The sequence below is a fragment of the Desulfobacter curvatus DSM 3379 genome (assembly GCF_000373985.1).
Classification (GTDB): domain Bacteria; phylum Desulfobacterota; class Desulfobacteria; order Desulfobacterales; family Desulfobacteraceae; genus Desulfobacter; species Desulfobacter curvatus.
Genome location: NZ_KB893067.1, coordinates 1 through 48,528 on the forward strand (window position 1 = coordinate 1; position 48,528 = coordinate 48,528).

The 48,528-nt window shown below is 45.9% G+C and carries 39 protein-coding genes; 13 read left to right on the forward strand and 26 right to left on the reverse strand.

The window, feature by feature from the left end:
• Positions 1 to 284 precede the first annotated feature (284 nt).
• Positions 285 to 566 carry a PD-(D/E)XK nuclease domain-containing protein gene (locus tag B147_RS0115115; RefSeq protein WP_020588039.1) on the forward strand — a complete coding sequence of 94 codons (282 nt, stop codon included), beginning with the start codon at positions 285 to 287 and terminating at the stop codon, positions 564 to 566.
• A gap of 45 nt (positions 567 to 611) precedes the next feature.
• Here B147_RS0115115 and B147_RS0115120 read toward each other — a convergent pair whose 3' ends face one another.
• The 3 genes from B147_RS0115120 to B147_RS0115130 all read right to left on the reverse strand — a co-directional run bounded on the left by B147_RS0115120 (position 612) and on the right by B147_RS0115130 (position 7,033).
• Positions 612 to 4,022 (reverse strand): ABC transporter permease, encoded by a 3,411-nt coding sequence (locus B147_RS0115120; RefSeq protein ID WP_020588040.1) that lies wholly within the window; start codon positions 4,020 to 4,022, stop codon positions 612 to 614.
• Positions 4,019 to 4,900, reverse strand: a complete 882-nt coding sequence (locus B147_RS0115125) for an ATP-binding cassette domain-containing protein (protein WP_020588041.1) — start codon at positions 4,898 to 4,900, stop codon at positions 4,019 to 4,021. The genes B147_RS0115120 and B147_RS0115125 overlap by 4 nt, the downstream gene beginning before the upstream one ends.
• A gap of 90 nt (positions 4,901 to 4,990) precedes the next feature.
• Positions 4,991 to 7,033 (reverse strand): TonB-dependent receptor, encoded by a 2,043-nt coding sequence (locus B147_RS0115130; protein WP_020588042.1) that lies wholly within the window; start codon positions 7,031 to 7,033, stop codon positions 4,991 to 4,993.
• A 369-nt stretch (positions 7,034 to 7,402) separates the two neighbouring features.
• On the opposite strand from B147_RS0115130, the gene B147_RS30410 reads away from it, so the two are divergent.
• The gene (locus tag B147_RS30410; protein ID WP_157237904.1) at positions 7,403 to 8,239 is read left to right on the forward strand and encodes a helix-turn-helix transcriptional regulator; all 837 of its coding nucleotides are present in this window, start codon (positions 7,403 to 7,405) and stop codon (positions 8,237 to 8,239) included.
• 491 nt (positions 8,240 to 8,730) lie between these two features.
• On the opposite strand, the gene B147_RS0115145 is transcribed toward B147_RS30410, so the two are convergent.
• From B147_RS0115145 to B147_RS0115170, 6 genes are all read right to left on the reverse strand, one after another.
• Complete coding sequence (locus B147_RS0115145; protein ID WP_020588045.1) at positions 8,731 to 9,384, reverse strand: hypothetical protein; 654 nt, start codon at positions 9,382 to 9,384, stop codon at positions 8,731 to 8,733.
• Positions 9,385 to 9,720: 336 nt separating this feature from the next.
• Positions 9,721 to 10,740 carry a methyltransferase gene (locus tag B147_RS0115150; protein ID WP_020588046.1) on the reverse strand — a complete coding sequence of 340 codons (1,020 nt, stop codon included), beginning with the start codon at positions 10,738 to 10,740 and terminating at the stop codon, positions 9,721 to 9,723.
• Positions 10,741 to 10,787: 47 nt separating this feature from the next.
• Positions 10,788 to 12,788 carry a TonB-dependent receptor gene (locus tag B147_RS0115155; RefSeq protein ID WP_020588047.1) on the reverse strand — a complete coding sequence of 667 codons (2,001 nt, stop codon included), beginning with the start codon at positions 12,786 to 12,788 and terminating at the stop codon, positions 10,788 to 10,790.
• Positions 12,789 to 13,075: 287 nt separating this feature from the next.
• Entirely contained in the window at positions 13,076 to 15,151 is a 2,076-nt protein-coding gene (locus tag B147_RS0115160) for a TonB-dependent receptor (protein WP_020588048.1), read from the reverse strand.
• A 190-nt stretch (positions 15,152 to 15,341) separates the two neighbouring features.
• Positions 15,342 to 16,148 (reverse strand): helix-turn-helix transcriptional regulator, encoded by an 807-nt coding sequence (locus B147_RS30415; protein ID WP_157237905.1) that lies wholly within the window; start codon positions 16,146 to 16,148, stop codon positions 15,342 to 15,344.
• A 317-nt stretch (positions 16,149 to 16,465) separates the two neighbouring features.
• Complete coding sequence (locus B147_RS0115170) at positions 16,466 to 17,482, reverse strand: helix-turn-helix transcriptional regulator (RefSeq protein ID WP_020588050.1); 1,017 nt, start codon at positions 17,480 to 17,482, stop codon at positions 16,466 to 16,468.
• Between the two features lie 307 nt (positions 17,483 to 17,789).
• On the opposite strand from B147_RS0115170, the gene B147_RS0115175 reads away from it, so the two are divergent.
• Positions 17,790 to 18,176 carry a hypothetical protein gene (locus B147_RS0115175; RefSeq protein ID WP_157237906.1) on the forward strand — a complete coding sequence of 129 codons (387 nt, stop codon included), beginning with the start codon at positions 17,790 to 17,792 and terminating at the stop codon, positions 18,174 to 18,176.
• 8 nt (positions 18,177 to 18,184) lie between these two features.
• Here B147_RS0115175 and epmA read toward each other — a convergent pair whose 3' ends face one another.
• From epmA to B147_RS0115190, 3 genes are read right to left on the reverse strand one after another with little or no spacing between them, the layout of a single operon-like run.
• On the reverse strand, positions 18,185 to 19,096 hold the full coding sequence (gene epmA, locus B147_RS0115180; protein WP_020588052.1) for an EF-P lysine aminoacylase EpmA: 912 nt from the start codon (positions 19,094 to 19,096) through the stop codon (positions 18,185 to 18,187).
• A 23-nt stretch (positions 19,097 to 19,119) separates the two neighbouring features.
• Positions 19,120 to 20,433, reverse strand: coding sequence for a histone deacetylase family protein (locus tag B147_RS0115185; RefSeq protein WP_020588053.1), 1,314 nt, complete (start codon positions 20,431 to 20,433; stop codon positions 19,120 to 19,122).
• Between the two features lie 10 nt (positions 20,434 to 20,443).
• A complete protein-coding gene (locus tag B147_RS0115190) occupies positions 20,444 to 22,138 on the reverse strand; it encodes a hydantoinase/oxoprolinase family protein (protein WP_020588054.1) in 1,695 nt (564 codons plus the stop codon).
• 188 nt (positions 22,139 to 22,326) lie between these two features.
• On the opposite strand from B147_RS0115190, the gene B147_RS0115195 reads away from it, so the two are divergent.
• Entirely contained in the window at positions 22,327 to 23,049 is a 723-nt protein-coding gene (locus B147_RS0115195; protein ID WP_020588055.1) for an enoyl-CoA hydratase/isomerase family protein, read from the forward strand.
• 8 nt (positions 23,050 to 23,057) lie between these two features.
• Here the strand turns inward: B147_RS0115195 and B147_RS0115200 are convergent, their stop codons facing one another.
• The 7 genes from B147_RS0115200 to lpxC all read right to left on the reverse strand — a co-directional run bounded on the left by B147_RS0115200 (position 23,058) and on the right by lpxC (position 30,610).
• Positions 23,058 to 23,954, reverse strand: a complete 897-nt coding sequence (locus B147_RS0115200; RefSeq protein WP_020588056.1) for a selenium metabolism-associated LysR family transcriptional regulator — start codon at positions 23,952 to 23,954, stop codon at positions 23,058 to 23,060.
• 293 nt (positions 23,955 to 24,247) lie between these two features.
• On the reverse strand, positions 24,248 to 24,799 hold the full coding sequence (gene coaD / locus B147_RS0115205) for a pantetheine-phosphate adenylyltransferase (RefSeq protein WP_020588057.1): 552 nt from the start codon (positions 24,797 to 24,799) through the stop codon (positions 24,248 to 24,250).
• On the reverse strand, positions 24,753 to 25,364 hold the full coding sequence (rsmD, locus tag B147_RS0115210; RefSeq protein WP_020588058.1) for a 16S rRNA (guanine(966)-N(2))-methyltransferase RsmD: 612 nt from the start codon (positions 25,362 to 25,364) through the stop codon (positions 24,753 to 24,755). The genes coaD and rsmD overlap by 47 nt, the downstream gene beginning before the upstream one ends.
• Positions 25,364 to 26,722 (reverse strand): sigma-54-dependent transcriptional regulator, encoded by a 1,359-nt coding sequence (locus B147_RS0115215; RefSeq protein ID WP_020588059.1) that lies wholly within the window; start codon positions 26,720 to 26,722, stop codon positions 25,364 to 25,366. Before B147_RS0115215 ends, rsmD begins: the two co-directional genes overlap by 1 nt.
• 49 nt (positions 26,723 to 26,771) lie before the next feature.
• Positions 26,772 to 28,994: an ATP-binding protein gene (locus B147_RS0115220; protein ID WP_020588060.1), complete on the reverse strand. Its 2,223-nt coding sequence runs from the start codon at positions 28,992 to 28,994 to the stop codon at positions 26,772 to 26,774.
• 142 nt (positions 28,995 to 29,136) lie between these two features.
• Complete coding sequence (locus B147_RS0115225; RefSeq protein WP_020588061.1) at positions 29,137 to 29,781, reverse strand: DUF4390 domain-containing protein; 645 nt, start codon at positions 29,779 to 29,781, stop codon at positions 29,137 to 29,139.
• Positions 29,741 to 30,610 (reverse strand): UDP-3-O-acyl-N-acetylglucosamine deacetylase, encoded by an 870-nt coding sequence (gene lpxC / locus B147_RS0115230; protein ID WP_020588062.1) that lies wholly within the window; start codon positions 30,608 to 30,610, stop codon positions 29,741 to 29,743. Before lpxC ends, B147_RS0115225 begins: the two co-directional genes overlap by 41 nt.
• A gap of 182 nt (positions 30,611 to 30,792) precedes the next feature.
• Here lpxC and B147_RS0115235 point away from each other — a divergent pair, with 182 nt between their 5' ends.
• Positions 30,793 to 32,340: a YifB family Mg chelatase-like AAA ATPase gene (locus tag B147_RS0115235; RefSeq protein ID WP_020588063.1), complete on the forward strand. Its 1,548-nt coding sequence runs from the start codon at positions 30,793 to 30,795 to the stop codon at positions 32,338 to 32,340.
• An 11-nt stretch (positions 32,341 to 32,351) separates the two neighbouring features.
• Here the strand turns inward: B147_RS0115235 and aqpZ are convergent, their stop codons facing one another.
• Positions 32,352 to 33,110 (reverse strand): aquaporin Z, encoded by a 759-nt coding sequence (gene aqpZ / locus B147_RS0115240; RefSeq protein ID WP_281167890.1) that lies wholly within the window; start codon positions 33,108 to 33,110, stop codon positions 32,352 to 32,354.
• Positions 33,111 to 33,173: 63 nt separating this feature from the next.
• Here aqpZ and B147_RS0115245 point away from each other — a divergent pair, with 63 nt between their 5' ends.
• Positions 33,174 to 34,097: an Hsp33 family molecular chaperone HslO gene (locus tag B147_RS0115245; RefSeq protein ID WP_020588065.1), complete on the forward strand. Its 924-nt coding sequence runs from the start codon at positions 33,174 to 33,176 to the stop codon at positions 34,095 to 34,097.
• 111 nt (positions 34,098 to 34,208) lie between these two features.
• Here B147_RS0115245 and B147_RS0115250 read toward each other — a convergent pair whose 3' ends face one another.
• The 3 genes from B147_RS0115250 to B147_RS0115260 are packed head-to-tail and all read right to left on the reverse strand — an operon-like array spanning position 34,209 to position 36,881.
• Positions 34,209 to 35,021, reverse strand: coding sequence for an HD domain-containing protein (locus tag B147_RS0115250; protein ID WP_020588066.1), 813 nt, complete (start codon positions 35,019 to 35,021; stop codon positions 34,209 to 34,211).
• Between the two features lie 40 nt (positions 35,022 to 35,061).
• Positions 35,062 to 36,198, reverse strand: a complete 1,137-nt coding sequence (locus B147_RS0115255) for a DUF368 domain-containing protein (RefSeq protein WP_033397492.1) — start codon at positions 36,196 to 36,198, stop codon at positions 35,062 to 35,064.
• A gap of 26 nt (positions 36,199 to 36,224) precedes the next feature.
• On the reverse strand, positions 36,225 to 36,881 hold the full coding sequence (locus tag B147_RS0115260) for a protein-L-isoaspartate(D-aspartate) O-methyltransferase (RefSeq protein ID WP_026259681.1): 657 nt from the start codon (positions 36,879 to 36,881) through the stop codon (positions 36,225 to 36,227).
• 141 nt (positions 36,882 to 37,022) lie between these two features.
• Here B147_RS0115260 and B147_RS0115265 point away from each other — a divergent pair, with 141 nt between their 5' ends.
• Entirely contained in the window at positions 37,023 to 38,024 is a 1,002-nt protein-coding gene (locus tag B147_RS0115265) for a potassium channel family protein (RefSeq protein ID WP_026259682.1), read from the forward strand.
• Here the strand turns inward: B147_RS0115265 and B147_RS0115270 are convergent.
• Complete coding sequence (locus tag B147_RS0115270) at positions 38,021 to 38,608, reverse strand: 5-formyltetrahydrofolate cyclo-ligase (protein WP_020588070.1); 588 nt, start codon at positions 38,606 to 38,608, stop codon at positions 38,021 to 38,023. The genes B147_RS0115265 and B147_RS0115270 overlap by 4 nt on opposite strands.
• A gap of 179 nt (positions 38,609 to 38,787) precedes the next feature.
• Between B147_RS0115270 and serS the strand changes: the two genes are divergently transcribed.
• The 4 genes from serS (at position 38,788) to B147_RS0115290 (ending at position 43,801) form a co-directional block, all read left to right on the forward strand.
• Positions 38,788 to 40,068, forward strand: a complete 1,281-nt coding sequence (serS, locus tag B147_RS0115275; protein ID WP_020588071.1) for a serine--tRNA ligase — start codon at positions 38,788 to 38,790, stop codon at positions 40,066 to 40,068.
• Positions 40,052 to 41,551 (forward strand): threonine synthase, encoded by a 1,500-nt coding sequence (thrC, locus tag B147_RS0115280; protein WP_020588072.1) that lies wholly within the window; start codon positions 40,052 to 40,054, stop codon positions 41,549 to 41,551. The genes serS and thrC overlap by 17 nt, the downstream gene beginning before the upstream one ends.
• Before the next feature lie 96 nt (positions 41,552 to 41,647).
• Complete coding sequence (locus tag B147_RS0115285) at positions 41,648 to 43,021, forward strand: hypothetical protein (protein ID WP_245569027.1); 1,374 nt, start codon at positions 41,648 to 41,650, stop codon at positions 43,019 to 43,021.
• Positions 43,022 to 43,033: 12 nt separating this feature from the next.
• Positions 43,034 to 43,801 carry a tetratricopeptide repeat protein gene (locus tag B147_RS0115290; RefSeq protein ID WP_020588074.1) on the forward strand — a complete coding sequence of 256 codons (768 nt, stop codon included), beginning with the start codon at positions 43,034 to 43,036 and terminating at the stop codon, positions 43,799 to 43,801.
• An 11-nt stretch (positions 43,802 to 43,812) separates the two neighbouring features.
• Here B147_RS0115290 and B147_RS28585 read toward each other — a convergent pair whose 3' ends face one another.
• Positions 43,813 to 45,414, reverse strand: coding sequence for an FAD-binding oxidoreductase (locus tag B147_RS28585; protein ID WP_020588075.1), 1,602 nt, complete (start codon positions 45,412 to 45,414; stop codon positions 43,813 to 43,815).
• A 476-nt stretch (positions 45,415 to 45,890) separates the two neighbouring features.
• Here B147_RS28585 and B147_RS0115300 point away from each other — a divergent pair, with 476 nt between their 5' ends.
• Both B147_RS0115300 and B147_RS30420 read left to right on the forward strand, forming a co-directional pair.
• Positions 45,891 to 47,081, forward strand: a complete 1,191-nt coding sequence (locus tag B147_RS0115300; protein WP_020588076.1) for a glycosyltransferase family protein — start codon at positions 45,891 to 45,893, stop codon at positions 47,079 to 47,081.
• Positions 47,081 to 47,746: a hypothetical protein gene (locus B147_RS30420; RefSeq protein ID WP_020588077.1), complete on the forward strand. Its 666-nt coding sequence runs from the start codon at positions 47,081 to 47,083 to the stop codon at positions 47,744 to 47,746. Before B147_RS0115300 ends, B147_RS30420 begins: the two co-directional genes overlap by 1 nt.
• Positions 47,747 to 47,806: 60 nt before the next feature.
• On the opposite strand, the gene B147_RS32470 is transcribed toward B147_RS30420, so the two are convergent.
• Positions 47,807 to 48,250, reverse strand: a complete 444-nt coding sequence (locus B147_RS32470) for a PEP-CTERM sorting domain-containing protein (RefSeq protein ID WP_020588078.1) — start codon at positions 48,248 to 48,250, stop codon at positions 47,807 to 47,809.
• Between the last annotated feature and the right edge of the window lie 278 nt (positions 48,251 to 48,528).

Sequence of the window (48,528 nt, forward strand, 5' to 3'; positions counted from 1 at the left end):
CATTTTGCTGAATGTACTTCCGGATTGTTTTACGGTCTATGCCGGTATTTCTGCTTATTTCACGCTGACTGACATTCTGGTTGAGCAAGGTGGTCATTGCTGCTCGTTTTTCTGGTTTCAAAACGTTCATCCTTTCCAACTCCCATGTATGCATTGATCAAGTGATACATGAGACGTTAAACGTTCTGTCGCCTTTTTCCCTAAATTTTTTGATTATCAGCGATTACAACAGATTTTGCTGACGTTTAGGTGGGGGATTTTGGGGTGGCCACAAGTGGGGGAGTTTGGGTGGCCATCCGGGGGACGTGACGGCCGAGGATACCACCACCAGCCACGGCCGCATAGACATGACGGTAAAAATAGATAACAGGGCCTATATATTTGAATTCAAGGTGGTGGATATAGACAAGACACCGGGAACGGCCCTGGAACAGATAAAACAAAAAAAATATGCCGAAAAATACAGGGCCGGCATGGCCGAAATTTACCTGATCGGTGTGGAATTCAACCGTGATGAGCGCAATATTGTAACCTTTGAATGGGAGCAACTGCAGGCGTGCCACTAAACCGTCAACGGATAATAGAAATTTATTAGCAAATAGTCAAGGTAATCAATCAGTTAAGATAGCTTGCTTGGACACTTTGGCAGTGTGTCTCCAAACATTATCTTTCGGTGTCCGCTCAACACTGGGCCAGCTATCCAGCACGACAAAATCCTGCGCATTGCTTACTTCTGCGAACTTTTGCAAATCAAGCAGCTGTGTCTCCTGTTCCACGAGCTGTAAAACCTCCCGGGGCGGTTCGATCAACTGCCAGCCCTTGTCATGCCATTGCCAGCGCTGAGCCTTTATTTGCACCTGCTGTTTGTCATCTGCACGTAATGCAATATCTGCAACCACAGGCATACCCAGTAAACGCTCGGCCGTTTGTTGTCCTGCCAGTGCTGTCAACGCCTCAGGCAAAGGTTCGTCATTTTGAAGCCGTTTGAGCAGTGCCTTGATCAAAGCGGCTGTTTGTTCAGAACCTTGTCCGGCGGCCCAGTTCAGTGTGCTTAGTGCTGTATAAGGCTTAGTCCATTCGGTCTTACCGGCATCGGCTACCCTGCTGACCGGTGCTTCCAGTCCTTTATTCAGTGCTTCGGACAGTTCTTTCGATTGCCAGTTTTGCTCGGCAAGCCATGCCTGCTGACCGTCGCTGCGTCGCAGGCATTCCATACCGACCCAGCCCGATACCCCGGAGAGCAGCCACTCGGCACCCGGCTCGGCACGCAGGTCAGCAGCTTGAAGCAATACATGCCGGCTAAGAGCCGAGGCTATGGCCGCGCGCCGACGTTTGCGTCCCGGGCCTTTGCCATTGATGTCCCAGCCGAGGTTTTCCGGCAGCCAGAGCAGCTCACCATGCAGTGCTGGTTCCCCCAATTCGCGGGGTACCTGGACAACATAACGAACATCTGGGACCTGCCCCAGTAAATCGCCGACGCTTTGCGCCATAAGCTGCAGATCCTCCAGGATATCTTTAGCGGCTTGCCCGTATCCATGCCCATGCCAAGCCTGGACACCGTCTTGTGTAGTCTGTTCCGGCGTCTTAGACAGCCAGATCATGGCAAAGTCCAAGGGGCCGGTCAATGAACCGGAAGTCTGTGTGCTGACACCTTCAGCGTCAATCTCTACACGCCAACGCCAAGACCCTCCCGGCGCGACGGCCTCGGCCGATTGCATGGCATGTCGGGGCAGATTGTCTGGGAACTTGGGTAAACCAAACTGCGCTCTATCGGCAGGTATGCGCAGGCGACGATCCGGATCAAGCCCCAATGTCGGTAAAACATCAGCGGCACGCAGCCAGACACCCGAGGGGAGTAGCCAGGACTGTACTTTATCCACCGGCCAATCCTGCAGCGCGGCCGTCAACATCAGCTGCACATCACACCCCTGAGCCGAGCAGCCATCCAGTGGCAGGGTGAAATGGTCATAGGCCGTATCCGGGACGACCGCCTTACCTTCAACTACCGCAGAACTAATACTGACACCGTGTGGCAGACTGCCGTGCAAAAGCCCATTAGCAGCCCGGACGTCATTCAATGTCCACTGCGCCGTCACCGTCCGTTCGGGTGGGTTTACCTGAATGCGGACTTCACCGCCTTGCAATGAATAGGCGCCCCCCTTTTTCCACCACTGCTGTTCCCAGGCAGCGTCTTCGGCCATCTCTGCATCCAGGGACTGATACTCGCCGTGAACCACCAATTTTTGATACAGCACTAGAGCGGGTATCATAATCAACAAGAACCCGACAATACCCAGCGGAGCAACACTGCGGATGCGAGAGCATGCCATATGCCGGCGCTTGGCAAAACCCGTATCCACCCCGCGTTGCCAGCTAAGCCAAGCCAATGAAGCCAAAAGAGTGACGACACCGAGTTTTAGTAAACCGGTGACTATAAGACTATCTATCCATGGTTGCCAACCGCTCAAGGCTGACAGACTCATGCCCATAGCTATACCGACCTGCGCCGGCGGATAGGTGACCAGACCTGCCTCCATATTCATTATCGCGATAAAACCAAACAGCATGGAGATACCGTACGCAGCGCCTGCATTGCAAATAAGCGTGTGACTCAGCACGCTTAGGGCACATATCTCCAGCATGGCAGGCATCATCACAAGCAACCGAAATACCAGCGGATCACACCATGAAACAGTCACCCCGCCAATAGCCATGACAATCCATGTGTTGAGCGCTGGAAACAAAGCCAGAACCATCGTCAATAAAAAAGCTGCCAAAATCCGCGCCATTACACGTGTACCAAGTGGTGCGGGTGCGGCATCAAACATCTCTTCAAATCCAGTATGCTTATCACGGCGCATCAGCGTGCCGACAAATCCTGCCACTGCAAACATGATAAGCAAATAGAAAAAAGTCCCGGAAAACGATAGTAAATACTCTACACGCGGTATCATGGGGCCCTGACCATTTTGCAGCACAAACATAATCGAGGTGCTTACACTCATAAGCAGCAAAATACCTAATGCCAGCAGCAGGCCCCTGTTTTGCAAAGAGAGCCGCAAATGCCATAGTGCTTCGCTAAGCAGAGCGCGTATCCACGAGGGCTTACCACTGACAATCACACCAGCCGGGGCAGGTGTCTTTACAACGGATAAGCTCTCTTTGACAGCGTTATCACGCACTGTTTTTTTGTTGTTATCAAGCAGCAGATGTTCACGTTTTAAGCGGCTAAGCAGAATCAGCAGCAGCCCAACAGGCAACAAGACCCACACCAAGCGGTTCATCAAATAGGGCTGCGTCACCTTTATAAGATAATCAACTTTTTCGTTCGGCGCTAAGTCGACAATCTGGCGGGCGACTTCACTGCCCACAGTCGGATTTACCACAGCTGCGATGGTATCGCTGATGTCACCATCGCGAAAGACGATAAGACCTATCATCCAGATCAGCATCAGGAGTGCGGCAACAACGAAAGGTCCTGCTGTTGAGCGTGTCCGCAGTGCGCTAGTGACAAACAAAGCGCCTATCCCCAGGGCAGTAGGCAGCACAAAAAGCAGCAAGCTTAACAACACCGGCAACACTGGCGCAGCACCAACCGCCTCTTGCGGTACCAATTCCAGCCAGACCAGCACTGGTGATAGAAAAAAGCTCAGCGGTATAACCGCACCGAGTAAAAACGCCACAACGGCAGCACCCAGATATCGTGCAAACAGCAGCCTAGGTAAACGGACAGGAGAACTAAGCACATTTTCATCCAGATGCACGTTACGATCCCGCAACACCACTTGCCCAAAAACCCATGCCCAGGCAAAAAACAGAAACATGGACATACCCGTAGAGAATTGATACATGATCGTCGCAGAATTGCGCATGATGCCAAAACCACGCATACCATCGCCATTGGTCAGCACCATCAGCATATAAAACGTTAAGCCGATTGCAGTGATAGTAAACAAGGGCCCGCGCAGACCGGCGCGGATTTCATGACGGAACTCCGCCCAGTAAACGGCAATCCGGTTCATACATCGACCTCCTCGCCGGATGCTTGTAGGGCTACATGGTAGGCATCTTCAAGGCTTGGCTGATGGGACACATACCCCCCCTTTGGTGCACGTTCGCCTTGCATAATAACGCGCAGGCCATTTGGATGAGCCAGAACGCGTAGCGCATCACCGGGTGGTTCCTGATTCTTGGCAATCACACGAGACCACAGACGACCGCGCAACGGTTCGATAAGCTCTGCAGGTGAACCGGTGGCAACAATGCGACCATCGGTTAAAATGGAAAGCCGGCCACACAGGTTTTCCACATCCTCGACAATATGGGTCGAGAGCAGGACGACAGCTTCGGTCGCTACCTCTGCGAGCACACGATGAAACTGGTTGCGCTCCGTCGGGTCCAGTCCCGCGGTGGGCTCATCGACGATCAACAGACGAGGGGAACCGATCAACGACAGGGCAATGCCGAAGCGGCGCAACATACCGCCCGAATACTCGGACACAGCTCTATCCGCAGCCTCAGTCAGGTTGACCTGTTCGAGCAATTGGCTGATTTCGCGGCGGCGCTGCCTTCTATCGGTACGCCCCTTGAGCCAGGCAAAACGCTTCATCAGGCCTCGCCCGCTGACCCCAGGATAAGCGCCAATCTGTTGTGGCAGATAACCGAGTTGCCGACGCAGTTGATCCGGCTCGGCCAACACATCAATGCCGTCGAGCAGAATCTCCCCGGCATCCGGTTGCAGCAGGGTGGCGAGTGTGCGCATCAGGGTGCTCTTGCCCGCACCGTTCGGCCCCAGAAGTCCATACAGGCCGGGGCTGACTTGCAAGTCCACGTCATCAAGTGCCCGCACGCCATTGGTGTATGTTTTTTGCAAACCTTTTACGATCAAACCGTTTGTCATTTTTATTTCCTTAGGGAAAGCAGCTCGGCTTGGCACCGAGCGTGTGCGGCCGGGTGTGACCGCGGGTCTATAGGGAAAATACCTTTTAGCTTAAAAGGAGTATCCTACGCCGATGCCTACAAATCTTCCCTCGCCAAAAGTTACACTGGTTTGAGATGCTCCTGTTAAATAACTTTCATCGGTTATATTTTTGGCATAAGCATAAATATCCCAATCATCAAAGAGATAACCTACTCTTATATTGGCTACGGTATAGGAATTTTCATATACTGTATTGGTTTCATCGAAATACATCTTTCCTTGATTTCTGATATTTAATCTACCGTAAAAGCCATTGGGATTAAAATATGACACGCCGATATTTGCCGTATATGAAGGGGTATCTTGTATTTTCTTATCGTTTAAGTCAGTGCCGTCTGCATTTATGTAATCATCATGTTTTGCTTCTATCAGCCCTAAAGAGGTATCTATCTTCCAATTATCATTTACGGCATATCCAAGCTCTATCTCTATACCCAGCGAATGCGCCGCGCCTGCATTTGATGTAGATCTAACATCTGTGTATGGATCTATACTCCAAACCTGTAAATCTTCTATATCCATATAAAAAATTGCGGCTGAGAAATAGAGGCTGTTATCCAATAAATTCCCTCGAATTCCAAGCTCATAATTGGTAGATTCTTGGGCATCAAAGCTATTTGTCTCCGTTGTTCCAGCGCTTGCGTTGTAATTAAACCCTCCCGCAAGATACCCTCTTGTGATGCTAAAGTAAGTGTTTAGATCGCTGTTTATCTTGTATGAGAGAGCAATTTTTGGCAAAAAAGCATCCCACGTTTTATCCTCATCAAGGGTATAAAGAGGAGCTCCTAAATAAGTTTCCAAATCAATATCTTTTTTAATCCTTTGAAGTCGTCCGCCTAAGGTTAGCTCTAAACTATCATCTAAAAAAGGGATAACTACTTGTCCAAAGGCAGCCATTGTGTCACTTTCGATCTCAGAAATTGCGTCATAATTCATAGCAGTTCTTGTTGCAACTATAATGTCATTTTCTTCGTTTTCATAATATAACCCCGCAACCCATCTCAACCTGTCACTATTACTTGAAAGTCTAAACTCTTGGGCAATATTTTTTGTTTCAAATTCCATGAAATAATGGAAGCCGTCTTTTGCAGTACCATAAGAACCATCAGAATCATAATATGCACTAGGTTCTGTTTTTTTGTGTGTTGTCAAAGAAGAAAATGTTATATCACCGAAATCATAATCTATATGAAGTGCCTGAGCATCAGATTTTCTCTTTCTATATGTATCTTGATCATAGAGGGCATCTTTGAAATCATCTCTTTCATAGCTGTGAATATCTGTACCTGAAGGAATGATTCCACCCTCTCGACCATATCTTGTATCGCTCTCTTCAGAAGCATTGAATTTTATGCTTAAATCATCAGTTGGGTTGTATATCAGCTTTGCATTAACAAGATACCTCTCTTCTTCATTTGCATTGTCTCCTCTGCTGCCGGGATAGTGGTTTGTAACCCATCCATCACTCTGAGAATAGACACCATTTACTCCTAAATAGAGCTTATTGTTAATCAGCGGTCCGCTTATATCAAAAACGGCCTCTTGATAATTATCCGTACCATACTCGGCTTTTACACTTCCTTCTACTATATTAGAAGGCTCTTTTGTGACGATATTGATAACTCCTCCCATAGAGTCTTTCCCATAGATTGACCCTTGTGGACCTCTTAGCACCTCGACTCTTAGGATGTTTGATATGGTTTTATCAAATCCCCACATGTGAGTATAAGGAACGCCATCTACATAGATTGTCATTGGGCTTGTATTGGTAAACGCAGAGTAATTTAGACCTCTAAAGTTTACTGTTCCAGTTGAGCTGAGATTTGGAATGTATTCTATTAATTCGCTAACATCCTTTATCCCTCTTTCTTCAATCTCTACATCCGTCATAACTGTAATGCTTTGCGGTATATCTTTGATATCCTCTTCCATTTTATTTGCCGTTACCGTTACGCTGTCTAAATCTAAAGTTTGCGTATCTTGCGCATAAAGAAGATTTCCCAAAAGTAAGGATGTAACAATAGATAAACTTATCCTTTTTAATTTGTTCATAGCCTTGCCCTTTTTTAGTTATTTTTTTGTAGTCACGGCAAACTTATAATAGAATAAAATATTTTTTAATATCACCTAAAAACATTTTTACATCACTTGGCTACAGAAAATCACCTTGACTAAACAATTAATAAAATAATAAGATAACTTTGGCTTGGATAACAAACTTTAAAGATAAAAAGATGCCCTTATATGGAAAGACGCGGACCTCTCATTATTTCAGCTCAGAATTATTATGAACCATGCCTTAATCCAAATACTTTTTTAGAAAAAAAAGACGGGTATGAAATATTCTATAATTGGTCCAACAACTTAAACGGCCTCAGCAAGGGCTTTGTATATCAACTTAAGTGTCAGCCTGGTTTGATTTTGGCAATCTCAAAGCAGTATCCGTCCACCGCTTTTAGCATTTCTTTTGAAGAAGAAGAGGAAACAAATTTTGTTCGTCTTCTTTTTTTTCTTGGTGAAGGGTCTCATCTCCAGCACCATATCCAAGAGCAAAAAACCACTTATTGCTCAAATCATGGGTATTTAACCTATGCACATAGCTTAAAGAGCGAACTGATCCATTGCCCTGCAAAACCCTTTTGTGTCATTGGGCTTTTAATGGAGCCGTGGTTTATAAAACGTTTTTCCCAAGGCGTAGCAGGGGAATTCGCTCGAACGATAGAAGGCATGTTGGCTATCCAAAAACAAGGTGAATTTTTTTGCTGCCCTGTGTTCATGAATCCTTCCATCAATATTTGTATTCATGAAATCCTCGGATGTACTTACATTGATGCCCGCAGGTATCTCTTTTTAGGAAGTAAAGCCCTGGAACTGATGAGGTTCGGTTTTGATCAACTCAATCCTGATAAGGGGCAGGACACCTCCTGCTTTAACTTGACAACCGATTCCCCGGATTTCGTCCTCAAAGCCAGAGACATAATGATTTCCGATATTAAAAATCCTCCCTCCCTTACAGATCTTTCCAGGAAGGTGGGGGTGAACAGAACAACGTTAAGCCAGAGCTTTCGTAAGGTTTATGGCGTTACTATCTTTGACTTTCTTCGCACGTTCAGGCTGGAAGAATCCAAGCGTCTGCTGCAATCCGGGAACAAAAGTGTGACACAAGTTGCTTATGACGTGGGGTACGCCCAGCAAAGGACGTTCTCCAAAGAATTTAAAAAGTATTTTGGCAATACACCAAGCCATTATTTGGATTGAACTTTTAATTTTTTCGAACATTTTTTCCTGGCTTCGATTAGATACCAATAATACGGATCAAGAACGACGGTAGCCGAATAAAAACGGCAATCCAGGGCATACCTGTTTTGTCCCGGCCGGATCATGATCTGCCTGACGGCCTTAAAATTCCCTGATTCATAAGCCATTCCAACCAATAGGGGAGCAGAAAAACTTCTTTCCATCGTCCCTCTTTCAACCCCGGATTCCATTTTGGCGGCAGAAATGGTCAGTGCAAGTTTCCCGTCCTTTATCTGTGCATTATCCAGGGACAGCCTGTATTGAATGTGCTGTTCCGGTCAATATGACCGGAACCATAATTTTAATGGAATGCCATTAGAAAACAAAAAACCGAAAGACTCTGCGACAAATCGTCTTTGTATGAAGAAAAACTTTGCCGCAGAGTTTTGGGGGTAAATCAAAAGCCTTTGCTTTTTCCACTTATGCCGTGATCCATCATCCCTTTTTTCGTCTTACTGGTTTATTGTCTTCTCCAACGGCGGCAGCATTTTTGCCTGCAACTTTGCTGTTTTGTTGATCATCCGCGCCATAACTTTGGCTTCATCGGTTGTTTCCGGCTGATAAGCAGTGGGCCACCACGACTGCACCGAAGGATCGGTCGCCAAGTAATCAAAATTTTCATTGCCATACCTGAAATGGGCGTGCCTTAGAGAGTCCTCTCCATGCCCGTGAAACGGAAGAAAAATAAAATATTTAAATCCGCCCTGGATCATTTCTTCTGAATCGGTTTTAAAAATCTGCCAGGTGACGTCATATTTCCCAGCTTTTGTACTGAGGCTGCCGACATAGACATAATCCCCGGTAAGCTTGTTGTCGATGATGATCGTATTTTCATCCACAACGTTCAGGGATTTAAATTTCAGGGCATGCATGTCGTAAATATAGTCTTTTACCATTTCTTTTGTATACCCTTTGGGTGCGTGTTCCGTCACTTTCTCAAAAAACTTTTCTCCGGCATCACTGTCGTAAAGTTTGACAATGGATGCATTGTTTCCTTTCCATGGCGAGAGGTCGGTGATGCTCTCCTTTTCCTTATCTGCGGCAAATACTGTGCTGGAAAAAACGGATACAATCAAAAACAGGGAAATGGCCAATTTCTTTCTCATTTTAGATCTCCTTAAGGATAAATTAAAAAAGTTAACATTTATAATATGGAATAAATAATCTCGCTGCCTGCAGCGATTCCTTCAAGCAGGTTGTTCCCGGCAATAAAAAATTCAATCTGCCCGATCTATTTTGTATTTCAACTTCAATACTTAGCCAAATCAAACTTATAATAAAATACAACCTTTTTTTACACCACCCAAAAACATTTTCACGTCACTTTGCTACAAAAAAAAATCTTGATTCACAATTAATAGTTAGCTACGGCTTGTTTTTAAGTCGAGAATTACTAATTAATATAAAAACCTAATGGACAACTGACCTTTCACGCTCACGGCTCAAAGTGCTTTCCTGGCAATATCCAGCTCCATAGGCATCATGGCGGTCCTTACGGTCTCACTTTCCACGGATGAAAAACCAACGCGACGCATGGCTTCGGCTATTTCGCCACGGTTAAACATCAGGTCCGGGCCTGAAAACATCCAGGACATGCATCCCAATACATATGCCTTGGGACGGGTACGTTCATGTGTTAACCCATCCGCCAGGCTGACAAAGACGCCTCCCGGTTTCAGGGCATGATGGATTTTCTCAAGCATGGATTTCAGGTCAAAACGGACGAAATTAAGTGTTGCACTGGCCCAAATCAGATCGTAATTTTCACCGATGGGATCTTTGATATAATCGCCTGCCATGGTTGTTATCCGGTCTGCCATTTCGTACTCGGCAATGAATTCCTCAGCCACTTTAACCACTGCGGGCCGGTCAAAGATCACCCCGTGCATACTAGCGTGTTCGGCCACAATGGCAATGCAGTGAAGGCCCGGGCCGCCACCGAGGTCCAGCATTTTCTTAAAGGATGAAAATCCTTTAATTTGCGAAACTCTGGTCGCCATTTGCTGGGCGGTTCCACCCCGTTCGTAGTTGGCCATGGACCGGGCATAGGCTTCCCAGACAGTTTCATCACTTATATCCACAGAATTTTCACGGGGTCCGAAGCGCACAATATGGCCCATATCTCCAAGAACGGCTTGGGACATTTTATTCATCATGGAAAAGCCTTCGCCCTGATAGGCCGGACTCTGGCTGTGCAATACTGCCTGGGTATCGGGCTGATTGCCGTAACAGCCATTTTTTTTATCCAGCAGGCTTAACGCGGCCAGGCCGTCAAGCAAATACTGCGTATACACGGGATGGGTTTTCAACCTGGTCGCCACCGTTTCAGCGGATTGCGGTGTTGACAGACAATCGAAAATTTTCAGTTCAATGGCGGTAATAAGTAACTGGGTTCTCGTATAGCCATTAATGATGTCGTAAAGGTGATCTATTCGTGTATTCAAATCAGGTAATTTTTTCATGTTGAATTCCTTTATCTACATTGTTCCTTCCGGGTCCACTTCATGTCTTAAAATCGGTAGGTAAGCTTTACGCCTAGTTCACGGGGATCGCTGTATGTCATATAAGTTTCTCCTTCACTTGAGTAATCTTCATCAAAGATGTTCTTACCATAGAGATAAACATCCCAGTTTTCAGCTTCATACCCAATTTTGGCATTAATTAGTTGATAAGCATCTCTTTCATATGTATTTGTTCTTTCTAAATAAGTTTTTCCAACACCAATCAAATCAACTCCGATATAAAGGCCGTTCCCGGTTCGATATTGGCCACCTATGGCAAATGTATATTCAGGGACATTAGGCGCTTTATTATCGCTATAGTCGCCTGAGTCGTCCTGATATTCATCAAATTTTATATTCGTATAGCCAACGTTTGCCGTCATGGTGAATTGAGATGTGATTTTTACCTGTATTTCAAGTTCAGCGCCATAGGAGACTGCAGTAGCAGCATTGGTTATGTACGTCCATGGATCGATTGTCTCTGTCACCTGCATGTCATCTATATCCATGTAAAATAGTGCACTGTTTACGATTAATCTGTTCTCAAAAAGTTGACTTTTAAATCCTATTTCATAGGACCACAGCTCTTCGCTATCATAGCTGTCATATTCCGAATCTGTACTCATCGCATTGAAACCACCTGATCGGAAGCCTTTCGCAACCGTGGCGTACCCCATGACCTGTCCCGTTATGGCATAATCCACACTGAATTTAGGTGCAAAGTCATCCCAGGTATCATCAAAGGAGTTTCCGGAAGTATAATCTTGCATGTCTTTGTCCTGTATTTCATAACGAAGACCGCCAGTCACGCCAAGTTTGGGAGTTAATGCGTAACGAAGTTGCCCAAAAAGGGCGTAGGCTTCGCCCCCAAGTTCCCTATTTCTTGTCATAGAAGCCATTGTAACGTCAGTTGTATCCTCGTCTTTATCATAATAGATACCGGCAACCCAACTCATCTTCTCCGTATTTGATGATAACCTCAGTTCCTGAGCAATTTTGTCGTATTCGTTATTATTCGATGCAGGCCATAATGCAACGGGATTAAAATCATAATCAATATCAAACTCAGTTTTAGAAAAGCGGTGGGAGGTGATTGAAGTTACATTTAATGTATCATTAAAATCGTAACTAACTTTTAAGGCTTGACTGTTGGTGTATGATTCCTCTTTGGTGTCAAGGTCAGAATATACTTCCCGGTCACCGGAAGCCGTCAGTCCCAAAGCGGCGGCACCATTTTTACTCAACCCCATGGTGTTGCCATCATTGTCATATTCGAGCTGGGAAAAAATTAAGCTAATATCAAGGTCGTCTATCGGCGTCCATTTAAGTTGGCCTTTTCCATACCAATGTGCTTCATCGTTTGCCTCATCACCTGTGTACCCATTTCTAATGAAACCTTCTTTGTCGTAATATTGGCCTGACAATCCAAAGAAGAGCTTATCCTGAGCAATCGGTCCGCTCAGGCTAAAAGCAATTTCTTTTTTATAATCCTCTCCACCATCAACCGAGATTTTTCCACGATAAGTATTATCTGGTTGGCGGGTAATAATATTGATAACACCTACTTCGGCACTTTTTCCGTACAAGGTTCCTTGGGGACCACGTAACACTTCTACCCGCTCAATATTCTGCAATGTATCTTCATACCCAGCAAAAGTTAAAACTGGAATTCCGTCAATGAACATGGCGGTTGAAACACTTTTTGTTCCTAATTCAGCGGACATCCCCCTCATAACAGGTCTTGCCGAACCTGAAACGCCTTGAGCGTTGATTACCAGATTGGGAACGTAATCGGTCAACTCGCTAATAGAAGAGATATTCTTGTCATCAAGTATCAATTCATCAAAAGCTGTGATGCTCATTGGAACGTCCTGGATATTTTCTTCCTGCTTATTTGCAGTTACAGTGATGGAATCCAACGATATTTTCGATTGTTCACTCTCTGCTATGGATTGATTTATGGCAATCAAGATCGAAATAACTACGATGGCTGATTGAAAAATTTTCATTTTCTTTCTCCTTAAGCTTAAGCGCAATAGCTCCACCCACAAAAACAATTCCGGCAAACTTATAATAAAAACAAGCTTTAGATAGGGAGATAATACATTATTAGGAGATGTACTGGTAATTGGCTCTTTTTAATTGACCCGATCGTCTTTTTTTGTTCCAAAATTCAATATGTTTAGACCTTATTTGTTAAGAATTTTCACTGGCAGGTGTCAGCAGGACGGAGATTGAATATTTTTTTCATATCTCCTCCTCGCTTTGTATTTTGATATTTAAGTTTTTTGAAAATCTAGATGCGGAAAGTCACCTGGAAGCCCACCTCTCCCGGATCGCTATAGATGGTGTAATACCCCCCATAGTACCCATAAGAATCGTATTCCTCGTCAAAAATATTCTTGCCGTAGAGATAGATATCAAACTGCGCCGTCTCATATCCGATTTTGGCGTTGACTATTTGATAGGCATCCCGTTTATATTCGTTGGCTTTGTCAAAGTACATTTCACCATAACCAATCAAATCCGCCCGGGCATAAAAGCCGTTTTCCCAACGGTATTGGGCGCCGATATTAAACGTATACTCAGGACTGTAGGTACTTTTGTTTCCCTGGTAATCTCCGGCAGTATCCTTGAAATCATCAAATTCAATGTCGGTATAGCCGAAACCGGCGGTTATGGTCAGGCCGGCGGTTATTTTGCCCATTAACTCCAATTCAACCCCCTTACCGGTTGCTTCGGCTGCGTTGGTTACATAAGATTGAAGGGATGAAACCTTTTCCGACACCTGCATATCGGAAATATCCATCAAGTAAATGCTGGCGTTGACAATCAATCTGTTATTTAAAAAGGTATTTTTCACGCCGATTTCATAGGACCATAATTCCTCTTCATCGAAGGTGTAATATTGCGAATCTGTGGCCTGAAAATTAAATCCGCCGGCGCGGTATCCTTTGGATACGTTTAGGTACGTCATGGTTCCCGGCAAAGGACGGTATTCCAAGGCAAGCTTGGGACTTATGGCCTCCCATGAATCATCGGCATCCTTTGCGTTGATATGATCTTGAAAGTCCTTTTCTGTTGTCTCGTAGCGCAAACCGCCGACAAGGCTGAACCGTTGGGACAGCGGATAGGTCAGATTGGTAAAAACAGCATACGTATTTCCATCAATATCCCTGTCAGTAACACTGATCATGCTCCCATAATCCGTCTTAAAGTCATAATTTACCTCCTCCTTATCACCGTAGACGCCTGCAATCCACTTCACGCCGCCATTGTCATAGCTCAAGCGCAGTTCCTGGGACAATGTAGAGAATTGGTTGTCTTTATCCGTATGCGTTAAGGTTGCGCTGGTGAAATCAAAATCATTGGTAGCCTTGTCATCATAGACTCTTCTCGAGGTAACTGACGTCAATTCAAACGCATCGTTGATTTCATAATTAATTTTAAGGGATTGGGATTGTTCCGAACCATTGTTTTCCGACTTTAAATTGGAAGAGACCTTACGGTACTCGGGCGCAGGCAACTGGTATGCCGACGCCCCATATTCTCCCAGGTTCATATGGGTCCCGCCTCCGTGGTATTCAAGTTGTGATGCAATAAAAGAGATATCCAATTGATCTGTCGGGGTCCAGCGCAGATGTGCCCTGCCAAACCAGTGTTCTCTATCATCAGGCGCCTCCCCGGTTTCCGTATTTTCGATGATACCGTCTTTCTGGCAGAACTTTCCGGCAATCCCAATAAAAAATTTATCTGTTTGAATGGGACCGCTAAAGTTGATGGTATACGTTTGCGTTAAGCGGTCATCGTTCTCGGAAGAGAGCCATGTGCCAATATCGGCAGACAGGCTCCCTCTGAAGTCGTTGTCCGGTTGCCGGGTAATGATATTGATTACACCGGCTTCCGTGTTTTTCCCATACAAGGTGCCTTGGGGCCCCCTGAGCACCTCCACCCGTTCAATATCAAGAAATGTATTCTCAAATCCAAGAATTGACTGGATCGGTACACCGTCTATAAAAAGTCCGGTGGAAAGCGTCATCGTTTCAAAGGGGGCATGAATGCCTCTCATGGAGGGTGTATTCATGCCGGCCCCGCCTTCGTTAAACACCATTAAACTGGGGACAAGATCAGCCAGATCCGACAAGGATTCAATTTTTGCGTCCTCAACTCCCTGGGCTGAGAATGCGGTGATCCCCATGGATACGTCCTGGATGTTTTCCTCCTGCTTTTGGGCGGTGACGGTTATGGTCTCCAGCGTTTTCGAAATTTTAGACTGATTTTTAAGCGTTTGTCCGGCCATGGCCGGGAGATGGGCTGAACACAACAGAATTGCCGTTCCTACAATGATCATTGGTTTGACAAACAGATTCATTTCACCTTCCTTTTTCGTATGTATTATCGCTTTTTCATCTGAAGGGCATAGTCACGAATGCTCCGGCACATGGCCCTCTTTGTAGATTGGCATATATTACATTTATAGGAGAGGTGCTGGTAACTGGCTATTTTTAATTAGCCCGATCGTATTTTTTTAGTCCAGAGCATAATATTCTTTCAAGACTTATTTAATAGAAATTTTCACTGGGCAGGCAGCCGAAATATTTTTTAAACGCCTTGGTAAAATAGCTGGGGCTGGAATAGCCCACCGCATAGGCGGCTTGGGTGACATTCATCTGGCCATCCATCAAAAAATCCATGGCAGTTTCAAGGCGGCGGTTGCGCAGATATTCAAAGGGTGTAACACCGTAAACAATCCGAAAACAGCGGTGCAGCTTACTGCGGCACATCCCAACGGACCGGGCCAATTGATTCAGATCAGGGCTTGTTTCCAGATCCCCAGCCAGCAGATGAGCTGCCTCCCGTATACGATTCAGGTCCGGGGCCGGTAAATGCCCGGTGCCTGGTTTCTGGTTGTCAACGTATTCAATTTGTTCGATTTTATGCGCAATCAGTTCCAGGGCTTTGCTTTCAAGAAAAAATGTTTTGGCCCATCCCTGGTATGGACAGTTAAATATGTGAAAAATTGTGGCGCGCATGGCTGGTGTGATTTGGCCTTTATGGCAGAAGGCCCTGTTAGGCAAATTCTCAAGTTGCGACGGCAACCCTTTAGTTTCCCCTTCGGAAAAAGCGTAAAACCGCTTCAAATCCATTAAGATACTTATGTGCACAACCCGTTCCATATCTACGGTTTCGGTAAGGTCAACCAAATCTTTGAAACAATTAAAACCGGCGTGACCCGGCCCGATGTCTTTGCCTTTTTTTTGTCCCGACGAATATACTTGGCTGCAGCCTGACAAGCGGAATCCGAATCCAATGGGCGCAAAAGGGGGAACATACTCCAGGGTAACGGGACATTCAGGTGTATAGTCCATTATGATCAATTGCATCCCTGATTTGAGGGGAATACTTTTTATGTATCCCTCTCCCATGGAAGGGGGAAGACAAATCCGATTCGCTTTCGTGGGATTTACCAGGACTTGAGGCGCTATATATATCTTTTCCATTTCAACAGATCTTTGGAAGCAAAGCCGAACAAACCGGTTACACATCCCAACCAACTATTCAACCCCATACGCCGCCGGAATCAACTATCTTCAATTTATATCATCTCATGAGGAACGCCTTATCTATCCGGCTGCCGGGGCAAGGATGCGACACCGTTTGAACAACTTTTTCTCCTTAATACAATTTATATTTTAAAATTACAGCCATGGGCCGGGCAGTCCGGATTTCCGTCTTTTTTAAGGATTCCGGGATTAATACTGAACTGTTTTTTAAAAGCCTTTGAAAAGTGGCTGACATTGATGTATCCAACTGCATTGGCAGCTTCAGACACAGAGTGGTTTTTTTCTCTGATCAGGGCCCAAGCCTGTTCCATTTTCAGTTTTTGAACAAAGGTGAAAATGGTGGTATTAAAAGTTCTTTTAAACTCTTTTTTCAAAGTAAATTCGTTGAGGCCGCAACGCCTGGCCAGCACCGGGATAGTGGGCGGATCCAAAAAATCCGTCGTTAAAATGGACTTTGCGTGCGCCAGCTGATCTCTGATTTCAGATTTTAAAGGCGGTCCTGCAGCCTTTCGCGCATTTTGGCAAAACAGTTCCACCTGGCGGGACAGAAGTATCATAGCCCGGCTCTGGTAAAACAACTCAAGGGCCGCCCCCATAAGCGGCGGTGGATTCAGGACTTCCAGGGCTGTTTTTCTTAATTCCGGATCCAGGGGATAAGATAAAAATTCCTGCCCACGGAAGAGACGGATCTGCTTTTCCCCTCCAACATCAGCAATGAGATGGTCCGGAAGATAGCTGTGTAAAAGGCGGGGGTCAATAAGCAGTTCCACACAGGTGACCGGAAGTGAGGGGTCAACGACCATTCTACCCCATGCCCCCTTAAGAGAGCCAATGGTATTGGTGTTGGGTCCGATATGTTGATTTTTTTCCTTAAAACCGCCCGGGCTTGAAAATATACTTGAAAAGCGGCCTGAAAGTGTCAGGCAGAAGGTAACAGGGGCGTTGCCCACCCTGAAATCGATACGGGGATAGTCATTGGCAGGGCCTGTCATGATACTCAGGTAAAGCCCGGGGGCAACCGGTATAATTTCCGGTAAAAAAGCCATGTCTTCCGCCCCTTTAATCTCAAAAATTAATTCGCCCAACTGCCCGGAAACCGGATAGATAAAATCGGATCTCATCTGAATAGAAGCGGTCATAAACTGTTCTTCCTTAATTCATATAGGGTGTGTTTCAGTCAAAATCCGTCATTGGAACGGTTTTGTAACACCATTGATTCTGTATACAACAACAATAAGTTTGATACAACTAAAAAATAATGCTTGACATAATCAATATTCTTATTTATTAATTTAGCCGTGCCTAACTTATGCTGTTATATACAACCATATATATATTTTAACAACTTATTAATTCAACGAATTAAAGATGAAAGCCCCACCGATTACTTATGTTGCCGGCAAGGAAAAGACAAGGCTTACTGCAAACATAATGGAAGGAAAAAAAATGGAGAATAATTTTACCATGGAAACCCATAAACAGGATAAAACTATTCATATCGATATGAAAGGAATCTTTGACGGGGCTTCCGCTTTTGCCCTGATCCATGAAATTGGAAATAGGATTTACGATGCGAATAATAGTATTTATGTTGAAACCAAAGATATCTCAAAGGTTTATCCTTTCGGCAGAGCGATTTTGGCTTCTAAGCTGCCTAAAATATGCAGAAAATGCATCTATTTCAGCGGTGATATGGCCAACCGGATTGCCCCTGAGGGATGCCCCATAGAAAACGGCAGCCTTCATCAGGGTTGCCGGAAATGCACCGGAAACTGCAAAAATTGCCCGTGCAAAAAATCAGTCGTTAAACGAACTCCAGAGTATAAAAAATAGTATCGTCCTTAAAGCAACTCGGGAGGGAAAGCAACAACCTGTTCAATATCCGGGGCATCGCAGAAGAGCATTACCAGACGGTCCATGCCAAGGGCAATGCCCGCAGCGGGCGGCATTAAGGCAAGGTCGGATAAAAACTTTTCAGGCAGGGGCAGTTTTGCCTTACCCCGACGGATGCGCAGCTCATTTTCCATTTCAAACCGTTTCCTCTGAAGTTTATGGTCGGTCAGTTCCGTGAATCCGTTGGCTAGTTCAATGCCTGCGACATACATCTCAAATCTTTGGGCAGTATCCGGTTTTTCAGGATGAACCGCAGAAAGACTTGCCATGGATATGGGGTAATCATAAAGGAAACAGGGACGGGATGCGCCTAAATGGGGTTCAATGTCAAAACTGATAATCTCATCAAACTGTCCGGTATCAATGGCCTGATTCAAAGAAAGATCGGAAAATCGCTCAAACGCCTCGGCAACCGTCAGCCGATCAAAGGCATCTGCCAGGTCCAGGGAGGCACCCTGATAGACCAGGTGCCCCGGTGAGCCCAGACCTTGTGCGATATGGCGCAAAAGCCCCTGGCACTGATCCATGAGATCTTCATAGGTCTGACGGACGGCATACCACTCAAGCAGTGTCAGTTCAGGCAAATGACGCTGCCCGCGCTCTCCTAAGCGGAAACATTTGCAGATCTGAAAAATTTTATCTGCGCCCCGGGCCAAAAGCCGTTTCATACACAGCTCCGGTGAGGCCTGAAGATATGCCCCCTGGGATGTCACCGGATCAATATGGGCTTCGGGAATGATTGATGGGCACCGAAGCGGGGTTTCCACCTCGATAAAGTCCATGGAATGAAAAAAATCCCTTGTCAATTCCATGACAAGGGATCTTTTTTTTAAATTATCCAATAAGTTGGAACTATTCATCTTTTTTACTTTTTGACAGGCTGCTACTGCTTGACCTCGTACAGATCCTTTGTCCGATCCTGGAGATAGATGCGCCGGTATTTGGTTTTATCGGCCTGGTCATAAAATTCATAACCCTGCTCCCGGCATGCTTTGCAGGCATTGATGGGGATATGAACGCCCAAAATATGATTTCCCGGTGTGGCATCGGAATCCACCTCAAAACTGCCCCCGCAATCCCTGCATACCCGGATTTTTTCTTTCTGGCGCTCAAAAATATTGTCCGTGTCATAAAAGACTTCCCGGTGGCGGGTCATAATCTGCCCGGGTTCGCCGGCAGCTTCTCTCATTTCATACCGCTGGCCCCAGTAGCGCATGATCTGGTCGCAGGTCTGTTTGATTTTATCCGTGGTACTCACCGACTGCTTAAGCCTTTCCGGATCATAATTAGGTTCCACCACGCCGGAATAGTCGATACCTGCCATGGCAAGGATAATGCCCAGATTGACATAAGGCAGGGCTCCTTCAATGGCATACCCCCCTTCAAGCACCGCAATGTCCGGTTTAAGCATGGAAGTCATACGCGCATACCCCTGGGCAGAAAAATTCATATTGGTCAAAGGGTCTGTGTAGTGGTTGTCCTGGCCAGCGGAATTGACCACGAGATCCGGTTTGAACTCCTCGATTACCGGCAGCACACAATTTTCAATAACATAGAGATACCCTTTGGTGGACGTACCCGGGGGAAGTGGAATATTCAAATTGGACCCCTTGGCATTGGGACCACCCAGTTCACTGGGAAAGCCTGTACCCGGATACATGGTCCGCCCGTCCTGGTGCAACGAGATAAACAGCACATCAGGGTCATGCCAGAAAATATCATTGGTACCGTCCCCGTGGTGGCAGTCCGTATCAATGACGGCAATACGCTTGACGCCATACTGGGAACGAATATATTCCACCATGACCGCTTCAATATTGATATGGCAGAATCCCCGGCCTCCGTGGGTCACCCGCATGGCATGATGTCCCGGAGGTCTGACCAGGGCAAAGCCGTTTTTGACCTCTTTTAACATAACGGCATTGGCAATGGCCTTAGCACCACCCGCAGAGATCAGATGGGATTCGGTTGTAACGGTCTGTTCATCAGGAACACAGAAATGGGCTCTTTGTAAATCTTGCGGGGTTACGAGTTCAGGTTTGTACTCTATGATTTCGGGTACATCAAAAATCCCTTCTTCAGTGACCTGGTCCTGGGTATATAAAAGCCGCTCTTCCCTTTCAGGGTGGGTAGGGTCAATGGCCCAATCAAATGCAGGAAAAAAGACCAGCCCTGTTTTATGAGGTGCGTTTAACATGGTATCCCCTTTAATTTTCCAGCGCCTGCCGGTTAAGCATTGATTCATACCCATGTATCAGGCCGGGTTTAAGCTGAATTTTAGTCCGAAATATTTTTCCCTTGGGAGAAAAGTTGCGCACAATATTAAATTCCTGGAACTCCACCACTTCCACTTCGTTGAGATTATCGGGATCAGCCCCTGCATTTTCCGCTTTGTCCTTTAACAGGCTGTAAGCGGTCTCCACCAGATCATCTTTAGAAAAGGATTTGGAAACAGGCTCAGCAAAATCCTCCTCATGGGCGGTGACAACGCCCTGTTCCGTGTCGGCATTCACCGTGACCTCACAGGTGGTCCTGGCAAGGGCTGCGCCAATGGCGTTTGCCACCGACGCATAGGGGACCGCTATGGTCTCAAGCTGATACATCTCCTGGATTTTCTCGGCAAAAAATCTGGCCGGTCCACCCATGAGAAGGATCGTGTCCGGACTAAATTTATACCCTTCTAGGAAATCATGAACCGTATAAACGGGCTTGGCATTCAACGCATCAATCATCTCAAAGGTTTTTTTCAAAATGATATTGCAGCAAATTTTAAATATATGTTCCGCAGCGTCTTTCTCGTCCGTTCCCAGCTCATCGGCAATGGACTTTATACCCTGCCGGGCACGGTCCTGATCCCCCGCTTCCATGAGCCCTAAAACCACCAGGGCATCCGTGGGCGTGGGTATTGGTCCGCCAAAGGCCATGGCCGGTCCCACACGGTCGGGTCCCACAGTAAGCATGCCTTTGTCATTGACCCTTAAGGCCGAGTCTCCACCAATACCTTTGGAAACCGTTCGCAAAGACCGAATCAGACTTTTATATCCCCCGCGCTGGATTCCCACGGGCTCAAGCAACGGAGTTCTATCCACCAAAAAGGCAATATCCGTGGTGGTACCGCCGATGTCAAGTACAACGGCATCCTGGCCTTCAGGGGCATAGGGAATGGCCCCCATGATACTGGCTGCAGGCCCAGATAAAACCGTCTGGGCCGGGAAATCCATTGATGCTTCCAATGTCATGGTGCCGCCATCCGCTTTAAGGATTTGAATGGGTACGGTAAGCCCCATTTCCTCAAGGGATTGCTCAACGGCCTGGAAAAATTCTTTATGCAGGGGGTATACGGCCGCATTCATATAAGTGGTGGCGATACGCCGGGGAAAATTCAAATTACCGGAGACATGGTGCCCCAGAAAAATCTGTTTAAACTGCTTGTTTAATATCCGTTTGATCAAAATTTCATGGGAAGGATTTCTAACACAGAATTTACTGACAACCCCTACATACTCAATGCCCGCCTGTTTGAGCTTTTCGCCCACAATCTGAATTTCCATCTCATTGATCGGTTTTATTTCCCGGCCACGGTGGTTGATGGACCCCCCCACGGCATAATAGTCATCCCCGGTCCTGAAATTTTCCGGATCTACACCCGGCCCGGCTGAAACGATCATGCCCACCGGTGTTACGGTCTGCTGAACAATGGCGTTGGTGGTCAGGGTGGTGGAGATGACAACCCGCTCAATGCATTTGGGATCGACGTCCTCAAGAATTAAAGTAAAACCTGAAAGAACACTTTTAAACAAATTGTCCGGCTGGGTGGGCACTTTTACATGTTTTTGAACACCTTTCTGGCTGAGAAAAACAACGTCTGTATGTGTGCCTCCGACATCTAATCCTAAAATCATGGCGTCTTCCTTGGCATAAAGATTTTGCGCCGAAATATACGGTATTCGGAAAGCTTGTCAGAAATCCATTGGCTTGTCAATGAAGTTTTAGCCCCTTGAAATATGAAATCATTTAATTTATGTTCCATAAACAATGTTTTCGTTTCTAAATATTTTTCAATTATATTTTTAATTCACAGGAGCGTGTATTGGCCGTTGTTGAATGGAAAAAACAAAATGGGGTGGCAATCGTTTCAATGTGTAACGCTGCCAACAGGATGAACAAAATTTTTGCACAGGATTTTAACCGATGCCTGGGCCAGGTCGAAGCAGATGCACAAGTCAAATCCGTGATCCTTACTGCCCTGGATGACAAAAATTTTTCCCAGGGTGTTGATGTGGAGTGGGTCGGTAAAAAATTAAGCGGGAACCAAAGGCAGGACGTCATTGACTTCATGTATGGAATGAACGATGTGTTCAAGCGACTGCTGCTTTTCCCCGTACCTGTAATCGCTGCCGTCAACGGCCATGCCTTTGGCAATGGCGCCATTTTAAGCTGTGCCTGCGATTTCAGGTTCATGAGAAAAGACAAAGGGTTCTTTTGTTTTCCCGAAGTGAATCTCGGCATTCCTTTGCTGCCCGGCATGATCGCTTTGGTGCGCAAGGCGATACCCGAATACATGTTCAACCATATGCTGCTGTCCGGTCGCCGGATGACCGCAGTGGATCTTGAACACGCCGATGTGATTGTCAAAGCCTGTGAAAACCGGGAAGATCTGATGAAAGAGTCCATGGCATTTGCCGCAGGGTTCGACAAAAAACGCGGTATTTTCCGGGAACTGAAAAAGCGGATTCATAAAAGTGTGATCGGAATAATGAATGAACAGGACCCCGAATTAATTGATGCGCTCAATCTGTTTGTCACCGAATGATAAACGTTTCAAGCCAAAACCTGATCCTTTAAGAAGTGAATAAATTTTTCACATATCGGAGATCGGGTTCTCTTCCGGGACAAGGTCAAATAAAAATGCCTGGACAGGTCAAGGTCTTCAACACTCAGGGCATGCAGCCGCCCCCTGGCCAATTCCTCGGTCACCGCAATGGTGGAAAGAATGGAAATACCCACATTATTAAGAATCCCCTGAATAACTGAAACGGAATTTCCCATGGTAACAGCAGGCTCAAGCCGGGATATGTCAACCCCCGCCTTCTCCATGCTGGCGATAACGGTTTTCCAGGTACCTGACCCCTGTTCCCTGGCGATAACCGGCTGGGACAGCAAATCCTTGCAGGTGACACTTTCCCTGTCCGCCCATTCATGTCCGGAGGGCACGACAAGCTTCATTTCATCTTCCACCAGTTTTTCCTGAACAATCTCGGGATCACTGATTTTTGCACCCACCACACCCAGTTCCAATTCACCGTCTTTGACAGCTCGAGAAATCTGGCCGGTATCCCCGACCGTCATTTGGATGGATACATCCGGAAAAGCGATTTTGAATGCCCCCATCATCCTGGGGAGGATATATCCGGCGGGAATGGTTGATCCTCCGATGATCAGCTGGCCTTTTGTATGCCCTAAAAAATCAAGCATGGCGGATTGGGTTTCCTGCTTCAGCGCCAGCATTCGTTTGGCATAGTCATAGAGGATCGAGCCGGCCCGGGTCGGCTCGGTCACCTTGCCCAGCCTGTCCAGCAGGCGACATTGAAAATGTGCCTCCAGCTCCTTGATATGGGTGGACACTGTGGGCTGGGATAGATGAATCTGTTCTGACGCTCTGGAAAAACTTTTCTGCTCAACCACAGAAACAAAGATATGAAGCTGCCACAAATCCACGTTGATAAATCCTTTTACTTAATGGTCATTTAAGATTACTGTCTATACAAATTTGACAATTGCGCACAAACTATGAATTGGGTTGAGTTTCTGATTTAACCCATTTATATCTTTATAAGAAACTCTCTGCAAGCCACAGAGATGTTTCAATATTCGTTGTGGGCCGAACCACGGTCAAAGACCAAGGACGGTCCGTGACCGTTTATAAGAAAGTCTGGGTAAGTTACTCAGATCTTTCAAGCTTTGTTGTGGGCTATGCCTGGGTGTTGATAGACCAGGTCGCCCCATGGCCGCTATTTATAATAATTTTGCCATTTTTTACTTTTCACGAGCGTATCGAATTTCTCTTTTACCCGACGCTCCACGGGTTTGGGAACCATATCGGAGATGTCCCCGCCATACCGGGCGACCTCCTTAATGATGGACGATGAGGTAAAAATCCAGCGCGATCCAGTCATAAGAAAGACCGACTGGACCTCCCTATTCAGTTTTCGGTTCATCAGCGCCATCTGAAATTCACTTTCAAAATCAGACAATGCCCGCATCCCCCGGATAATGGCCACAGCATTTTTCATACGGGCATACTCAACAAGGAGCCCATCAAAGGTCTCTACCTCAACCCTTGCGGAATCCAGCTCGACCGATGGGTCCTCAAAACATTCCTTGATTATGGAGATGCGCTCTTCGGGAGAGAACAAAGGCGTTCTTTTAGACGAATTATACAGCACTCCCACGATCACATGGTCAAAAATTTCCTGGGCGCGCCTGATGACGTCAAGATGCCCGTTTGTGAGGGGATCAAAGGAACCGGGGTAAATGGCTATTGTCCGTTTTCGGGTAATCATACGCATCCTTGTCGTCTGTGGCGGATTTCCGCAAAAATGTAAGAGTTGTCCTTGAGTATTTTTTTTCCAGGTATTTGTCAAGGCTGTTTACAGGATAGTTCAAGCTTTCTTTGGCAGACTGTTCCACAATGATAATTGCCCCGGGGGCCAGGAGTTCAAAAAAACCGGGGGTTTTAATCACCTGTTCGGGATACCCCTTATTATAAGGCGGATCCATGAAAATCAGATCAAAGAGCTGATGGAATACCGGCAGAGACGCGTTGATAAGATCATGACGGATAATCCGGGCATGATCGGCCATCCGGCATAGTTCAACGTTGCGTTTGATCACATTGCATGAAGACCGGGCCGCATCCAAAAATACGGCAGATTGCGCCCCACGGCTCAACGCTTCAAGCCCAAGTGCCCCGGTACCGGCAAACATGTCGAGCACCCTTTTTTCTCGAATATCGGGACCAAGAATATTGAACAATGCCTCCCTGACCCGGTCCGAGGTGGGCCGGATATCCCTTCCCTGAATCTGAACCAGTTTTCTGCCCCGGCAGGCACCACTGATAATACGCATCAGCTTTCCGATATTCTTTTTTTGACAAAGTTCAGGCTTTCTCCCATCTGTTTGGCCGCTGCCTGAAGATCCCCGTTCATCTTATCCACCTTAAAACGGATGAATTCCGATTCAAAGGCGGCTTTTGCCCGGTCCAGTTTTTCCATGTTAAAAATCCGATTACGCACGTCACCCGGTTCGGGGACTGTTTTAATATCGGGATTGTAGGGTGCAGGGATATCATTTTTCCCAATCACGTCACCTTCAACCATAATGGATAAGCGTTCCATCAAATTTTTAAGTTCCCGGACATTTCCCTTCCAATGCCATTGTTTTAAAATCTCAAGGGCCTCTTTGGACAACGTTTTTTTAGGTGCAGATGATTTTTCAGCCAGGTGATTTAAAAAAAAATCAACCAGGATGGGGATATCGTCGATCCGTTCCCTCAAGGCCGGAACATGGATGGGTATGACATTGAGCCTGAAAAACAGGTCTTCCCTGAACCGGCCTTCCTTGATTTCCGTTTCAAGATCTTTGTTGGATGAAGTGATCACGCGCACATCCATGTGCAGGGTCCGGCTGGAACCGATGCGTTGGAAGGTTTTGGATTCCAGGGCCCGCAGCATTTTGGCCTGGGTACTGATGTTCATATCCCCTATTTCATCCAGAAACAAAGTTCCGCCGCCGGCCAGTTCAAACTTGCCTCTGTTTTTTGCTGTGGCCCCTTCAAAGGCCCCTTTCTCATGGCCGAACAGTTCGGATTCCAAATGTTCTTCGGGTATAGCCGCGCAGTTAATAATAATAAAAGGACCTTCGGGACGTTTACTGAACTGGTGAATGGTGCGGGCCACCATCTCCTTGCCCGTACCGTTTTCACCCGTAATCAAAATGGAAGTATCTGTGGGCGCTGCGGCCATAATTTCGCCGTAAAGCTTCTGAACTGCCGGACTTGTGCCGGTAATGGAATTTTTTTCAATGGCCTTTTTTCGAAGGTACCGGTTCTCTTCCTCAAGTTTTCTGAAATTCAGGGCATTGTTGATGGTAAGTATCACCTTGTCAATGGATAACGGCTTTTCCAGAAAATCAAAGGCACCGGATTTCGTGGCATCTACGGCGGATTCAATGGAACCGTGACCGGTGATCATGACCACCGGCAAAGTGGGGTGATGCTGTTTAATCTCCTTTAGAGTGTCAATACCGTCCATGCCGGGCATCCAGATGTCAAGCAGCACAATGTCCGGGGAATGGGAGTCAATTTTTTTAAGGGCTTCGTATCCGTTAAATGCATGAATCACTTCGAATCCGTCATCGGAAAGAATCCCGTCCAGTGAATCAATAATGGAGGATTCGTCATCAACAATCAGGATTGCCGGGTACATAGTCAAAAATCCTTTCTATATTTAAAGCTGCCGGGTACAATTTTTGGCATTAGAGCCCCTCGGCAGGCAGTTCAATGATAAACTTGGCGCCATTGGGCTGATTGTCCTGGACCCGGATCACGCCGTTATGATCTGAAATAATGGAGTTTACAATGGCAAGCCCAAGTCCCATGCCCGTTTTCTTGGTGGAAAAATAGGGTTCAAACAATTTGGTTTTCTCCTTATCTGAAATCCCCTTTCCATCGTCTGCTATTTCAATACGTACGATTTTAAGAATTGGGTCATAGGAGAGATCAATCACAATGGTGCCTTTTTTGTTTATGGCGTAAACCGCATTATCGATAAGGTTAATAAAGGCCTGCTTCATATGCTGATGATCCAGTTTCAAGGTAGGAATATTGTCCTTGAACCGGGTCTGGATATCCACTTGCTCCAAGCCTTCCTTATACAGGGCAACGGTTTCAAAAATAATGTTTTCAATACGGGCCGAAGCAAAATTGGTATCCGGAAATTTGGCAAAGGTGGAAAACTGATTAACCAGGTTCCGAATCAGATCAACATGTTCCACAATGGTGTCGGCACATCCGGTGAAGACCTCATCATTAATGGTTTTACCGTATTTGCGTTTAAGCCGCTGGGCAGACAGCTTGATGGGAGTTAACGGATTTTTCACCTCATGGGCAATGCGCCGGGCCACCTCCCGCCAGGCCACAAGCCGCTGGGCTTTTTCAAGTTCCGTCACATCATCAAACACCAGTACAGCCCCTATATTTTGGCCGGTATCGTCCTTGAGCGCGGTATAATTCAAGGAAAAATGCTTGGGTACGCCGGCCACGGAGGCAGAGACCGGAATCTTGACATGGGTGCCCCCCTCCTCTGCCTGTTCAAATATCTTATCAGCCAAAGCCAGGTATTCTCCCGTCAGGATTTTCCTGAAATTTTTATTAAGAATATCATGACTGTTCACATCCAGCATGGACTCGGCAGCTTTGTTCATGGTAGTGATGGTTCCCTCATTGTCCATGGAAACAACACCGGCGGAGATGTTTTTCAAAACGATCTCAATGTACTGGCGGCTTTTTTCCAACTCGACATTTTGCTGTTTGAGCATGCTTTCGGACAGGGCAATCTGCCGGCGGCCGCCAGCCAATTGGCGGGTCATGGAGTTAAAGCTTTTAATCAGGGTACCGATCTCATCGTCGGTCTTAAAATCAATCTGATACGCCATGTCACCGTCTATGATCCGCTGGGTGCCCTCGGCAAATTTCATAATGGGAATGGTGATGGACTTGGCAATCTGGAATCCAAACCACACCGCACAAAACACGACAAGAAACGCCACAATAGACAAAGCAATATAATAAGAAATCTGGGCTGGCCTCTTTGTCAGTTTGAGCTGGTGGTACTCCTCCACGCCTTTGAGAATGGATTTTAAATTATCAGACAGGTCCGGGGCCATCAGGGTGGTTATCACAATAAAGCCGGCAGCCTTGTTCGGCGCCAGGTCAAAGGGGATTGTGCATACGGTGCGTAAAAACTCACCCTGATCCATGGTCTGGTAGACGGTATGACTGGCGCGGCCATCCGGTATTCCTCTTAACTCCGTGGTAGTCAGCAAACCAAAATGCATGTTCTCCAGCTCGCTGGCTAAAGAAAGGCTTACCCGCTGGGCACCCGGGGTGTAGATCTCTACAGCATGGCGATTAAAGGCGCGCTGGATCACTTGGGTGTACCGGCTGAGTTTCTCCTGATTTTCAGGCTTAAGCAGATCCCGGGAATGAATCTGAAACGCCCCCCTTTTGGCAAAAAAAGCATTTTTCTCTTCAATATAATCATACAGGGTCTGCCCCACGGCCAAAGAGGCATCCAGGGTCTGCTCCACAGGGGCATTGAACCAGAAAGCAATGGAGGTGGAAATAAACTGAATGGAAAAGAAAAAGAGCACAGTGGTAGGCAAAAGGGCCAGCACAACAAACGCAACGGTCAGGCGGGTTTTAATTTTGGACCCCAGGATGTTATTTTTTCGCTCATAATAGAGTTTTGCAAGATTTCTGAAAACCAATAGCAGAAGGGTAAGTAACAACAGCAGGTTGATGTTTATCAAAATAAACATCAACACGGTGGATGACAGAGGCAGTCCGGTTCCAAAAGGCGTGACGCGGGTTTCAAGCACTGTCAGCACCCCAACGGCCAGAAGCAGACATAAAATGGCAACGCCTTCTCTTTTTCGGCCGGATCGTTTTTGTCCTGTGTTCTGTGGTATCTGGGTCATAGATGCCTTTTATAAGAAAATAGAGAATAGAAACAAGAGGGCAAAGCGCCTGCGGCGCCCATTTTAGCCTGTATTGTTGGAGTCTTTAGTTTCATTGTTTGTTGTAGGCATGCTGACGGACGTTCAAGACGGCCCGTGGCCGTTAATAGGTGAAATTAATCACATACCAGTCCGTTTCAAAATCCCAGTAAGAGACAAAAAAGAAAACATAGTGCAATGCCAGGGGCAACGTGACTTTTTCAAGTTCAGCCTTGATCCGGATCTGGTATTTATCCCCTTTTACCAGTTGGTCAAGGGGCACCACCTTCAGGTTATCAATTTCGGTCATCCAGGTCTTTGCCTCATCAAAGGATTTCGTGGTCAATGCGGGTGCATCCTTCCACTGGCAGACAACCGTGTATTCCTTTTTCATGGAATTGTATTTTATTGTTGCCTGGGTTTTGATATCAGTGATCTTCTTGTCAAATAGACTGCTTGACGTTTTAAATAAGGTTACATAGAACGTAAACGAGGTGGAAATGCCATTCTCAACGGCCTGGGTGTTTTTTTCATTAAAGGCATTTTCCACCTTGAAATAAGCAAACAGATCATCCCGGGTATTGGCCAGTTTAATATCGGAAAGAACCGCACTGTCATGGGCAAGGGCGCTGTCCGGGACAATAAAAAGGATGCCTGTGATAAAAAAGACAACTGCACATAAAAATTTTGTAATGGCCCCTTTAATTATCATCGGCATTGAGTTCTGGTCAGCGCGTTGCAGGACCTGTTTCCCAGGCCTGCTTTTCATCAAGAAATTTCTTTATAAACAGATGGTTCAGGTGATGCCCGGATTTATGGGTGATAATATGCCCCTGGATGGGCATCCCCAGAAGGGAAAAATCCCCAAGGCAGTCCAGCAGCTTGTGCCGGACAAATTCATCCGGATACCGCAGCCCCCCTTCATTCAAAATTTTATCATTGTCAATCACAATGGCATTGTCAAGGCTTCCGCCTTTGCCAAGACTGAATTTTTTCAACAACTCAAGATCTTTTACAAACCCAAAAGTACGAGCCCCGCATATTTCCTTTTCAAAGCTGTTTTCTGCCCTGTCAAAGACAATTTCCTGCAGGCCGATGAGCGGATGATCAAACTCAATGGAGCAGGATATCCTGAAACAGGATTCCGGTTCCACCCGGACCCATTTTTCTCCATCTGTGATTTCTATGGGTTGGTTCACGATAAAAAGGTGCCTGGGCCTATCCTGCTCTTTCAGGCCCACTTTGGATATTGCCCGGGTAAATTCCCTGGCTGATCCGTCCATAATCGGGATCTCATAATCGTCCACCTCCACCAGGGCATTGTCAATACCAAGGCCTGCAAAACTTGCCATCAAATGCTCAATTGTGGAGACAATAGCACCATGGTTCCCAATCACTGTGGCAAGGCTGGTATCCACCACCAGTTTGAAAAGCGCCGGGATATCGGGGGTCCCGGGAAGATCAAGGCGCCGGAATTTAATCCCATGGTTTTCCTCGGCCGGGTGTATGGTCAGATTTGTTTTTTTACCCGAATGAACGCCCGTCCCCGAAAGGGTCACCTTTTCAGCGATGGTTTGCTGATTATAAAAACTGTTCATTGTCCGTTCCAAATTGTCTGAATATGATAAAACGTGGTATATATAGCTGATTTGAAAATACAAAGCAAAACAAATGAGAAAAATATTAGATTTGCCAATCTTTTTTGATAATTTAATATAATTTCAGTGGATTAAATTTCATTTTTTTCTCTTTTTTTAGATTTTTAAAACAGGGCCTTTTTATGATAGCAAAAATGAAATCCTGTGCAGTAAACGGATTTGAGGCCATTATTGTGGATGTTGAAGTGGACATCACGCTGGGGTTGCCGGTATTCAACATGGTGGGATTAGCTGAGACCGCAGTCCGGGAAAGCCGGGACAGGGTCCGGTCTGCCCTGCAGAATGCCGATTATACCTTCCCCATGGACAGAGTGGTGGTGAACCTGGCGCCCGCGGACTTTAAAAAAGAGGGGACAGGCCTGGACCTGCCCGTGGCATTGGGAATTCTTTGCGCCCAGGGTTTATTCCAGGCATCATCCTCTGCATCCTGGCTGTTTGCCGGGGAGCTATCCCTGGACGGATACCTGCGGCCGATCAAGGCAGCACTGCCCTTTGCCCTGGCCGCCCGTGACAATGGTTTCAAAGGCATTATCCTGCCCAAGGAGAACGGTGCCCAGGCAGCGCTGGTTAAGGATATTGCCGTCCTGGCCCCGGACCATCTATCCCAGGTGGTGGATTTTCTGGCAGGAAAGGCTGATCTTGCGCCCTTGGCACCGGATCTTTCAATGCTTCTGGAAATTGATGGTGCTGACCAGGAAAACGACTTTTCCCATGTCCGGGGCCAGACCCATGTAAAACGGGCCATGGAAGTTGCGGCAGCAGGACATCATCATATTCTGCTCAACGGTCCGGCGGGATCCGGGAAAAGCCTGATGGCAAAATGCCTGCCGGGGATCATGCCGGAACCGTCCTTTGAAGAGGCTATGGAAATCGCCAAAGTCTATTCGGTGGCCGGGGTGTCCCGGGAACCGGGGCAGCCCCTGGGCGCCAGGCCTTTTAGATCCCCCCACCACTCCATTTCCGATGCCGGACTGGTGGGGGGCGGCACAGTACCTAAACCCGGAGAGATTACGCTGTCCCATAACGGTGTATTGTTTCTGGATGAGTTGCCTGAATTCCGGCGCAGTGTGCTGGAAGTTCTGCGCCAGCCCATAGAGGAGGGTATCATCACCCTGGCCCGGGCCAATGCCAAGGCCACCTATCCATGCCGGTTTATGCTGGCAGGGGCCATGAATCCCTGCCCCTGCGGCAATCTCACCAATCCGGACAGGGAATGCACCTGCACCCCTGCAAAAATTGAGCAGTACAAAAACAAAATTTCAGGGCCCCTCATGGACCGGATGGACATCCTTGTGGAGGTACCCCGGTTATCCTTTAAGGAAATGACGGCAGACGGCCGTCGGGAGACTTCCAAATCCATCCGAAAACGGGTGGAAAAGGCCCGGGATATCCAGATTCGTCGGTTTAAAAAAGCCGGAACAACGTGTTTTTCCAATGCAGACATGGGCCCAAAACTTTTGCAACGGTTCTGCCCCCTAGATGCCCAAAGTCGCAGGGTGGTTGAACAGGCCATGAAACAATTTAACCTGTCCGGCCGGGCCTATGCATCCATATTGAAACTTGCCAGAACCATTGCTGATCTGGCAGACGCCCCTGATATACGCAAGCCCCATGTTCTTGAGGCGGTTCAGTACAAACGTTTAGACCAGGCCAGGAATGACTTAAACTGATGCAACGATAACTAGGATTTCTCACTGCCGATAAAACGATAGATTCCGGCGCCCAATATACCGCCGATAATCGGAGCCACCCAAAAAAGCCAAAGCTGTGCAATCGCCCAGTCACCGACAAAGAGGGCTACACCAGTGCTGCGCGCAGGATTTACGGAAGTATTTGTTACCGGGATACTGATTAAATGGATAAGCGTTAAACACAGGCCTATCGCAATCGGTGCCAAACCTTGTGGGGCGCGTTCATCAGTGGCACCAAGAATAACGACAAGAAACATCATGGTCATCACAACTTCAGTTATCAGTGCCGCCGACAGATTATACCCACCCGGTGAATGGTCACCGTAGCCGTTTGAAGCAAAACCCGCAGAAACGTCAAACCCTGCCTTACCACTGGCAATCAGATACAGAATTCCGCCCGCGGCTATACCGCCCAGGACCTGCGCAATAATGTAGGGCAGCAGCTCTTTTGCCGGAAAACGCCCGCCTGCCCAGAGCCCAAACGAAACCGCCGGATTCAAATGGCAGCCTGATATGTGTCCGATGGCAAAGGCCATGGTAAGGACGGTAAGCCCAAATGCCAATGAGACACCAAGCAGTCCAATACCAACGTCTGGAAAAGCCGCCGATAAAACAGCGCTGCCGCAGCCACCGAGAACCAACCAGAATGTTCCAAAAAACTCTGCACCATACTTGTTCATACATTTCTCCTTTTTTGTTGATAACGCATTAATAGAAAAACTCTTACTACTATTTGAGATGATTGGCAAAGGTTTACATTTAGTAATCAGGTCTTATAATAACCCGGCATAATTACTTTTGGGAATTAGAAAATGATAAAAAAAGATATCTTTGACCATGATGTAAAAGCCCAGTTCCAAGCCTCGGCCAAAGAACGGCTGTACCGCTTTATAATGGCGGATGACCAAATCAAAGGGGTGGTGGTACATGCCACCCGGATGATCAAAGAAATGCAGACAAACCATGACCTGGGGCCTTTGGAAACCCTGGTTCTGGGGCAAGCGTACATTGCCGCAGCGTTGATAAGCGCGCCCTTGAAAGGCCGGGACCGGATTGCAATGAATATCCAATGTTCCGGCCCCATAAAGGGGCTTGATGTGGAGGCCAATGCATTCGGGGAAATTCGCGGATATTTAAAGGCCAACCCCATTGCAGTAAAAAATCCGGAAAAAATCAGATGGCTGTCCACCCTTTACGGGGCGGGTTTCTTGTCGGTGACCCGATACATAGAGGATACAAACCGACCCTATACCGGACAAATCGCCCTGGTCCACGGCTCCATTGCCGAAGATCTGGCGGAATACTTTTTGACCTCGGAACAAATTCCTTCCGGCTTCAGCCTGAGCATCGCCTTTGATGACAATGAAAACATTACCGGTGCAGGCGGTATATTTCTGCAGACACTGCCGGGTGCCCAACCCGACAATGTAGTCAGGGCCGAAACCATGATCCGGGAAATCAACGATTTAGGCCACCGCTTTGCCCGAAATCAGATGCCGGAATCCATCATTGAGAACGGTTTTGCCGACCTGTCACCGCGTTTTCTGGACAGTTCCCGGGTGGAATTTTACTGCCGGTGTTCAAAGGAACGGATGGCAGGCTACCTTAAGAACCTGCCCAAAGAAGACCGCGCCGATATCCTGACAAACGGTCCGTTTCCATTGGAACTTCGATGCCATCACTGCAATTCCGCCTACCGGTTCAGCCAGGAGGAACTAACCGGCGTCCTTAACTGAAAATAGCCGCACCCTTATAACCCCGGAAGACACAGAACATACTGAAAATTATGACATAAAGCATTTAATCTGTATTTTCGGATGACTGTCGAAGTTGATCAAGGATCACGCTCATTTCAGCGTCCTTCCGTGTTTTCCGTGGTTCGATGAGGCAAGAGATTTCAGATGATCCAAAAGCGCCTGCTCAAGCCGGATAATCAAATCGGACGGGGGAATACCGCCTAACAGCACAGGAATGACTTCAAGATCCAGGATCGCGGCAGCGGCTGCAGGAAAATTCAAATCATAGACCATCCCTGCTTGAAAAACCCGCATATTATTGAGCGTGTTGACATAACTCAAATCGTTCTGCCGGGTTTCAAGAAGTACATGGGCAGCCCTTTCGGGTATTTTCCCGTCATTGGGCAGATCATGGGTAATAAAACCATGGCTTGAATCAGGATTCAAATAGTGGTCTTTCATCACGCCAAAAATATCAATTTTATCCGCATCCCTGAGCAACCGGGCCAGGAGGCTTAAATCACGCCCATACGTTCTGGAAAGCCGGGGGCGGTTATGCAGGGCCACGGCCCGTAAAATCAGTTGCCTGTCCGTAACGGATAAATGGGAAAGAATCTTGCTTCGCATGATTTCTTTGCACCCTATGGCTGCATGATTTTTTGAACGGGCATCGGAATAGGTATGAAAGACGGCAAACTGGGGAAATCGGCCCATATCATGAACCATAGCAGCCGCACAGGCCCGGGAAGTTTTCGAGCCGTCAAGATCAAGGGATGCGCAAAGCATTTCCATGGCCCTGCAGACCCGGACAGTGTGCTCCCGTTTAAGTACAAATGGGTAGGGATCTTCGGCTCTGTCGACAAAGGGTTGGGTATACGCATAAAACTGCGTTTCTATTTTTAAAAAATCCTCGTGGGTCATCATGGCTCAAATTTTCCCAAACAGCGATAAAACTTTAGCCCGGTTACCGGTCTGCAGTCGAAGCGGCAACCTCATTTCTGACAAAAAGCATCATGATAATACCCCCAAGTACAAAAAAAACAAAGGCGGCAATCACCGGATCATGACTGGTTGGGAGAACATTGATATTGGTCTGAACCGCCACATTCTCAAGACAGATGACTTCCCCGGCCTGTTTCACATATTGCTGGGCCATGATCACGGTCTTTTTAAAGGGCCACAACGCATAAAGCGAGCCTGCCATCAGGCCGCCTAAAAAACCCATAGTGGCATTATAAAACCGGGAAAGGACAAAACTGACCAGCCGGGCAAACAAAAGACCGCCGAAAACGACTCCTAAACCGAATATTCCCAGAAAGACGAATGTCTCCAAATGAAAAGACTTTAATTCGGAAATGGCTGAAATAACATCAAAATAACTTCCCATTAAAATCAGTACCAGGGAACCGCTGACCCCCGGCAACACGGTTGCGGAAATGGCAAGGGCACCGCAAAGTGCAATATACAGATAGTACCCGGAAGAATACCCTTGGACCGGTGAAACAGGGTTTCCCGATTCAACCACAGTATCCGGACCTGCAGTGGAAGCCTCCTGGGTCTGATAGGCCCGGGCAAGATGATCAGACTTTATTTTGATCTTATCATAGGGATTGACCATGGCTGATACCCACACGGTAAGACCGATACCGGCCAGAAGACAAAGCACGGCCCAGGCATCAAAACGTTTGAGCATCTTTATCGGTATAATGATTGAAACCAAAATCAATCCGAAAAAAAGAGAATAAGTTACACTGAAATGATGAAGTAAAAGATATTTCATCAGACTGGACAAAGCAAGAATGGCCACAACGGTCCCTGCGGCAAGTTTAAACAGGAAAATGAAACCTGTTTCCCTGAAAAATGCATAAATATTTTTAATCCCCGGGATCGGGTGTCTGAAACAGGAAACAACAAGGTCAAGGCATTTTAGGACAAAGGATTTACTGATCTGGTTTAAAATTGAGAATACCCGTTCATATATCCCGAAAACCAGTAGAAAGGTCCCACCGGAAACCCCCGGGATGATATTGGCAACCCCTAAACAAAACCCCATGAGCAACTCTTTTATGGTCGCCGAAGAAGCAGAATAAGATAAGGACATGGAAAGTTACCTCAATTCAGAATTTATTACGAGGGCCACCCGTGTTCGCCGATAAGCTTGACAAACCGGCATCCGCCCAGATTAACCGTCCTGATGCCGGTACTTGTTTTTTCAATGCGTAAAAGCTCCTGGGAATGCAGCCCCCCCACAGGCATAATCAGTCGCCCGCCTTCGATAAGCTGGTTCACTAAAGGTTCAGGCACCCGATTCCCCCCGGCCGTAACAATGATGGCGTCAAAGGGACTTTCGGCTTTCCAGCCCTGGGTGCCGTCCGAATAGCGAGTGACGATATTATGATATTTGAGGCGGTCAAACAGTTTCCGGGTCTGCAGATATAGGGTATTATTCCGTTCAATGGTATACACCCTGTAAGCAATACAGGACAGCACAGCAGCCTGGTAACCGGAACCCGTGCCGATCTCAAGAACACGTTCCTGGCCTGTCAGGGCCAGGCCCTGGGTCATTTCGGCGATGATAAAAGGCTGGGAAATGGTCTGGCCCTCACCGATGGGAAGTGGAAAATCCCCATAGGCGCTGTCGACCAGGGCTTCACTGACAAAAAGATGGCGGGGCACCTCGATCATGGCCCGGATGACCAGAGGATCGCTTATCCCCCTGCCAATGATCTGTTTTTCCACCATATCCCTACGCCAGCGCGAAAATTTTGTGGGTTCGTCGGTCATGGCCTCTTAATATCAGCAACCGCCGGGGCCGTCAAGCATTAGAAAATGGGTTTAAAGCCCGTAATCAGAGCCGTTATGGTAATTAGCCGTCTTTTATTCTTTCCCTTGCATTTGGACGTAAGTAAAAGTAAATAAAATGCCATGGATAAAACGTCAAAAATGAAGATGACCGTATTTATCGCGGTTCTGTTTTTTATACTCGGTACGACCGGTTACATGGCCATTGAAGGCTGGGGGCTTTTAGATGCCGCCTATATGACGGCCATTACCCTGAGCACGGTGGGCTTTCTTGAAGTCCACGATCTGTCAGACGGTGGACGGTTGTTCACCATTTTTCTGATATTTACAGGCGTAGGCTACTTTCTTTATCTGGGTGGCGTTTTCATCAGCTCGGTAGTGGACGGTGAAATTAAAAGCATGCTGGGGAGGCAACGTTTGAACAGCAAAATAAAAAAAATGGACGATCATTTCATTGTCTGCGGGTACGGCCGCATCGGCAGAGTTCTGTGCAAGTTCGTTCGCGAAGATACCCAGGACATCGTTGTGGTGGAACAAAGTGAAGGACTCAAAGATATCCTGGAAAAAGATAAAATTCACTATATCATCGGAGATGCCGGGGATGAGGAAGTTCTGGAAAAAGCCGGAATTAAACGGGCAAGGGCGCTGGTGGCGGCCCTTGCAACGGATGCGGCAAATGTATTCCTGGTACTCACAGCCAGACAACTCAATCCGGACATCTATATTATGGCCCGTGCAGTAGACCCCAAGGTGAGAAAAAAACTCTATGTGGCCGGTGCCAACCAAGTGGAATCTCCCTATGATACCGGCGGGGTTTCCATGGGGTTGAAACTGTTGCGTCCTACGGTTTCCAGTTTTTTAAACACAGCACTGTCCCGGGAAAGCGACGCCATCCAGATTGAAGAGGCGTTTGTACCGGAGACATCGGATTATGCAGGAAAACCTCTTAAAGATTCCGGTATTCGGCAAAATTTCAACCTGATCATCATCGCAATCAAAGAAAAATCAGGCCACATGGAGTTTGCCCCCCATTTTGAAACCATCATTCATCCCCGGGACACACTGATTGTCATGGGAAAAACCGAAGACCTGAAGGCATTCAGGCTTGCGCTTGGTAATATTTAAATTTTATAAATTACCCGGGTATCGGTAATAATGATATCCACGGTATATTTTCTTGATTCCATCTGAATCTGGTCAACAATCTGCTCTTCATAAGCCAAGGCGACCTTACGGCAGGTTTCAGGCAATTTTGTAATCAGCTTTGAATAGTAATTGTTCCCAAACCCCATGCGCCCGCCCTTGTCATCAAAAGCCAGACCCGGGATAATGGCAATATCCACATCATCCAGGGCTATTTTCTTGCACCGTTCCGGATTGGGCTCAAGCATGTCATGGGCATTGGGCACCAGATCCTTATCAAAATGACTGATTTTATACAAAAGGAAAGTATTCTTAACATCCGTAAATACCGGTAGAATAATACTTTTCTCAATCTCCATGGCTTTTCGTATAATTTTTTCAGTAGGAATTTCCTTACTGCCGGGCGGGTACAAAAACACCTGATGGGATTCTAAAAAGTTTGCAAATTCAAACAATTTATTCTCAATAATATTGTATTTTTCTTCAATCTGTTCTGGGGACAGGGCGTTCATACGCTCAGCCACCTGGCTTAACACACTGTTTTTACCCATTTTAGCTTCGTCCATAACCGTTTCCTTAGATTATTGCACAATAAATTTTTGAGAAATATTATACACTGTCAGACAATTGTCAACCGGCAATAATCATTGACTGTTTACATGGCCCGTGTTATCTGAATATAATTGTGAAGATATTATAACCAGCCACCCTTCAACCCTATAATCATGCAGGACAAAAATCAAAAATGCTTGATCTAAAATTGATTAAAAACGACCTGGATACTGTTGTCCAGGGCATGAAAAAACGTCGGGCAAACATTGATTTTTCCCCATTTCTCGAAAATGAGGAAAAAAGAAAAGCCCTTTTAGTTGATATTGAAGAGTTACGCCATCTAAGAAATACTGTTTCCGATGAAATAGCCAAAATGAAGAAATCCGGCCAGGACGCCCAGCCAAGCATAGATAAAATGAAAGGCGTTTCCGAACAAATCAAGGAAATGGACAAAACGCTCAATGAACTGGAGGCCTGGATTAAAGCGTTTCTTATTAATATTCCCAATCTGCCCCATGAAGATGTCCCCATGGGAAAAGATGACACTGAAAACCGGCTTGAAAAAACATGGGGTTCTCCCCGGTCCTTTGATTTCCAAATCAAGGATCACGCTGACATCGCCGAAGGCTTAGGTATTCTCGATCTTAAGTGTGCAGCAAAACTTGCCGGTTCCAGATTTCCTTTGTACATGGGTGCAGGTGCACGCCTGGAACGGGCTTTAATTAACTTCATGCTGGATATTCACATCACGGAGCATGGGTATAAGGAAGTTTTACCGCCGTTTATCGTAAACAGGGAAACCATGACCGGCACAGGCCAGTTACCTAAATTCGAAGAAGACCTCTTTAAGCTTGAGGGGTGGGATTACTACCTGATTCCCACATCAGAAGTGCCCATGACCAATATCCCGGCCGGAGAAATCCTGGATGAATCCAAGCTGCCCATGAAATTCACGGCATTTACCCCCTGTTTCAGGTCCGAAGCAGGCTCCTACGGCAAAGACACCAAAGGACTGATCCGCCAACACCAATTTAATAAAGTGGAAATGGTGAAAATCACTTCTCCTGAAACCTCATTCGATGAGCTTGAATCATTACTGGCCAATGCGGAAGATATTCTCCAGCGCCTGGAACTGCCCTACCAGGTGGTGACCCTGTGTACCGGGGATTTGGGATTTTCCGCCACCAAAACCTATGACATTGAAGTGTGGATGCCCGGCCAGGATAAATACCGAGAGATTTCCTCATGCTCAAACTGCCTTGATTTCCAGGCCAGACGCGCAAATATCCGGTTCAGACGGGAAAATGTCAAAAAACCTGAGTTCTGCCACACCCTGAACGGGTCCGGACTGGCCGTGGGCAGGACCTTTGCAGCAATTCTTGAAAACTATCAAATGGAAGACGGAACCGTCAAAGTGCCCAAGGCACTGGTACCGTACATGGGAGGCTTAGAAGTAATTGAACACGAATCTTGATCTGTTTCCAGAAGATATCAGACCCCATATCATCCCCTCGCCCAAGGGGGAGATGTACTATAAATGCCTTGGCTGCGGTGCCGAATACGGCATTGAAGAACTTTTATACGTATGCCCTGCGTGTAACCAGGTATTGCTGATCCATGACCGGAATAAAGACCGGCTCAAGGCCATTTCAGGCGAAACCTGGCAAAAAATTTTTGATTACCGCAAAATGCTCAAGGTCCCAGCCCTTAAAGGGATTTACCGGTACCACGAATTCATCGGCCCCAGCATCCCCCTTGAGTCCATCATCTATCTGGGTGAAGGGCACACACCGATGGTGGAGGCCAATACCAGACTCCAGAAAAAAACCGGGTTAAAGTTCTATTACAAAAACGACGGTCAGAATCCTTCAGCCTCGTTTAAAGACAGGGGCATGGCCTCGGCCCTGTCCAGCATAAAATATCTGATTGACCAGGGGTTGGTATCCAAGGTGATCTCGATATGCGCCTCCACCGGTGACACCTCGGCATCGGCAGCCCTTTATGCCTCTTATCTGGGATCTCAAGTAAAATCTGCCGTACTTTTGCCCCATAAAAAAGTCACATCCGCCCAGCTGGCCCAGCCCCTGGGAAGCGGTGCCAGGGTGTTTGAAATCCCAGGGGTTTTTGACGACTGCATGAAAGTAGTAGAGCACCTGTCCTCAAGCTACCCTGTGGCATTGCTCAACTCCAAAAACGCCTGGCGGATACTCGGCCAGGAATCCTACTCCTATGAAATTGCCCAGGATTTTGACTGGGATATGGATAAAAAAGTGGTCATGGTGCCCATTGGCAATGCCGGAAATATTTCGGCGGTCATGAACGGCTTCCTAAAATTTTACCACATCGGTATCATTAATAAACTGCCAAAGATCATCGGAGTTCAGTCCGAACATGCAGATCCGGTATACAAATACTATCTTGAACCCGATGAGAGCAAACGTGAATTTATACCGGTCCGGACCCAGCCAAGTGTTGCCCAGGCAGCCATGATCGGAAATCCCGTATCCATGCCGCGGGTGATTCAGATTGCCCGGGAATATGATGCGGCCAGCGGCCGCAGAAATGTTTTTGTGGTCCAGGTAAAAGAACAACAGATCATGGACTGGCAGCTTACGGCCAACCAGAACGGGCATATCACCTGCACCCAGGGTGGCGAGTGCCTTGCAGGAATGGTCCAGGCAAAGGCATTAAATCTTGTGGATGACAGGGAAACCGTAATTCTGGATGCCACGGCACATGCCATTAAATTTTCAGGCTTCCAGGACCTGTATTTTAAGGGCGAACTGGCTGACGCTTATGGTATTTCCTCTGACAGCCGGTTCATTAATTTACCGGATTTTGTTTCACCCGACGACCCGGATTTGGTTCCGTCCCAGGAAAAGCCCCTTGGGCCGTCCCAATTCCAAGAATTCGTAAAGGATGTTTCAAAAAAAATCGCCACCCGTTTAGGTCTTTAATTCATGTTTTTTTTCCGGGCCATCATAATAAGATGTTTTGTTATCCCGGTAGTACTGGTTTTCTTCACCCCTTACGCTCCTTTTTCAGCAACAGGGGTGAAGACCAGCTTTAAGAAATACTCCCTTTTCACCTACGATGGTCAGACTTACCTGTGCGAACCTTACCTGGTTCAAAAAAATGAATGGTTATATAAAATTTTTCGTCAGAAAGGAGAAATATCTGCGTCGGATTTCCCGCTATTTTTAAAAATATTTAAAACCATCAATCCCAGAATCGGCAATATTGACGCCATTTCTCCCGGTAGCCGGATCATGATCCCCCTTAAACCAGTGGATAAAAACGCTTACGAACAGGTCGGCAACGGCACTGTGGAGGTACCGATGCTGGCGTTCTCCACACAAATTTCACCCGACACAGTATCCCGGCACACTTACAAACACGAGGTCAAAGCCGGGGACACCGTATCAGAACTGCTTTCCAAAGAATTTTTAACATCCAAAGGAAATGTATCCAAGACAGGTGAGCAAGCCGTGCTTCATCTGAATCCGGACATTAAGGACATCAACTATATCTATCAGGGGGCAAGCATCGTAATCCCAGAACCTTCAATTCTTTCCCAGCCATGGTTTAACAAATTCATTGCCATGGGAGAAGAAGAAGCACTTCCTGCAAAAGAACTGACAGCCCCCCCTAATCCAGAACCTATTTCCAGGGCGGAGTTGGCACACTTAAAACGCTACACCCAGCTTATCCAGGGTCACCTCATGCACCAGGGCAAATTGTTTTTCCCTCCCGAAAATCATGAGAATCAGCCTAAATTCATAGACTTGTCACAAACACCTGTTATCAGTGACGATACCGGGAAAAAAACCGTGCTGCTTGGACCCGATGCCACTGAAGCGTCCATGGATCCAAATCTCGTTGCTGCCATGAAAGCCTATTGGCAGGATCTGAAATTTAAAAAAATCAATGAAGTCCTCAATGCAGATATACTGTCCAACACACAGACCATGAAAGATGTTCCCAAATCCCAGGAGTCGTTGATCAGTATCCTTCTGACCGGCACACCCTACGCCTATGACCCCCAAGTCTATTTACCCGTATCTTTAAACAATGTACAGATAACAGTTTCTTTAGGCAGAATCACCCATGAGCACACACCGGATATTCTAATTAATTCCGGAAGCGTTTACGGCAGCGCCCTTGACGCATTAAAAAATCAGGGATACCGGATACTGGATCTGCCGACCGATCTCAACTTTGAAGATATCTGTATCCGCCTTTTTACCCGGCTTGGATATCAGGTATGGAAAGACCCATCATTCAATGTAGCCCGTAAAGTGAAAAATATCCCAGGGGTTTACGCTGAAAAAGGAATAGAAAAACTTTTTTTGACCAGGACGCCTCTTTTCAAAAGTGCAACAACCTTTCTGGAAAATGAAAAAATTGATGTAATTATGCTTAGATAAGGAGCCGGCCCAATGAAAACAAAACTGTTGATCCTGATTTATATTTGTGTTTGCATCAGTACCGTCCTGGCATCCTGCACCTCAACGGTACAAACCCAAAAACAAAACAAAATTGCCCAGGCCATTAAAAAGGAGGGAGATGTATTCCAGGTCCAGGGAAACTACACGGCGGCATTGAACAAACTGCTTGAAGCAGAAAAAATGGAGCCGGATGACCCATATATTCAACACAGTCTGGGACTGGCCTACATGGGGAAAGAAAGGGATGATATGGCCATAAAGGCCTTTCACAAAGCCCTGTCACTCAAGCCCGATTACACCGAAGCCCTGAATAATCTTGGTGCAGCCTACCTTCGGGATAATAAACCGGATATTGCCATAAAGACATTCAACAAGGTTCTTGAAGATATCACCTACCCCACTCCCCATTACCCTTTAGCCAATATCGGTTGGGCATATCTGGCACAGAACAACTACCCTGCGGCACAGAAATATTTTTTTAAAGCATTAAGGGAAGTGCCCGGATTTATTCAGGCCATCCATGGCCTTGCCCAGTTATACATCCGAAGCGGCCAGACAGACAGGGCCATGGAATATCTGACTAAAAATATAAAAAAATATCCGGGCATTGCCATATTCCATGCGGACATTGCCCAGGCGTATGAAGCCGGCGACCGTACGCGACAGGCCATCAAAGCCTGGCAGGTGACCAAGCAGTTGGCTCCTGAACATTCAAATCTTTACCACAAGGCTGAACAGCGTCTGTTCGAACTGCAGTAAAAGCTGGGCATTTACACCTTGTCAAACGGCTGATATCGTCCAGGAGCGATGATTCCCTCAGGATCCAATACCGATTTGATCTCTTTTGTTATTTCCCAAAAGGTCTGGGATCGGCCTGCCAATTTTTTCATGGTATGAATATTGGTTCGGTACGGCACATACCCCTGAGACATGATCAGGCTAAAAAAAGCATCATAACATTCCTGAGCCCTTTTGCATTCCCCTGGATTATCTTTATCATAGGCAATTGTAATGACGCTGACCATGGCCCGCTCCGTGATCAGTGACACAGTAATCAAGGGCTCAAAACCATATTTTGCAAACACCGGATTCACCAATTGAATCAAACGTTCTGCCGTCTCCCCGGTCATAGGCATGATCGGGGCGATCCACATCATACCGGCATTAAAATCAAGGGGATCGGCTATGGTTTTGGGGTTAACTGCTGTTTTGACCCGCCACAGCGTACCAAATAAAAATGCATCCGTGGGCTCTCCTTTGAGTAGTCCGTACACCTTCTCCAGAGATTTAAATTTAGTTTTGAGGTCCGGAAACAGAGAAAACCGATCAAAAAGCGCCGAAAGGCGGTTTACTACCCCCAGGGTCCGGTCTCCGATAAACCTGGTCTGCCCCAACGGTTTTAGCACCTTTTTCAACTCTTTCCGCGTCATCCGCACCTGCACCCGACTCCCATATATGGCGCCACTGACATTCCAGGCTCCGAATCCGCCTTTTTTGCAGAACTGATTCCGCAGATCATCGCTCAACGGCGTCTTATTCCCTGCCTTTGCCCAAGGATATTGATTGAAGGAGGAAAATACCCTCAGATCATTCCCGATATGAATCAGGCTTCTGACCTGGCCACTCAGTTTCAAAGGACGCAATGCATCCACCACTGCAGCCAAATCCCCATCCCGGGGCACACAGCAGTAAAACATATTCAGGCATTCCGGCGCAGGCATCAGCCAGATCCCCACACGGGTTACGACACCAAAATTGGACTGGGTAAACAACCCATCCATATAAGGACCGATACCATATTTAAATACATAAGTGGCCTGGGCATTATCATAATGCCCATACCCCGTTTTAAGCGTCCGCCCGTCCCCCAGAACCACCTCCATGCCACAGGAGTGCAGAAAATGATCGCCGTAAGGCGTATGCCCGAATCCCCGCTCCAGCGTGTTACCCAGAATACTGGCTTCGGGTCCCGAGCCGCTGCAGTCCAGCCACAGGGGAATATTATTTTCTTTTAAATAGGAGACGAGCTGAATCTGGGTCACTCCAGGTTCGATCACGGCATATGCAAGGGTCTCATCCACATGGATAATCCTGTTCATCCGGGACAAATCCAGGATCACCTGCCCATCGCCAACAGCACAGGCTGAGCCGTAGCCCCAGTTACATCCCCGACTCACCGGATAAACGGCGACATGATATTCTTTCGCCGTTTTTATAATATCCGTTATTTCACGCCTGTTTATAGGTTTTAAAACAGCCGCAGGCATTGTACCCTTGGGTAGTGTAGCCCGGGCATACCGCTGAATCGTCGAATCATCGTCAAAAACAAATTCATCGCCAACAATATCTTTAAATTTTTGTATGGGAATCATGATAGCGTATATTCCGTATGTATGAGAAACATTTTGAAGACATTTAAGATTTCGACAAAAAAGATTCTAAAAGTCTAAACGAACATACAAAATTAGTCAATGAGATTCTCAGATTAATCACTATGCTCTTGAATAATTGCAATATATCTTCTAACATCTTTACTAACAAGCATTAAAATCGCTTTCGAAAGACTACAAAAAGTGGAGGTGATCTGACTTCATTGGCTGTAACCTTATCACTTGATTGATCTGAAACTGAATACTGCCTAATGGTTCATAGCCTTGGGCTCATCATCTACTTGCTAATGGCGATTATTATCTGGATAAAATACAATAAAAACGTATCAATCAAAAGAATTCGACAATTACGGCTTGATCAAAATTTTGAATAAACTTTTTACCGGACAGGATAATTTCTATAACGCTAACCGGACATCATTGAAGAGTTGTCCATTTTACCTGTAAGGAGGTCTGAGATGAAATTTCTTTTTATTATTCTTGATATGAAATCACATGCTTTAAGATGTATACAACTTGCAAAGGTGATAGAGAGTGAATTAGGCGCTACCGTCGAGTTCTTAAGTAAGGCGAATCTTTCTATTATAGAGAAAAATAAATATAAATGTCATCCATATAATAGTCTTAATTATGAAAAAATTATTCTTAGTGATAAAACAGAAAAGCATAATTGGATTTCTTATGAAAGAATGTTACCTGTTATAGAAGAACAGATCGTCCTGATTCAAAAAGTTGAACCGGATTATATCGTTACCGATATGAGTTTTACAGGAATTATTGCTGCCGAATGTTGTAATATCCCCACAATTGCAATTCATAATGGGATGTTTACGGATCATTTAAACTGGCAAAGAAACCCTCCTTCATCTCATCCTTTTTTTTCTATTTTAATCAGAACGCCGCAGTTAATAAAAAAAAAATTACTCCCAATACCTGAAAAATTTTATTTAGGCTCTTTACATAAAGTGTTTTGTGATCTTAGAAAACATTTTAAACTTCCTCAACGCAAAAGTTACTATGATGAATTTAATGGTGATTATACATTGATTTGTGATGATAAGGATTTTGCGCCTCAAAAAAAATTACCTCATAATATAATGCACTTAGGCCCCCTTTATCATATTTCCACAGTTCAAGAAAGCAATATTATCAAAAAACTTGATAAAAACAAAAAAACGATTTTAGTGAGTTTGGGTAGTACAGGAGATATTTCGCGATTAGATTGTCTAAATGATAATATTTTTTCAACCTATAATATTATTATTGCAGGGAAGAATATTTTTGGCATTAGTGGAAGTCATGTGATCTGTAAAGAATTTATAGAATTAGAATCAGTGTACGATCATATTGATATAGCATTAACCCAAGCTGGTACTGGTAATATATATCAAGCGCTTTCACATGCGGTTCCTGTTCTTTGTTTTCCCACTTTTTTTGAACAAGAATGGAACTCATGCCGAATTAAAGAATTAAAATTAGGAGACTATTTTTTAGGGTCTATATCGGGCCAAATATTAAAAGAAAAAATTGATAAATGGTTAAAAGTTTCTAAAAATCAATTTTTCCAAGATGTAGCAAAAAGAATTGCATTAAAGAATACGTTGAATAATTTTAGAAAACAGCTGAAAATAATAGTGCAGGAGAAATAATGAAATTTTTTATTTTAGATATTATATTAGCAATATTAGTTTCTCTAATAATTATTTGTTCTTCGTCCTATATCAGTTACAATGTTGATATTCACATCAATTTCCCTGATCGATTTGAGGGGATAATACTAATTCTTATTTTTTTAATTATAATTTTCATTATGTCATGTATTTGTTTAAAAATTATTCGTATTTTGGTCCCCCTTAAATCCGGCAAATATAGTTTACAACATGGGATTGATGGTATTTCTTGGAAACTACAAGGTTTTTTATATATTTTTAATCTTGGGCCTTTGCTTAATACCTATTTGGTACCTATAAATCTAAGGTCACTGTTTTATACGATGCTTGGAGCCAAGATTTCATTTTCTTCAATGATTGGCGGAAAAATATTAGAGCCTCCTATGGTTACTATTGGCGCAAATAGTATTCTTGGAGAAGATACGCTAATAATTGGACATTCGGTAGAAGGGGGATATGTTGTTCTTGGAGAAGTTATTATAGGTAACAATGTTACTATTGGAGTGAAGTCGGTGATTATGCCTGATGTTGCTATAGGGGATGGTAGCATAATTGCCGCTAATTCTGTTGTTATTAAAGGGACTAAAATAGGTGAAAATGAATTATGGGCAGGATCTCCTGCCAAAAAATTAAAAGAGTTATAATCATTTAAAAAGCAGCACTTTGAAAATCAGAGTGCTGCTTAAGTTAAATATACAATGGTCTTAATTGTTTTTCCTTCTAAATCCGACAAGCCCAATGAGACCGGAGCCCAGCAGAAGGAGTGCTGACGGTACTGGAACGGCACGTGTTAACTGGATCTGACCAGCTGAAAGCAAAAGCTCATCAAGACTGTCATCCGCATCATTATATGTTGCCCCGCTATCAGTTAAATATGCTTGGAGTTCTGGATCCATATAATCAGTTTTTATAGCGTTTGTTGTTGTAAGGCACAATACTTGATTGGTGTTAATTGCCATATCTGTATCGTCTGCCCAGAAAAAATAACCTTCTTCGAGATCAGTAAATTCATACTCCAAAGTGATCAAACCGTTATTGTTTAAAATTAAGCCATCTCCGCTAAGCAGATTAAGTGTTGCGACATGTTCAACCGAACCATCAAGATCTGCATATAATGTGAGTGTTCCGTTAGGTGTAAAGGAGAGCACACCGGCTTCAGTAGACGGAAGTACGTATCAAATGTCAATTACTTTGTCCGGTTCGCGTCAATTATCTTGTCCGGTTTTTTTATATCAATAAATGCTTTTTGAGTGCATAAATTCTGTTCCGTTTTTGTTACGATCTTTACATTTAGCAGACTGACTCAATCCTTCATTGTAATTGACGCCTGTTAAACCACATTAAATGGATTTTAGGATCGGTAATTGTCGTCTCATACATTGTATTTTTACCCTTACCCCCAAAAATTTGTAACTTCGTTCCAGGA

Bases quoted from the DNA above. Each gene is read 5' to 3' on its own strand.
- rsmD (WP_020588058.1), bottom strand. From the start codon at position 25,364: ATGCGTATTATCAGTGGTGCCTGCCGGGGCAGAAAACTGGTTCAGATT.
- serS (WP_020588071.1), top strand. From the start codon at position 38,788: ATGCTTGATCTAAAATTGATTAAAAACGACCTGGATACTGTTGTCCAG.
- B147_RS30415 (WP_157237905.1), bottom strand. From the start codon at position 16,148: ATGGACTATACACCTGAATGTCCCGTTACCCTGGAGTATGTTCCCCCT.
- lpxC (WP_020588062.1), bottom strand. From the start codon at position 30,610: ATGAACAGTTTTTATAATCAGCAAACCATCGCTGAAAAGGTGACCCTT.
- B147_RS0115250 (WP_020588066.1), bottom strand. From the start codon at position 35,021: ATGATGACCCACGAGGATTTTTTAAAAATAGAAACGCAGTTTTATGCG.
- B147_RS0115260 (WP_026259681.1), bottom strand. From the start codon at position 36,881: ATGACCGACGAACCCACAAAATTTTCGCGCTGGCGTAGGGATATGGTG.
- B147_RS0115215 (WP_020588059.1), bottom strand. From the start codon at position 26,722: ATGTACCCGGCAATCCTGATTGTTGATGACGAATCCTCCATTATTGAT.
- B147_RS0115265 (WP_026259682.1), top strand. From the start codon at position 37,023: ATGGATAAAACGTCAAAAATGAAGATGACCGTATTTATCGCGGTTCTG.
- B147_RS0115245 (WP_020588065.1), top strand. From the start codon at position 33,174: ATGATAAAAAAAGATATCTTTGACCATGATGTAAAAGCCCAGTTCCAA.
- B147_RS30420 (WP_020588077.1), top strand. From the start codon at position 47,081: ATGAAATTTTTTATTTTAGATATTATATTAGCAATATTAGTTTCTCTA.
- B147_RS28585 (WP_020588075.1), bottom strand. From the start codon at position 45,414: ATGATTCCCATACAAAAATTTAAAGATATTGTTGGCGATGAATTTGTT.
- B147_RS0115235 (WP_020588063.1), top strand. From the start codon at position 30,793: ATGATAGCAAAAATGAAATCCTGTGCAGTAAACGGATTTGAGGCCATT.
- B147_RS0115270 (WP_020588070.1), bottom strand. From the start codon at position 38,608: ATGGACGAAGCTAAAATGGGTAAAAACAGTGTGTTAAGCCAGGTGGCT.
- B147_RS0115130 (WP_020588042.1), bottom strand. From the start codon at position 7,033: ATGAACAAATTAAAAAGGATAAGTTTATCTATTGTTACATCCTTACTT.
- B147_RS0115300 (WP_020588076.1), top strand. From the start codon at position 45,891: ATGAAATTTCTTTTTATTATTCTTGATATGAAATCACATGCTTTAAGA.
- B147_RS0115145 (WP_020588045.1), bottom strand. From the start codon at position 9,384: ATGAGAAAGAAATTGGCCATTTCCCTGTTTTTGATTGTATCCGTTTTT.
- B147_RS0115190 (WP_020588054.1), bottom strand. From the start codon at position 22,138: ATGATTTTAGGATTAGATGTCGGAGGCACACATACAGACGTTGTTTTT.
- B147_RS0115150 (WP_020588046.1), bottom strand. From the start codon at position 10,740: ATGAAAAAATTACCTGATTTGAATACACGAATAGATCACCTTTACGAC.
- B147_RS0115220 (WP_020588060.1), bottom strand. From the start codon at position 28,994: ATGACCCAGATACCACAGAACACAGGACAAAAACGATCCGGCCGAAAA.
- B147_RS0115185 (WP_020588053.1), bottom strand. From the start codon at position 20,433: ATGTTAAACGCACCTCATAAAACAGGGCTGGTCTTTTTTCCTGCATTT.
- B147_RS0115160 (WP_020588048.1), bottom strand. From the start codon at position 15,151: ATGAATCTGTTTGTCAAACCAATGATCATTGTAGGAACGGCAATTCTG.
- B147_RS0115125 (WP_020588041.1), bottom strand. From the start codon at position 4,900: ATGACAAACGGTTTGATCGTAAAAGGTTTGCAAAAAACATACACCAAT.
- B147_RS0115120 (WP_020588040.1), bottom strand. From the start codon at position 4,022: ATGAACCGGATTGCCGTTTACTGGGCGGAGTTCCGTCATGAAATCCGC.
- B147_RS0115170 (WP_020588050.1), bottom strand. From the start codon at position 17,482: ATGACCGCTTCTATTCAGATGAGATCCGATTTTATCTATCCGGTTTCC.
- B147_RS0115155 (WP_020588047.1), bottom strand. From the start codon at position 12,788: ATGAAAATTTTTCAATCAGCCATCGTAGTTATTTCGATCTTGATTGCC.
- B147_RS0115290 (WP_020588074.1), top strand. From the start codon at position 43,034: ATGAAAACAAAACTGTTGATCCTGATTTATATTTGTGTTTGCATCAGT.
- B147_RS0115255 (WP_033397492.1), bottom strand. From the start codon at position 36,198: ATGTCCTTATCTTATTCTGCTTCTTCGGCGACCATAAAAGAGTTGCTC.
- B147_RS0115175 (WP_157237906.1), top strand. From the start codon at position 17,790: ATGGAGAATAATTTTACCATGGAAACCCATAAACAGGATAAAACTATT.
- coaD (WP_020588057.1), bottom strand. From the start codon at position 24,799: ATGATTACCCGAAAACGGACAATAGCCATTTACCCCGGTTCCTTTGAT.
- B147_RS0115225 (WP_020588061.1), bottom strand. From the start codon at position 29,781: ATGAAAAGCAGGCCTGGGAAACAGGTCCTGCAACGCGCTGACCAGAAC.
- epmA (WP_020588052.1), bottom strand. From the start codon at position 19,096: ATGAATAGTTCCAACTTATTGGATAATTTAAAAAAAAGATCCCTTGTC.